60 protein-coding genes (2 of these 60 cut by a window edge) are annotated in these 57,671 nt (G+C 35.4%); 51 read left to right on the top strand and 9 right to left on the bottom strand.

Annotated features, from left to right (window positions below):
• Positions 1 to 297, top strand: the 3' portion of a protein-coding gene (locus KDN24_RS09635; protein ID WP_409974648.1) for a pyridoxamine 5'-phosphate oxidase family protein. Its footprint begins 159 nt before the window's first position; only the last 297 of its 456 coding nucleotides appear in the window; its start codon lies off the left edge, out of view; its stop codon occupies positions 295 to 297.
• A gap of 108 nt (positions 298 to 405) precedes the next feature.
• Here the strand turns inward: KDN24_RS09635 and KDN24_RS09640 are convergent, their stop codons facing one another.
• Positions 406 to 990 (bottom strand): YhcN/YlaJ family sporulation lipoprotein, encoded by a 585-nt coding sequence (locus tag KDN24_RS09640; protein ID WP_409974649.1) that lies wholly within the window; start codon positions 988 to 990, stop codon positions 406 to 408.
• Positions 991 to 1,255: 265 nt separating this feature from the next.
• Here KDN24_RS09640 and KDN24_RS09645 point away from each other — a divergent pair, with 265 nt between their 5' ends.
• On the top strand, positions 1,256 to 2,584 hold the full coding sequence (locus KDN24_RS09645) for a PhoH family protein (protein WP_409974650.1): 1,329 nt from the start codon (positions 1,256 to 1,258) through the stop codon (positions 2,582 to 2,584).
• 67 nt (positions 2,585 to 2,651) lie between these two features.
• On the opposite strand, the gene KDN24_RS09650 is transcribed toward KDN24_RS09645, so the two are convergent.
• A complete protein-coding gene (locus KDN24_RS09650; protein WP_409974651.1) occupies positions 2,652 to 3,149 on the bottom strand; it encodes a peptidyl-prolyl cis-trans isomerase in 498 nt (165 codons plus the stop codon).
• A gap of 180 nt (positions 3,150 to 3,329) precedes the next feature.
• Here KDN24_RS09650 and KDN24_RS09655 point away from each other — a divergent pair, with 180 nt between their 5' ends.
• From KDN24_RS09655 to pyc, 3 genes are all read left to right on the top strand, one after another.
• A complete protein-coding gene (locus KDN24_RS09655) occupies positions 3,330 to 3,611 on the top strand; it encodes an Fpa/YlaN family protein (RefSeq protein ID WP_409974652.1) in 282 nt (93 codons plus the stop codon).
• A 121-nt stretch (positions 3,612 to 3,732) separates the two neighbouring features.
• Positions 3,733 to 4,944: an FtsW/RodA/SpoVE family cell cycle protein gene (locus KDN24_RS09660; RefSeq protein WP_409974653.1), complete on the top strand. Its 1,212-nt coding sequence runs from the start codon at positions 3,733 to 3,735 to the stop codon at positions 4,942 to 4,944.
• Between the two features lie 110 nt (positions 4,945 to 5,054).
• Positions 5,055 to 8,495, top strand: coding sequence for a pyruvate carboxylase (pyc, locus tag KDN24_RS09665; protein WP_409974654.1), 3,441 nt, complete (start codon positions 5,055 to 5,057; stop codon positions 8,493 to 8,495).
• Positions 8,496 to 8,561: 66 nt separating this feature from the next.
• On the opposite strand, the gene KDN24_RS09670 is transcribed toward pyc, so the two are convergent.
• Positions 8,562 to 9,530 (bottom strand): COX15/CtaA family protein, encoded by a 969-nt coding sequence (locus KDN24_RS09670; RefSeq protein WP_409974655.1) that lies wholly within the window; start codon positions 9,528 to 9,530, stop codon positions 8,562 to 8,564.
• A gap of 544 nt (positions 9,531 to 10,074) precedes the next feature.
• Here KDN24_RS09670 and cyoE point away from each other — a divergent pair.
• The 7 genes from cyoE to KDN24_RS09705 all read left to right on the top strand — a co-directional run bounded on the left by cyoE (position 10,075) and on the right by KDN24_RS09705 (position 16,896).
• Positions 10,075 to 11,007 (top strand): heme o synthase, encoded by a 933-nt coding sequence (gene cyoE / locus KDN24_RS09675; protein WP_409974656.1) that lies wholly within the window; start codon positions 10,075 to 10,077, stop codon positions 11,005 to 11,007.
• A gap of 231 nt (positions 11,008 to 11,238) precedes the next feature.
• Entirely contained in the window at positions 11,239 to 12,312 is a 1,074-nt protein-coding gene (gene coxB / locus KDN24_RS09680) for a cytochrome c oxidase subunit II (protein ID WP_409974657.1), read from the top strand.
• A 28-nt stretch (positions 12,313 to 12,340) separates the two neighbouring features.
• Positions 12,341 to 14,218 (top strand): cytochrome c oxidase subunit I, encoded by a 1,878-nt coding sequence (gene ctaD, locus KDN24_RS09685; RefSeq protein ID WP_409974658.1) that lies wholly within the window; start codon positions 12,341 to 12,343, stop codon positions 14,216 to 14,218.
• Positions 14,218 to 14,847 carry a cytochrome (ubi)quinol oxidase subunit III gene (locus KDN24_RS09690; RefSeq protein ID WP_409974659.1) on the top strand — a complete coding sequence of 210 codons (630 nt, stop codon included), beginning with the start codon at positions 14,218 to 14,220 and terminating at the stop codon, positions 14,845 to 14,847. Before ctaD ends, KDN24_RS09690 begins: the two co-directional genes overlap by 1 nt.
• A 4-nt stretch (positions 14,848 to 14,851) precedes the next feature.
• On the top strand, positions 14,852 to 15,187 hold the full coding sequence (gene ctaF, locus KDN24_RS09695; protein WP_409974660.1) for a cytochrome c oxidase subunit IVB: 336 nt from the start codon (positions 14,852 to 14,854) through the stop codon (positions 15,185 to 15,187).
• Positions 15,188 to 15,294: 107 nt separating this feature from the next.
• Positions 15,295 to 16,197: a cytochrome c oxidase assembly factor CtaG gene (gene ctaG / locus KDN24_RS09700; protein ID WP_409974661.1), complete on the top strand. Its 903-nt coding sequence runs from the start codon at positions 15,295 to 15,297 to the stop codon at positions 16,195 to 16,197.
• A 231-nt stretch (positions 16,198 to 16,428) separates the two neighbouring features.
• The gene (locus tag KDN24_RS09705; protein WP_409974662.1) at positions 16,429 to 16,896 is read left to right on the top strand and encodes a DUF420 domain-containing protein; all 468 of its coding nucleotides are present in this window, start codon (positions 16,429 to 16,431) and stop codon (positions 16,894 to 16,896) included.
• Positions 16,897 to 17,052: 156 nt separating this feature from the next.
• Here KDN24_RS09705 and ytvI read toward each other — a convergent pair whose 3' ends face one another.
• A complete protein-coding gene (ytvI, locus tag KDN24_RS09710; protein ID WP_409974663.1) occupies positions 17,053 to 18,111 on the bottom strand; it encodes a sporulation integral membrane protein YtvI in 1,059 nt (352 codons plus the stop codon).
• A 153-nt stretch (positions 18,112 to 18,264) separates the two neighbouring features.
• A complete protein-coding gene (locus KDN24_RS09715; protein WP_409974664.1) occupies positions 18,265 to 18,624 on the bottom strand; it encodes a YugN family protein in 360 nt (119 codons plus the stop codon).
• A 220-nt stretch (positions 18,625 to 18,844) separates the two neighbouring features.
• On the opposite strand from KDN24_RS09715, the gene KDN24_RS09720 reads away from it, so the two are divergent.
• From KDN24_RS09720 to KDN24_RS09730, 3 genes are all read left to right on the top strand, one after another.
• The gene (locus KDN24_RS09720; protein ID WP_491348399.1) at positions 18,845 to 19,462 is read left to right on the top strand and encodes a LysM peptidoglycan-binding domain-containing protein; all 618 of its coding nucleotides are present in this window, start codon (positions 18,845 to 18,847) and stop codon (positions 19,460 to 19,462) included.
• A gap of 17 nt (positions 19,463 to 19,479) precedes the next feature.
• Entirely contained in the window at positions 19,480 to 19,911 is a 432-nt protein-coding gene (locus KDN24_RS09725; RefSeq protein WP_491348400.1) for a CBS domain-containing protein, read from the top strand.
• Between the two features lie 354 nt (positions 19,912 to 20,265).
• Positions 20,266 to 21,237 (top strand): CAP domain-containing protein, encoded by a 972-nt coding sequence (locus KDN24_RS09730; protein ID WP_409974666.1) that lies wholly within the window; start codon positions 20,266 to 20,268, stop codon positions 21,235 to 21,237.
• A 4-nt stretch (positions 21,238 to 21,241) separates the two neighbouring features.
• On the opposite strand, the gene KDN24_RS09735 is transcribed toward KDN24_RS09730, so the two are convergent.
• The gene (locus KDN24_RS09735; RefSeq protein ID WP_409974667.1) at positions 21,242 to 21,598 is read right to left on the bottom strand and encodes a hypothetical protein; all 357 of its coding nucleotides are present in this window, start codon (positions 21,596 to 21,598) and stop codon (positions 21,242 to 21,244) included.
• A gap of 147 nt (positions 21,599 to 21,745) precedes the next feature.
• Here KDN24_RS09735 and KDN24_RS09740 point away from each other — a divergent pair, with 147 nt between their 5' ends.
• From KDN24_RS09740 to coaD, 8 genes are all read left to right on the top strand, one after another.
• The gene (locus KDN24_RS09740; protein WP_409974668.1) at positions 21,746 to 22,147 is read left to right on the top strand and encodes a YlbD family protein; all 402 of its coding nucleotides are present in this window, start codon (positions 21,746 to 21,748) and stop codon (positions 22,145 to 22,147) included.
• A gap of 16 nt (positions 22,148 to 22,163) precedes the next feature.
• Positions 22,164 to 22,406, top strand: coding sequence for a YlbE-like family protein (locus tag KDN24_RS09745; protein ID WP_409974669.1), 243 nt, complete (start codon positions 22,164 to 22,166; stop codon positions 22,404 to 22,406).
• A gap of 124 nt (positions 22,407 to 22,530) precedes the next feature.
• The gene (locus tag KDN24_RS09750) at positions 22,531 to 22,968 is read left to right on the top strand and encodes a hypothetical protein (RefSeq protein ID WP_409974670.1); all 438 of its coding nucleotides are present in this window, start codon (positions 22,531 to 22,533) and stop codon (positions 22,966 to 22,968) included.
• A gap of 53 nt (positions 22,969 to 23,021) precedes the next feature.
• A complete protein-coding gene (locus KDN24_RS09755; protein ID WP_409974671.1) occupies positions 23,022 to 23,465 on the top strand; it encodes a YlbF/YmcA family competence regulator in 444 nt (147 codons plus the stop codon).
• Positions 23,466 to 23,520: 55 nt separating this feature from the next.
• Positions 23,521 to 23,796 carry a YlbG family protein gene (locus KDN24_RS09760; RefSeq protein WP_491348401.1) on the top strand — a complete coding sequence of 92 codons (276 nt, stop codon included), beginning with the start codon at positions 23,521 to 23,523 and terminating at the stop codon, positions 23,794 to 23,796.
• 205 nt (positions 23,797 to 24,001) lie between these two features.
• The gene (locus KDN24_RS09765) at positions 24,002 to 25,411 is read left to right on the top strand and encodes a stalk domain-containing protein (RefSeq protein WP_409974672.1); all 1,410 of its coding nucleotides are present in this window, start codon (positions 24,002 to 24,004) and stop codon (positions 25,409 to 25,411) included.
• A gap of 331 nt (positions 25,412 to 25,742) precedes the next feature.
• Complete coding sequence (rsmD, locus tag KDN24_RS09770) at positions 25,743 to 26,297, top strand: 16S rRNA (guanine(966)-N(2))-methyltransferase RsmD (RefSeq protein WP_409974673.1); 555 nt, start codon at positions 25,743 to 25,745, stop codon at positions 26,295 to 26,297.
• A 27-nt stretch (positions 26,298 to 26,324) separates the two neighbouring features.
• Positions 26,325 to 26,804, top strand: coding sequence for a pantetheine-phosphate adenylyltransferase (gene coaD, locus KDN24_RS09775; protein WP_409974674.1), 480 nt, complete (start codon positions 26,325 to 26,327; stop codon positions 26,802 to 26,804).
• A gap of 64 nt (positions 26,805 to 26,868) precedes the next feature.
• Here the strand turns inward: coaD and spoVV are convergent, their stop codons facing one another.
• The gene (gene spoVV / locus KDN24_RS09780; RefSeq protein WP_409974675.1) at positions 26,869 to 28,077 is read right to left on the bottom strand and encodes a dipicolinic acid transporter SpoVV; all 1,209 of its coding nucleotides are present in this window, start codon (positions 28,075 to 28,077) and stop codon (positions 26,869 to 26,871) included.
• A 191-nt stretch (positions 28,078 to 28,268) separates the two neighbouring features.
• Here spoVV and KDN24_RS09785 point away from each other — a divergent pair, with 191 nt between their 5' ends.
• Positions 28,269 to 29,063, top strand: a complete 795-nt coding sequence (locus KDN24_RS09785) for a patatin-like phospholipase family protein (protein ID WP_409974676.1) — start codon at positions 28,269 to 28,271, stop codon at positions 29,061 to 29,063.
• Positions 29,060 to 30,076 (top strand): SepM family pheromone-processing serine protease, encoded by a 1,017-nt coding sequence (locus KDN24_RS09790; protein WP_409974677.1) that lies wholly within the window; start codon positions 29,060 to 29,062, stop codon positions 30,074 to 30,076. The genes KDN24_RS09785 and KDN24_RS09790 overlap by 4 nt, the downstream gene beginning before the upstream one ends.
• Positions 30,077 to 30,112: 36 nt before the next feature.
• On the opposite strand, the gene KDN24_RS09795 is transcribed toward KDN24_RS09790, so the two are convergent.
• Positions 30,113 to 31,327, bottom strand: a complete 1,215-nt coding sequence (locus KDN24_RS09795) for a nucleotidyltransferase (RefSeq protein WP_409974678.1) — start codon at positions 31,325 to 31,327, stop codon at positions 30,113 to 30,115.
• Positions 31,328 to 31,507: 180 nt separating this feature from the next.
• On the opposite strand from KDN24_RS09795, the gene KDN24_RS09800 reads away from it, so the two are divergent.
• The 4 genes from KDN24_RS09800 (at position 31,508) to KDN24_RS09815 (ending at position 33,819) form a co-directional block, all read left to right on the top strand.
• A complete protein-coding gene (locus tag KDN24_RS09800) occupies positions 31,508 to 32,032 on the top strand; it encodes a YceD family protein (protein WP_409974679.1) in 525 nt (174 codons plus the stop codon).
• Positions 32,033 to 32,118: 86 nt separating this feature from the next.
• Positions 32,119 to 32,292, top strand: a complete 174-nt coding sequence (gene rpmF, locus KDN24_RS09805; RefSeq protein ID WP_003348855.1) for a 50S ribosomal protein L32 — start codon at positions 32,119 to 32,121, stop codon at positions 32,290 to 32,292.
• A gap of 94 nt (positions 32,293 to 32,386) precedes the next feature.
• Positions 32,387 to 33,145 carry an enoyl-CoA hydratase/isomerase family protein gene (locus KDN24_RS09810; protein ID WP_409974680.1) on the top strand — a complete coding sequence of 253 codons (759 nt, stop codon included), beginning with the start codon at positions 32,387 to 32,389 and terminating at the stop codon, positions 33,143 to 33,145.
• A gap of 83 nt (positions 33,146 to 33,228) precedes the next feature.
• Complete coding sequence (locus tag KDN24_RS09815; RefSeq protein ID WP_409974681.1) at positions 33,229 to 33,819, top strand: RsfA family transcriptional regulator; 591 nt, start codon at positions 33,229 to 33,231, stop codon at positions 33,817 to 33,819.
• A 49-nt stretch (positions 33,820 to 33,868) separates the two neighbouring features.
• Here the strand turns inward: KDN24_RS09815 and KDN24_RS09820 are convergent, their stop codons facing one another.
• On the bottom strand, positions 33,869 to 34,342 hold the full coding sequence (locus tag KDN24_RS09820) for an N-acetyltransferase (protein ID WP_409974682.1): 474 nt from the start codon (positions 34,340 to 34,342) through the stop codon (positions 33,869 to 33,871).
• Positions 34,343 to 34,562: 220 nt separating this feature from the next.
• Here KDN24_RS09820 and KDN24_RS09825 point away from each other — a divergent pair, with 220 nt between their 5' ends.
• The 22 genes from KDN24_RS09825 to ftsA all read left to right on the top strand — a co-directional run.
• The gene (locus KDN24_RS09825; protein ID WP_409974683.1) at positions 34,563 to 34,781 is read left to right on the top strand and encodes a biotin/lipoyl-containing protein; all 219 of its coding nucleotides are present in this window, start codon (positions 34,563 to 34,565) and stop codon (positions 34,779 to 34,781) included.
• Positions 34,782 to 34,826: 45 nt separating this feature from the next.
• Complete coding sequence (locus KDN24_RS09830) at positions 34,827 to 36,368, top strand: acyl-CoA carboxylase subunit beta (protein WP_409974684.1); 1,542 nt, start codon at positions 34,827 to 34,829, stop codon at positions 36,366 to 36,368.
• A gap of 143 nt (positions 36,369 to 36,511) precedes the next feature.
• Positions 36,512 to 37,417, top strand: a complete 906-nt coding sequence (locus KDN24_RS09835; protein WP_409974685.1) for a 2-dehydropantoate 2-reductase — start codon at positions 36,512 to 36,514, stop codon at positions 37,415 to 37,417.
• A gap of 1 nt (position 37,418) precedes the next feature.
• Positions 37,419 to 37,814 carry a DUF3397 domain-containing protein gene (locus tag KDN24_RS09840; protein WP_409974686.1) on the top strand — a complete coding sequence of 132 codons (396 nt, stop codon included), beginning with the start codon at positions 37,419 to 37,421 and terminating at the stop codon, positions 37,812 to 37,814.
• Between the two features lie 132 nt (positions 37,815 to 37,946).
• On the top strand, positions 37,947 to 39,581 hold the full coding sequence (gene bshC / locus KDN24_RS09845; RefSeq protein ID WP_409974687.1) for a bacillithiol biosynthesis cysteine-adding enzyme BshC: 1,635 nt from the start codon (positions 37,947 to 37,949) through the stop codon (positions 39,579 to 39,581).
• A 227-nt stretch (positions 39,582 to 39,808) separates the two neighbouring features.
• Complete coding sequence (gene mraZ, locus KDN24_RS09850; RefSeq protein WP_409974688.1) at positions 39,809 to 40,240, top strand: division/cell wall cluster transcriptional repressor MraZ; 432 nt, start codon at positions 39,809 to 39,811, stop codon at positions 40,238 to 40,240.
• Between the two features lie 59 nt (positions 40,241 to 40,299).
• Positions 40,300 to 41,232 (top strand): 16S rRNA (cytosine(1402)-N(4))-methyltransferase RsmH, encoded by a 933-nt coding sequence (gene rsmH, locus KDN24_RS09855; protein WP_409974689.1) that lies wholly within the window; start codon positions 40,300 to 40,302, stop codon positions 41,230 to 41,232.
• 44 nt (positions 41,233 to 41,276) lie between these two features.
• Positions 41,277 to 41,642, top strand: coding sequence for a cell division protein FtsL (gene ftsL / locus KDN24_RS09860; protein ID WP_409974690.1), 366 nt, complete (start codon positions 41,277 to 41,279; stop codon positions 41,640 to 41,642).
• Positions 41,642 to 43,906: a penicillin-binding protein gene (locus tag KDN24_RS09865; RefSeq protein ID WP_409974894.1), complete on the top strand. Its 2,265-nt coding sequence runs from the start codon at positions 41,642 to 41,644 to the stop codon at positions 43,904 to 43,906. The genes ftsL and KDN24_RS09865 overlap by 1 nt, the downstream gene beginning before the upstream one ends.
• A gap of 111 nt (positions 43,907 to 44,017) precedes the next feature.
• Positions 44,018 to 45,937 carry a stage V sporulation protein D gene (locus KDN24_RS09870; protein ID WP_409974691.1) on the top strand — a complete coding sequence of 640 codons (1,920 nt, stop codon included), beginning with the start codon at positions 44,018 to 44,020 and terminating at the stop codon, positions 45,935 to 45,937.
• A 222-nt stretch (positions 45,938 to 46,159) separates the two neighbouring features.
• Positions 46,160 to 47,620, top strand: a complete 1,461-nt coding sequence (locus KDN24_RS09875) for a UDP-N-acetylmuramoyl-L-alanyl-D-glutamate--2,6-diaminopimelate ligase (RefSeq protein WP_409974692.1) — start codon at positions 46,160 to 46,162, stop codon at positions 47,618 to 47,620.
• A 78-nt stretch (positions 47,621 to 47,698) separates the two neighbouring features.
• Positions 47,699 to 47,884 (top strand): hypothetical protein, encoded by a 186-nt coding sequence (locus KDN24_RS09880; RefSeq protein WP_491348402.1) that lies wholly within the window; start codon positions 47,699 to 47,701, stop codon positions 47,882 to 47,884.
• Positions 47,881 to 48,855, top strand: a complete 975-nt coding sequence (gene mraY, locus KDN24_RS09885; protein ID WP_409974693.1) for a phospho-N-acetylmuramoyl-pentapeptide-transferase — start codon at positions 47,881 to 47,883, stop codon at positions 48,853 to 48,855. The genes KDN24_RS09880 and mraY overlap by 4 nt, the downstream gene beginning before the upstream one ends.
• Positions 48,856 to 50,208, top strand: coding sequence for a UDP-N-acetylmuramoyl-L-alanine--D-glutamate ligase (murD, locus tag KDN24_RS09890; RefSeq protein WP_409974694.1), 1,353 nt, complete (start codon positions 48,856 to 48,858; stop codon positions 50,206 to 50,208). It abuts the gene before it with no gap.
• Positions 50,209 to 50,321: 113 nt separating this feature from the next.
• Positions 50,322 to 51,422: a stage V sporulation protein E gene (gene spoVE / locus KDN24_RS09895; protein WP_409974695.1), complete on the top strand. Its 1,101-nt coding sequence runs from the start codon at positions 50,322 to 50,324 to the stop codon at positions 51,420 to 51,422.
• A gap of 295 nt (positions 51,423 to 51,717) precedes the next feature.
• Positions 51,718 to 52,815 carry an undecaprenyldiphospho-muramoylpentapeptide beta-N-acetylglucosaminyltransferase gene (gene murG / locus KDN24_RS09900; protein ID WP_409974696.1) on the top strand — a complete coding sequence of 366 codons (1,098 nt, stop codon included), beginning with the start codon at positions 51,718 to 51,720 and terminating at the stop codon, positions 52,813 to 52,815.
• Positions 52,816 to 52,882: 67 nt separating this feature from the next.
• Positions 52,883 to 53,791: a UDP-N-acetylmuramate dehydrogenase gene (murB, locus tag KDN24_RS09905; protein ID WP_409974697.1), complete on the top strand. Its 909-nt coding sequence runs from the start codon at positions 52,883 to 52,885 to the stop codon at positions 53,789 to 53,791.
• A 414-nt stretch (positions 53,792 to 54,205) separates the two neighbouring features.
• The gene (locus KDN24_RS09910) at positions 54,206 to 54,997 is read left to right on the top strand and encodes a cell division protein FtsQ/DivIB (protein ID WP_409974698.1); all 792 of its coding nucleotides are present in this window, start codon (positions 54,206 to 54,208) and stop codon (positions 54,995 to 54,997) included.
• Complete coding sequence (locus KDN24_RS09915; protein ID WP_409974699.1) at positions 54,963 to 55,676, top strand: DUF881 domain-containing protein; 714 nt, start codon at positions 54,963 to 54,965, stop codon at positions 55,674 to 55,676. The genes KDN24_RS09910 and KDN24_RS09915 overlap by 35 nt, the downstream gene beginning before the upstream one ends.
• A gap of 62 nt (positions 55,677 to 55,738) precedes the next feature.
• Complete coding sequence (locus KDN24_RS09920) at positions 55,739 to 56,470, top strand: DUF881 domain-containing protein (protein ID WP_491348403.1); 732 nt, start codon at positions 55,739 to 55,741, stop codon at positions 56,468 to 56,470.
• On the top strand, positions 56,470 to 56,832 hold the full coding sequence (locus KDN24_RS09925; protein WP_409974700.1) for a small basic family protein: 363 nt from the start codon (positions 56,470 to 56,472) through the stop codon (positions 56,830 to 56,832). The genes KDN24_RS09920 and KDN24_RS09925 overlap by 1 nt, the downstream gene beginning before the upstream one ends.
• Positions 56,833 to 56,937: 105 nt before the next feature.
• Positions 56,938 to 57,671, top strand: the 5' portion of a protein-coding gene (gene ftsA, locus KDN24_RS09930) for a cell division protein FtsA (protein ID WP_409974701.1). Its footprint extends 556 nt past the window's final position; the window shows 734 of its 1,290 coding nt (coding positions 1-734); it begins with the start codon at positions 56,938 to 56,940; its stop codon lies off the right edge, out of view.

Genomic DNA, 57,671 nt, shown 5'->3' on the forward strand with positions numbered 1-57,671 from the left:
GCAGTGGATAATCGCTCTCGAATTATTCAAAATCTCACAAACAACAACAAGGTCGTACTTAACGTAATTGCAAATGAATCTACATATTCTATTGCTGGAAATGCGTCTGTTAAAGCGGAAAAGCTTGATGGTGTACCGTTAAAGCTTGCTTTAGTGGAAATAAATATTAGTGAAGTAAGGGATGTCATGTTCTACGGATCAAAAATTGTGTCTGAGCCACAATATGATAAAACATATGATAAAGCAGCTGCGGCAAGATTGGATAAGCAAGTGATGGAAGCAATGAAAAACGCTTAACTTTAATTAAAATACATAAAATCCCTCCTTTGTTACAGTTAGGAAAGTGTAACAAAGGAGGGATTTTTTTGTAGAAATGTCTTTCTTAAATAGGTGAGATTGACATGTTTATTTATAGAAATTCGATTGTTCTTGTTGTTTCTTTTCTAACTGCTTATCTTGCTCATTGTTCAACCCCTTTTTATTTTTTTCTAGTGAATTTTTAGGTGTTGGATTAATAATGTCTGACGGAATTTCTGGCATAAGCCTTCCAGCGATATCTGCTAACTCATTTATAATGCCTTGAACCGGTTTTCCAGCCTTGATATCATCTGAAATTTCTTTTAAACGAGCATTCATATCTGGATCTGCAATAATGATGGCTTGAGCTCCATACGGGTCATGCTTTAAACTTTCTGCAACGGAATATTTAATTGATCCCACTTCTGAGCGTTCTAAATTTTTATTGACATCGATTCCGACTATAGCATATTGACCTAAAACAACTGCAGTAGCATCATTAACATTTGGTATACTGCTAGCAAGTTCGACAAGACGTCTTGAAATTTCTTGACCTGATTTTCTATCTACATCTTGAATGGCACTATTCTTTACATTGACTAATTTTTGTGATTGATTATCATTCCCATCATTATTATTTGCACTACAGCCAGCTAATATCATGAAAGCTAAAATGATGATCCTTGTCTTCATATTTAAAAACCTCCTATAAAATGCTAATAACCTCTGCTGAACTCCTTTGTAGAAAATTAGGATGATAAAAGGATTCTTTAACGATTATTGTGTAAAATTTCTTCTATCTTTATTCGGAAAATCATATATTTAATCAAAGTTCTATTCGTTCCACTGTCTTCACAAATTAATAAAATAGTAAAAACAGTTCATCTGTGATGGGGTGAGTTTCACTTAAGGCTGTTTTTACTTGTATAACGTCCAAAGAGGAGCGGGAGGCATCGGATTGAGTAAAATATACGTGTTAGATACGAATGTATTGCTACAAGACCCGAATTCAATCTTTACATTTGAAGAGAATGATGTCATTATTCCAGCTGTAGTATTAGAGGAAGTTGACTCAAAGAAAAGGTATATGGATGAGATCGGAAGAAATGCAAGGCAAGTATCAAGGTTAATAGATAGTTTAAGACAAACAGGAAAGCTCCATGAAAAAATACTACTTGAGAATGGTGGTACTTTAAGAATTGAATTAAATCATCGCTCGTTTCAGCAGCTACAAGATATATTTGTTGAGAAAACGAATGATAATCGAATTTTGGCCGTTGCAAAAAACCTATCACTTGAAGAAAGTACACGAAAAAATGGACGAACTGTCATTTTAGTAAGTAAAGATGCCTTAGTAAGAGTAAAGGCTGATGCGATAGGGTTAATAAGTGAGGACTATTTAAGTGATCGAGTTATTGATAATGATCATTTATACACTGGATTTATGGAAATTTTTATTGAGAAAGAGATCATTAATCAGTTTTATGAAAAAGGAGAAATTCCATTTTCAGTCATGCGGAATTTAACATTTTATCCGAACCAATTTATCATCATGAAGGATGCAACAGGTTCTTCATCATCGGCAATTGGCGTTGTTGATAAAGCTAGAAAAAAAGTAAAAAAACTTACTTTTGATTATGATCATATATGGGGAATAAAGCCAAGAAATGTTCAACAAACAATCGCTATGGAACTTTTATTAAGAAAAGATTTACCTTTAGTGACGTTGACTGGCAAGGCTGGTACAGGAAAAACTTTACTAGCTCTAGCTTCAGGACTAATGCAAACAGAGGATTTTGGTTATTATAAAAAGCTGCTTGTTGCACGTCCGATCGTTCCAGTTGGGAAAGATCTTGGTTTTCTACCCGGGGAAAAGGAAGAAAAACTAAGACCTTGGATGCAGCCCATTTTCGATAATCTCGAGTATTTATTTAATGTGAAGAAACCAGGCGAACTTGATGCGATATTAGCTGGTATGGGCTCAATTGAAGTAGAAGCGTTAACTTATATTCGAGGTAGAAGCATTCCAGATCAATTCATCATCATAGATGAAGCACAAAATTTAACGAAGCACGAAGTAAAAACAATTTTAACTCGTGTCGGTGAAGGGAGTAAAATTGTCTTAATGGGAGATCCTGAACAGATTGATCATCCATATTTGGACATATACAATAACGGGTTAACATATGTCGTTGAGAAATTTAAAGATCAAACGATTTCAGGTCATACAAAACTTATTAAAGGGGAAAGGTCATCTTTAGCACAACTAGCTGCAGATTTGTTATAAATGCTCGTTTATTAACATTATTCAAATGAAAAAAGGCGGACATAAGCCGCCCTTTTCTTTGTTCTTTTTATTCTACTTTAAATGCTTTCACATTTTTTAGAGGCTTTTCTTTATTCCTTCCATCACCAAAATAAACATGAACAGGACCATCGTCTTTTAAAGGCTGACCATCTTTTGAGAAGCCTAAAATTAATTCTTCAGCGTCCACTAATGGGACTCTGACTTCATCATCACTTGTCGTAATAATCAATGTACTTGCATCATTTTCTATTTCAGCATTACGTAGAAAAGGCTTGAATGGGATTCCAAAAGTTCCAGTTAGTACCTTTTCTTTTTCATATTTCTTTTCTGCCTTTAAAGTTGGAGGAAATATTGCACCTTCCATTATTTCTCGATCCCAATGCTTGGAAATAGATTTTGTATACTCTTCTAAATCATTTTTTTTGCTTTCTTCTGTAAGGAAATATGTATTTAAATCTAGACGACGATCATCAAATATCCATACGCCTGGATCAAGAGTGATTGGAAATTTCACTTTTCCACTTATTAAAATAATATTATCCATGAAATTCCTCCTTTTTATAAAAACTGAAGTTATGAAAATTAATCTCAATAGATTTCTTTACATCCGTAAGTATACTGCTATTATTTCTTTCGATCAAATCCTTAATATTCTTGATTTTTTCCGTTCTTAAGTATAAAATTTATAGATAGGAAAATCGCTCGGAAACGGAGGGATTGAAAGTTGGCTTCAGAGATGATAATAGATACACGTGAGAAAGCAAATGCCCTCTTAAAGGCTGATGCTGCTAAAATATTAAAATTAATTAAAGTGCAGATGGACAATCTTACAATGCCTCAATGCCCGCTCTATGAAGAGGTATTAGACACGCAAATGTTTGGATTGTCTCGGGAAATAGATTTTGCGGTTCGACTCGGCTTAATTGAAGAGTCGGAAGGAAAGGCTATTTTGGCTACACTGGAAAAAGAGCTTTCCATTCTGCATGAAGCGTCAGTAAGAAAATAAAGAAGAAAAAACTCAAACAATCTTAATGAGACTGTTTGAGTTTTTTTACTTCACTTGCAGGACATTTTAGTGCTTTAGTAGAATAAATAAAATTATGTAATAAAATAAGGGAAGAGGCATTATGGTAAAAAAAATATTAAAGTCATATGATTACTCATTAATTATTGCAGTCGTAATGCTATCTGTATTTGGTCTCATCATGATATACAGTGCAAGTATGGTAAATGCTGTACAAATTAATCATGTTGAAAGTGATTACTTTTATAATAAGCAAAAGTTCCATTTAATTATCTCTGGGCTTGCATTTGTCGTAATGGCAATATTCCCCTACAAGGCTTTACTAAATAATAAGCTGCTTATCCCAATGGTGTTTATTTCATTGGGAGCATTGTTTGCCATTTTTTTATTTGGACACGCAGTAAATAACGCACAAAGCTGGCTTAAGCTGGGAACAAGAAGTTTACAGCCTTCTGAATTCATCAAATTGACGGTAATCATTTATTTATCAGCTGTGTATGCAAAGAAGCAATCATACATAAATGAGTTTAATAAGGGTGTTGTTCCACCTCTTGCTTACTTATTGCTCGCTTGTGGACTTGTTATTATAGAACCCGACGTAGGAACTGCAGCTATCATTTTTCTGATTGCTGCAATGATTATCATATGTTCAGGAATGAGTCTAAAGAATATTATGAAGCTATGTATGATGGGCTTAATTGTGACTGTTCCATTTTTTCTTATCATGAAAGATAAATTGCTTTCTCCAGTGCGTCTTGGGCGTATCGACGCATTTATTGACCCATTCACTGCAGATCCGGATATTGGGTACCATATGATTAACTCCTATCTTGCTCTAGGTGCTGGAGGTGTTCAAGGTTTAGGATTAGGCAATAGTATTCAGAAGCTCGGGTACTTACCGGAACCTCATACAGACTTTATCATCGCTATTGTTTCTGAGGAGCTTGGAGTATTTGGTGTAGGCTTCGTACTACTTTTACTTGGTTATATTGTTTTAAAAGGAATTTATATTGGGTTAAAATCAAAGGATGCTTTCGGTAGTTTGTTAGCAATCGGTATTTCTAGCATGATTGGGATTCAATCATTTATTAATCTAGCAGGGGTATCCGGAGTCATTCCACTAACAGGTGTGCCATTGCCATTTGTAAGTTATGGTGGATCATCACTCTTACAATTATCATTGGCAATGGGGATTCTTGTTAATGTATCGATGTTTACGAATTATGAAAATAAGTATAAAAATAAACAAGAAAAAACGAAGCATGAACAAATTGAGCATTCTTCCGCTAGAATGTCTTATCAGTTTCGAAAATAGATGGAGGAGAAATCCTCCATTTGTTATATAAAAAAACAATTATGAGCGTATGCTCACAACTCTGTAATTCATTTTACAGAGAAAAACTAAAAGAATTCGGGGTGTTTTTATTGAGCAGACGTATAAACAAAGTATTAGTAGCAAACAGAGGCGAAATTGCGATCAGAGTATTTCGTGCATGTACGGAATTAAATATTCGGACTGTTGCTATTTATTCGAAAGAGGATTCTAGTTCATTCCATCGCTATAAAGCTGATGAGGCATACCTAGTTGGAGAGGGTAAAAAGCCGATTGATGCCTATTTAGACATCGAAGGGATTATTGAAATTGCGAAAAGCAGTGATGTAGATGCCATTCATCCTGGCTATGGATTTTTATCGGAAAATATTCAATTTGCGAGAAGATGTGAAGAAGAAGGCATTATTTTCATTGGACCAGAGTCTCGTCATCTAGATATGTTCGGTGACAAAGTAAAAGCAAGAACTCAAGCCCAGCTTGCAGAAATTCCGGTAATACCTGGCAGCGATGGCCCTATAAAAGAAATAGATGATGTGATTAACTTTGGAAAAAAGCATGGATTTCCGATCATTATAAAGGCGTCACTTGGTGGTGGCGGAAGAGGCATGCGCATTGTTCAAAATCTAGATGAAATAAAAGAGGCTTATGATAGAGCCAAGTCTGAAGCGAAGGCTGCATTTGGAAGTGATGAAGTCTATGTAGAAAAGTTTATTGAAAAACCAAAGCATATTGAGGTTCAAATCATTGGGGATAAGCAAGGAACGATCATTCATCTTTATGAAAGAGATTGTTCTGTTCAACGACGACATCAGAAAGTAGTTGAAGTCGCTCCGTGTGTCTCTTTAGAAAGTAAACTTCGCGACGAAATTTGTGAAGCAGCAGTTCGTTTGATGGAAAATGTAGGCTATTTAAATGCAGGGACAGTCGAATTTTTAGTCGCAAATAATGAATTCTATTTCATAGAAGTAAACCCGCGAGTTCAAGTTGAGCATACAATAACGGAAATGATAACAGGAATAGATATTGTCCAAACACAAATTTTAGTTGCTGAGGGGTATTCCCTCCATAGCGAAAAAGTTGGAATTCCTAGTCAAGAAAACATTCATATTAACGGTTACGCAATTCAATCACGTGTAACGACTGAGGATCCACTTAATAATTTCATGCCTGATACTGGGAAAATTATGGCTTACCGCACAGGTGGAGGCTTTGGTGTTCGGCTTGACGCAGGTAACGGTTTTCAAGGAGCGGTCATTACACCTTACTATGATTCATTACTTGTGAAGTTATCAACACAGGCGATGACATTTGAGCAGGCTGCTGCCAAAATGGTAAGAAATCTTCAGGAATTTAGAATTCGAGGTATTAAAACAAACATCCCTTTCCTTGAAAATGTTGTCAAACATGAAAAATTTATTAAAGGCGAATACGATACTTCTTTTATTGATCAAACTCCTGAGCTGTTCATGTTCCCGGTACGAAGAGACCGCGGAACAAAAATGTTGAACTATATTGGAAATGTTACGATAAACGGCTTTCCAGGTATTGAACAGAAGAAGAGACCTATTTTTGCTCAACCGAGAATTCCTAAGCTAAAAGCTGATACGAAATTTCAAGATGGAACAAAGCAGATTCTTGAGAAACAAGGTGCAGACGGACTGGTTAAATGGATTAAGGAACAAAAGGAAGTGTTGCTAACAGATACAACTTTCCGAGATGCGCATCAATCATTATTAGCAACTAGGGTTAGAACGAACGATATTAAACATATAGCAGAACCTACTGCTAAACTATTGCCGGAAATGTTCTCATATGAAATGTGGGGAGGGGCAACATTTGATGTGGCGTACCGCTTTTTGAAAGAGGACCCTTGGGAAAGACTCTTAATTTTACGAGAAAAAATGCCAAATGTCCTCTTTCAAATGCTATTCAGAGGATCAAACGCTGTCGGTTACAAAAACTATCCTGATAATGTTATTCGTGAGTTTGTTAAAAAGTCTGCCTATGCAGGTATTGATGTATTCCGTATTTTTGACAGCTTAAACTGGATAAAAGCGATGGAGGTAGCCATTGATGCAGTTCGCCAAACAGGAAAGATAGCTGAAGCAGCAATCTGTTATACAGGTGATCTAACTGATTTATCTAGACCAAAATACAATTTAAATTATTACAAAAATTTAGCAAAAGAGTTGGAAAATCAAGGCGCTCATATTTTAGCGATTAAAGATATGGCAGGTTTATTAAAGCCTCAATCAGCATACACGCTTATAAGCGAATTGAAAGAAACGGTTAACATTCCCATTCATCTTCATACTCACGACACGAGTGGGAATGGGATCTTAACTTATGCTAAAGCGATAGAAGCGGGAGTCGATATTGTTGATGTCGCCTTAAGTACAATGGCAGGCTTAACTTCTCAGCCAAGTGCAAACTCACTTTACTATGCATTAGAAGGGACAGATAGAAAGCCAAATATTAATATTCAAGCCCTTGAACAGCTATCTTATTACTGGGAGGATGTGCGTAAATATTACGCGGACTTTGAGTCAGGAATGATGTCCCCACATACGGAAGTCTATCAACATGAAATGCCTGGAGGTCAATATAGTAATCTTCAGCAGCAGGCGAAGGGGGTAGGTCTTGGAGATAAATGGGATGAGGTTAAAGAAATGTATACCCGTGTAAATCTCATGTTTGGTGATATTGTAAAAGTAACACCATCTTCTAAAGTAGTAGGAGATATGGCATTATTCATGGTTCAAAATCAGTTAACTGAAAAAGATGTGCTGGAAAAAGGGAATTCTATTGATTTTCCTGATTCAGTCATCGAGCTATTTGAAGGGTATCTTGGACAGCCTTACGGAGGGTTCCCGGAAGAATTACAGAAAGTAATTTTGAAAAATCGAAAACCACTTACAGTTCGTCCAGGGGAATTGCTTGAAGATGTTGATTTTGATGGCATGAGTGAACAACTTTATAAAGAGCTTGGAAGGCCTGTGACAAGCTTTGATAAATTAGCTTATGCCCTTTATCCTAAAGTTTTTCAAGACTATATTAAAACCGTTGAGCAATTTGGGGATGTATCTGTTCTTGACACACCAACCTTTCATTTTGGTTTGAGATTAGGTGAAGAGGTTGAAATTGAAATAGAGACAGGTAAAACGCTTATCGTGAAACTAGTTTCGATCGGACAACCGCAAGCAGATGGAACTAGAGTTGTTTATTTTGAATTAAATGGGCAGCCTCGTGAAGTTATTATTAAAGATGAGAGTATTAAAGCAACAGTTGCTTCAAGAATGAAGGCAGATCCGCATAATGAAAGCCATATTGGGGCTTCAATGCCTGGAACCGTTATTAAGGTTGTAGCCAAAAAGGGAGAAAAAGTAGAAAAAGGTGATCATTTAATGATTACTGAAGCAATGAAGATGGAAACAACCGTTCAAGCGCCATTTTCGGGTACGATAAAAGATATTTACGTAGGAAATGGTGAAGCCATTCAGACAGGTGATTTATTAATAGAACTTACAAAATAGAAGAAAATAAAAGAGAGGAATAGCACATGGCTATTACCTCTCTATTATTTTTTAGAAATGGCTTTCTTATTGTGCAGATACAGGTCGTGAGGAAATGGTTTTATCATGATCGTCGGTATTTTCAAGCTCAATGGCATTTTTTTTACTTCTAAAAGAAAGTAAAATAAAGTAACTTAACATGCCAAATAAACAAGAAATGAAAAATGCGTGTGCTAAAGCAATATATAAATTTAAACGTGTGAGGACGACAAGTGCACCTGCTATAACCTGAAGGGAAACGAGAACAAATGAAATAATCCATCCCCAATAAATAACTTTTTGATTTTTATAATGTTTAAACGCCAGCACTGTTATATAAGCGATCCAAATAAAAATAAGTCCTGCAGCTGCTCGGTGACCCATCTGAACCCATTCATACATATTTGAAGGAAGAGAGAATTCGCTGTTTATACAAAGTGGCCAATCACGACAAACTAAGCTTGCTTCAACATGACGAACGAGTGCACCAGTATAAACAACTATATAGCTATACAATGTAACGCCAAGAATATGCTTCTTCATCCGATTATCAAGTACGATTTTTTCTGCATCAAATTTTCTGTCCACTTCAAAAATAAGCAGTGTTAATAAAAAAACAGTTGCAAATGAAATTAAAGAAATACCGAAGTGCAGTGCAAGAACAAAATCAGATTGTCCCCAAAGAACTGCAGCAGCTCCAATTAAACCTTGAAGAACAAGAAAAAATATGGAGGTAAGTGCCAAAAATTTTGTTTCTCTAATATGTCCAATGACACGCCAGGACCAAAAGGATAAGATTAAAACCATAATACCGACTGAACCTGAAATTACACGGTGTGCAAGTTCGATCACTAACTCAATTGTAATCTCTTTCGGAATCAATTCACCGTTGCAAAGAGGCCACGATCGACCACATCCCATGCCTGAATCTGTTTTTGTTACGAGTGCTCCACCTAATAATATTAAGAGCATCCCAATTGTTGTTAATACCGCGAACCATTTTAATGCTCGTTGCAAAGTATTTCACCTTCTTTAAAAAGTTCATTAATTTGTAAAATTCAGCTTTTGATTAGTATAATAAAAGAAATGGAAAAAAAGTAAAGATATCGCTTTCATCATATCGAATAATTTGGAAATTGAACAGATATTCGATTATAGCATGTTTGATCATACAAAAACTTAGTAACATTTTCCAACTTTCAGCATTATTTTAACTATATTCATTGTAATAACTGTCTCATAAACATTAATACTTATTATGGCAGAAAAACTTTGAATCATTAAGCAAAAAAGTGTTTCGTCACAAATTAGTCACAAATATTTCAAAAAAAATTCACAAAAATCCCTTAAAGTGTGATTTAATATACAGAGATAGGTCTGTTTTTTCGATAGTGAACTTAATAAGGTTTCCACGTTAATAATAGTGAAAAACTATTATCCCCTAATAAATCATGGAGAGCCCTTCGTTTTTTATTGCAAATATAGTAAAGTCGGCTAGAATGCTTTATAGTAGGTATAGTGGGAAAGCTTTATTTGTGATAAAGGATAAGGAGGAAACAATATGTCTGACTCGAAGGCTTTCGGAGAAGCTGCAATTAAAAACAGTGAAGGAAGTCTGCATCACGCACAAACAACAATTTGGAAAGATTTTTTAGCACTTATAAAAATAGGGATCGTTAATTCAAATCTAATCACAACATTTACGGGACTATGGTTAGCTCTTCATTTTTCCGGAAGAAGTTTTTTAGATAATTTAGACATTGTTTTTTACGCACTAGCTGGTTCATCATTAATTATTGCTGGTTCATGTGCACTAAATAATTATTTAGACCGAGACATTGACCCATTTATGGAAAGAACGAAAGGGAGACCAACTGTTACAGGAAAAATGAATCCAATTGCAGTTGCTATTCTTAGTTTTTTCTTCATCATACTAGGTACTCTTCTTTTAATGCTGACAACTTCAACAGCAGTAATAATTGGTTTAATAGGAGTATTTAGTTATATTGTTCTTTATACAATGTGGTCGAAGCGCAAATATGTATCTAATACGATAATTGGAAGTATATCTGGTGCTGTTCCCCCATTAATTGGATGGGCAGCAATTGATGCTAACTTAAGTGTAATGGCTTGGGTCATATTTTTAATTATGTTCTTTTGGCAGCCCCCTCATTTTTATGCTCTAGCAATGAGAAGGGTTGAAGAATATCGAGCTGCAAATGTACCAATGTTGCCAGTTGTAAAAGGTTTCAAAGCGACTAAGCGCAGTATTTATTTATGGGTTGCAGCGTTGTTTCCACTGCCATTCTTTCTCTTTGAATTAGGGTTGCCTTTCATCATTCTTGCAACATTGCTAAATATTGGGTGGGTGGCTACAGGAATATATGCTAGGAAATTTAAGGATGATATAAAATGGGCTAAATTAATGTTTGTATACTCTTTACAATACCTGACTATTATGTTTGTAGCTATGGTAATTATCACACTTATATAAAATGTTGAGGAAAAGGAGCGGGAGATATTCCTTTATTCGCTAAAAAATACTCTCGCTCGACATTATTAGACATTTTTCTCTATAGCCATACTAATTATAGTACATAAGTAACACTTACCTTATTGTTAGGATATTCTTTCTTTTCCTAAGTTATTTGAAAGAATTTATTTATAATTATTGAAACAAAAAGATGTAACGAATTTATTTATGAAAGAGGGGTTTGATTAAGCTATGAAAAGGCTTACAAAGGGGCTGCTTCTATCCTTGTTTGCGATTTTGACGCTTATTCTTTCAGCTTGCGGCCAGCCGCATTTATCAACGCTTCAGCCGGCAGGGGAAGTAGCGCAAAAGCAGTTTGATTTAATGGTATTAAGTACCGTGATCATGGTAGGGGTAATTGCAATTGTAGCTGTGATTTTTGTCATTGTAATGGTAAAATTCCGTCGAAAAGACAATAAAATTCCAAAACAAGTTGAAGGAAATCACACATTAGAAATTATTTGGACAGTTATTCCGATTTTGTTAATTTTAGTTCTTGCTGTTCCAGTTGTTTCAGCAGTATTTAATTTAGCTGATGTTTCTGCAATGGATGAGAAGAATGAAGATGGAAAAACGGATGTGCTTGTCGTAAATGTTCGAGCAAACTTATATTGGTGGGAATTTGAATACCCAAATCAGGAAATTGTAACATCACAAGAACTTGTTGTTCCAACAGATGAAAAGGTTTACTTTAATCTAATTGCTTCAGATGTAAAACATTCATTTTGGATTCCAGCAGCTGGAGGAAAAATGGATAACAACACTGAAAACGTAAATAAATTTTGGTTGAAATTTGATGGTGAGAAAGCTAAAAATGCAGGTCAGTTATTTCAAGGAAGATGTGCAGAGCTTTGTGGTCCTTCTCACGCCTTAATGGATTTTAAAGTTAAAGCAATACCACGTGCTGAGTTTGATCAATGGGTCACTGCTATGACCAATGTTAAAGAACCGGTTCAGGCGACAACTGACTTAGCAAAAGACGGTCAAGATCTCTTTAATAAAAGCTGTATCGGCTGTCATGCAGTCACACCAGGGAATAGTACACCTGCTGCAGGGCGTATGGGTCCAAACTTAACTACTTTCGGCGACCGTACGACGATTGCTGGTTTTTTAGAGCATAATGATGAAAACTTAAAAAATTGGTTAACTGACCCTGAAACATATAAACCTGGAAATAAAATGACAGGTATGTATGGTGAATTGACACCTGCACAGTTAGATGCGCTTACTGCATATTTAATGGGGTTAAAAGTTCAAGAAAAATAGTGGATTTTTTTTAAAGGGAGGTAAAATTGTGAGTACCTTGGCTCAAAAAAGAGGATTTGGTGCAACTCTTTGGGACTATTTAACAACAGTTGACCATAAGAAAATTGCCCATATGTATTTAATAGCTGGCGGATTTTTCTTCCTGCTTGGGGGACTTGAGGCATTATTTATTCGCATTCAGCTTCTTAAACCAAATAATGATTTTGTTAGTGCAGGTTTTTTTAATGAATTACTAACAATGCACGGTACAACCATGATATTCTTGGCGGCAATGCCAATTCTTTTAGGATTTATGAACGCGGTAATGCCACTGCAAATCGGTGCAAGGGATGTCGCTTTTCCATTTCTAAATTCATTGGGATTTTGGTTGTTTTTCTTCGGAGGAGTTTTTCTAAATATCTCATGGTTTGTTGATGGTGCTCCTGATGCTGGATGGACGTCTTATGCTTCTTTATCTTTAGCATCGACAGGACATGGCATTGACTTTTATGCACTTGGATTACAGATTGCAGGATTAGGTACATTAATTGGTGGTATCAATTTCCTTGTTACAATTATTAATATGCGTGCTCCAGGGATGACATATATGAGAATGCCAATGTTTACTTGGACGACATTCATTGTTTCTGGACTTATCTTATTTGCATTTCCACCATTAACTGTAAGTTTATTTTTAATGACATTTGATCGGATGTTTGGGGCAAACTTCTTTGACGCATCAATGGGAGGAAATACGATCATTTGGGAACACTTCTTCTGGATATTTGGACACCCAGAAGTGTATATTTTAATTTTGCCAGCCTTTGGTATATTCTCTGAAATATTCTCGATTTTTTCGCGAAAACGATTGTTTGGTTATTCTTCAATGGTATTTGCGACCGTTTTAATCGGCTTCTTAGGATTTATGGTTTGGGCTCACCATATGTTCACAACTGGATTAGGGCCAATCGCTAACGCTATTTTTGCTGTTTCAACAATGGCGATTGCAGTCCCAACAGGCATAAAGATTTTTAACTGGTTATTTACAATGTGGGGTGGAAGTATAAGATTTACAACCCCGATGATTTGGGCTTTAGCCTTTATTCCATCTTTTATAATGGGTGGGGTAACAGGTGTTATGCTCGGGGCTGCAGCTGCTGACTATCAGTATCATGATACGTATTTCGTTGTAGCTCACTTCCACTATGTCATCGTAGGTGGGGTTGTGTTTGCGATATTTGCAGCAACACATTTATACTGGCCGAAAATGTTTGGAACAATGTTGAATGAAACTTTAGGAAAAATCACTTTCGTATTGTTTTTCATCGGTTTCCACTTAACATTCTTTATCCAACATTTCCTTGGCTTATGGGGAATGCCGCGACGTGTATTCACATATTTACCAGGTCAAGGTTTTGAAACATCTAACTTTGTAAGTTCAATTGGTGCATTTTTAATGGCAGCTGGTGTGATTGTTATGTTATACAACGTAATTGTCACGAGTGTGAAAAATGTGAAAGTTGGAAATGATCCTTGGGAAGATGGACGTACTCTTGAATGGGCGATTTCTTCTCCACCGCCATATTATAACTTTAAACAGCTTCCGCTTGTACGTGGACTTGATGCTTATTGGCTTGAAAAAATGGAAGGAAAGAAAGGGATGTCTCCTGCCGAACCACTTGGCGATGTTCATATGCCGAATAGTTCCTTCACACCGTTTTTAATTTCTTTAGGTCTTTTCATTGCAGCATTTGGTGCAATGTTCCATGGAGATAAAGGAAATACATGGGGAATCCCAGTGTTAATTGGCGGGCTTCTATTTACATTATTATCAATGGGCTACCGTTCAATTAAAGATGATCACGGGTATCATATTCCTAAAGAAGAATTGATGAATGATAATAATGATAAGGGGGTTGAGGCATAATGCAAGCAGAAGAGAAAATGACGCTTGAAAAATGGCCTGCGTCGCCTGAACGACAAACCCTTGAGGCTAAAAATAAATTTGTTGGATTTTGGATATTTTTAGGGGGAGAGACAGTTCTTTTCGCTTCTCTCTTTGCAACCTATCTTGCATTAAAGGATTCAGTTCCGAAAGCAGATATGCCTTTAGCAAAAGATTTATTTGAGATTCCACTTGTATTTGCCATGACGATGATACTTTTAACAAGCTCGTTAACGAGTGTGTATGCAATGTATCATATGAAAAATTTTAATTTTAAAAAAATGCAGCTCTGGCTTGGTATTACTGTGCTGCTTGGCTTAGCCTTTTTAGGGTTGGAAATTTATGAATTTAATCACTATGTCGATAAATTTGGGCACACTTTTACAAGCAGTGCATTCGGATCTGCTTTCTATACGCTTGTAGGCTTCCACGGTGCTCACGTAGCCTTCGGTTTATTATGGATAACGACATTAATTATTCGGAACAGCAAACGAGGCCTAAGCCTTTACAATGCGCCAAAATATTATGTAGCAAGTCTTTATTGGCACTTTATTGACGTTGTATGGGTATTTATTTTTACTGTAGTATATTTAATGGGAATGGTGGGATAAACTGATGACAAATGAACAATTCAATTCAGGTACCCCTCGGGTAGACATTGAATATCGTCGTAAAAAAAATGCTGAAGAGATGAAACATCAGGTCATTACATTTGCATTGATGATTTTCTTAACGATTGTTGCTTTTATTGCTGTTGCATATAAAGATTTTACAGGCTGGTTTATCGTTCCTTTTATTTTTCTATTAGCTTGTGTTCAAGTTATTTTTCAATTATATTATTTTATGCATATGAGCCATGAAGGGCATGAGGCACCGAAAATGTTTATGTATTCAGCAATATTTATGGCGTTCATAACAGTTTTGGCCTATATGACAATTATTTGGTGGTAAAAAAGAAGGGAAAATCGGCGAAAAGCCGGTTTTCTTTTTACGTAGGCAAAATATTTTAAATAATGGGAATTTCGTGTTTTAATGGTTTATATAAGGGGTGAATAGGCATGGCAATACAAATCTTTGGTTTTCAAGCATTATGGAGCCCGTATTTTTTCATATTTTTATTACTCCTATTTATCGGATACTTTCTGATTACAGTGAAATATCGTCATAAATATTCAAACAGTGAGCCACTAACTAAACGGCAAGCAACCTATTTTTCTGTAGCAATTATCCTTTTGTATTTGATTAAAGGCTCACCGATTGATTTGATGGGTCATTTAATGTTCTATGCACATATGATTCAAATGGCTATCCTTTGTCTAATCATTCCACAATTTATTATCCTCGGGATTCCACCTTGGATTTGGAGAAAGCTGTTTAATAATAAAATACTAAAAAATGTTTTTTCTATTTTAACAAAGCCGATACCTGCGTTAATTTTATTTAATGGGATTTTCTCCCTTTATCATATTCCATTAATATTTGACGTAGTAAAGACTAATTTCATTTATCATGCCGCCTATACAACTCTATTATTTGTTGTTGCCATCTTTTTTTGGTGGCCACTTATTAATAAGCTTGATGAATATCAATTATTAAGTGGCCTTAAAAAAGTGGGATACATTTTTGCTGGTGGGGCTTTACTATTACCGGCTTGCGGATTAATCATTTTTGCAGATGTTCCATTGTATGCATCGTTTTCTGACCCGGAGGCATGGGCAAAATCTTTGGAACTTTGTGTTCCGGCATCTACACTTTCGGGGTTAACATTAAGTGGGCCAGAAATGTTTAGCTCAATGTCTCTCATTAATGATCAACAGCTTGGTGGAGTTATCATGAAAGTCATTCAAGAAATTGTATATGGCATTGCTTTAGCGCAAATCTTTTTTAGTTGGTATCGTAAAGAACAAGAAGAAACTGAAATTGAAAAACAGCTAAGACTTGACCCACAGTTAATTGAGTAAATTTTTACCCATCCATTCATGGATGGGTTTTTATGTGATCAATTAAAATTTATACTGCTATTAAAAAGATCACATTTTTGTTTTTAAAAATGAACAAATGGTGAACTTTTTACGATAGTTCTCTTTGTTTGTTGATAAAATGAACAGAGTCTACTAAAATTGATATCATGCATATATTATAGAATTGTTTAAAAATGATTGACCGAATTATAGGGTAGAGAGGGAGTCATTATGGATTATTCATTGCCGATATTACCGACAATTAGTACGGCATTTATTGTTTTAAGTGCAATAACTGTCGCGATAGGCTGGGTTCAGATTAGTAAGAGAAAAATGGAAGCACATAAAAAAACAATGACACTAGCTGCTGTTTTTGCAATTATTTTCTTCGTTATTTATGCAAGTAGAACTGTTTTCATTGGAAATACTGCATTCGGCGGTCCAGAAGATATTAAAATTTATTATACAATCTTTTTGATTTTTCATGTAACATTAGCAACAATCGGAGCTATTTTCGGGATTGTCAGTTTGTATACAGGTTATAAAAATAATCTTAAGCGCCATCGGAAGTTGGGACCGATTACGAGTATAATTTGGTTTTGTACTGCCGTTACAGGTGTAGCTGTTTATTTATTACTTTATGTTTTTTACCATGGGGGCGAAACAACCTCTGTAATTAAAGCAATATTAGGTTTTTAAAAACTGCCATGAGGCAGTTTTTTTAGGCTAATAGGAAAGTTAAAATTTATTAACGTACTAAAGTAAAAAAAAAGTCTAAATAATAGTAGCATTTATAATACCGCATAAGAAAAGCTAAGGCATTCGCCGGAAGAGCTTGACGAATGCCGAGTTTTTCTAAATCTTAAAATTAATTTTTATTAAACCTGCTTCTTTCGCCGAATTAAAGGCGATTAAAATCATCGGCCCGATAATAAACCCAAGAATTCCAAATAGCTTTAAACCGAGAAACATTGCAATTAAAGTTGCTAAAGGTGACAAACCGATATGACTTCCCATTACCTTTGGTTCCACGGTTCTTCTTATAATTAATAAAATAGCCGCTAAAATAGCAAGCTTTGTGCCAAGAACGATATCACCTGTTAATAAATGAAATAGTGACCACGGTCCTAAAATGACGATCGATCCTATAATCGGAATTACATCAATAATCCAGATGACGAGCGCCATGATAAGTGCGATGTCTGGTTTAATGAGCAATAAGCCGATTAATGAAACAATGAAAACAATGATACTTACTAAAAACTGGGCTTTAAAAAACCCAAATACTACATAAGATAGACGTGAAGACATAAAAGAAACTTTTTCAGCTGTTTTTTCTGTGAGGTGATTGTATATCCCTACTTTTATTCGTGGAATGTCAATCATAAATAAAAATAGGGCGATTAAGTAGACGAGGAAGCTAACTAAATAATTTGGTATATTTGTTAAGAGCGCTTTTACATTATCGATGTTTATATAAGCGATTAAATCGTCTTTTGTTTTGATTAGGAAAGTTTGGACTTGATTGCTAATTTCATCAACTAAATCTTTCGGAAGATCTTTTGCGGCTTTAGAAAAATCTGCTTCAATTCTAAGCCAAGCGGTTGTAATTTCATTAATATATTGGGGGGCATGTTCAACGAGCTTGATCGCCTCAGTAACAACTTTTGTTGTAATAAAATAACCGCTTATTCCGATAAAAAAGACAAATAATAAGAAAACGATTAACACTGAGAAGCGCCGTTTTATTTTAAGCTTTTTCTGAAGAATTTTTATTAGTGGCTCGAGAATAAGTGCGGTAATGATGGCGATCATTAATGGAATTGAAACTGGTAATATAAAATAACCAATCGTTGCAATAAGCACAATAATGATGAAAATAAATAAAAAACGTTTTGTAAAAATGGCTGACAAAATAGAACTCCTTTCTAACTTTAGAAACATAATTCAATTATAATATGATTATTACGATGAAGTCATGTACAAACATAAAATTTTTGAATAATTATAAAAGACGTATGCAAGCATACGTCTTTTATTTATCTAGGCAACACAAGTTTTCGTTCATTATTTAGCAAATTTGCTAAGTTCTTCACTGATTGTACCTAGAATTTTTTCACATTGGCTAACAAGTGTTTTTGGGAATACTTCATCTTCACCATATTCAACACCGTGTGGATAATAATATTTGCCAAGCACTGGTGTTTTTAGTTGAATAATGGCTTTGTTAGCACCGACATCGCCTTCAACGGCAGTGCCAAATACACGTAAATAGAAGATGCCTTCTTTTAAATCAAATTTACGATCATATGTAACTCTTTCATAATCCCATTGGCCCTCGCGAACAAGCTTATTAGCTAACATTAAATCATCAAGTTGGTTTAAATCCGCTTTCTTATTATCTACCCCAGTATTTTCAAACTTCATATTTTGCCCCTCCTAAAACAGTCCATCCTTGCTATGAATAGCAAATTAGTTCAATTTTTTACAAGTACTACTCCAAATTCAATAATAGTTGAAAAGGGCAGAATATGCAATGGATACATAAAAGAAAGCGGTTTAATTCAGTGAAAAATTGAACTTAAATCATCAATATTTTTCTCGTTTTGGAAATGCTAAGAATGATTTATGGAAAGGAAGTTGTGTTATGAAAAAAAGGGTGTTCGTTCTTATCATTTTGCTAAGTTTTATATCCTTGCACGTTGTGTTTGCTGAGGAAACATATATTGTGAAAAATGGAGACACATTTTGGAAAATAGCTCGAAAATATGATGTAAAACTTGATTCAATCATAAAGAGCAATTCATCTATTGAAAATCCAAATGTCATTTTTCCAGGAGACAAAATCGTTATTCCTACTGATCGACGTAATGGGATGATGAAGCAATCGGAGAAAAATCTCTTTCATTTAATTAATGAAAAAAGAACACAATTAGGAATGAAAAGCTTAATAATAGATAGTAGGTTATCGAATGCAGCCCGATTAAAGTCAATTGATATGAGAGATAAAAAATATGTCTCACATAATTCACCTACTTATGGGGATCCTATAGTATTGTTGAAGGAATTAAAAATTTCATTTCAATTTGTAAAGGAAAGTATTGGTGCAGGGCATCGTTCAGCAGAGGAAGTACTTTCTTCCATGATAAACTCTACTGTTAATCTTGAGAATATGATGGATAAAAACGCAACACATATTGGTATAGGCTATGCAGAAGGTGGAGTATATGGTCATTATTGGACCATTTTAATTACAAAAAAATGAAATGGAGGAAAGAATGAATGGAAACCGTTCATGAAATGATGACTGAGCAAGTTGATAGTTGCTCACTATTGGATAATGTGTATGAAGTAGCAGTAAAAATGAAAGATTTAAATGTTGGTGCAATTCCCATTGTTGATGAAGATAAATTAGTTGGAATGATAACAGACCGAGATATCGTTTTACGATGTATTGCTGAAAAGAAGCCAGCCTCATCAAAGGTTGAAGAAATTATGAGTAATGATTTAATTACGATTAAGAAAGATACGGCTGTACATGAGGCAGCTCGGTTAATGGCAGAGCATCAGATCAGAAGGCTGCCAGTCATTGATAATGATGATAAATTAGTCGGGATAGTATCATTAGGTGATTTTGCTGTCCACCATTTAACGAATGAACATGCTGGGGATGCATTATCAGAAATTTCTCAAGCTAGTAATGAACTTCAATGATTAAAGCATAATAATGTTGTCAATGCCTGATGAGCTGCGTACAAAATTGTCATTCCTTTAATGGGATGATGAATTTGGCAATCTCTCACAGGCTTTTTTTGATTCAGAAATCATTTATGACGAATTCGGATTATTACTTCTTCTTTTTCTTTTAGAATTTTCACCCCCTTCTATTAAAAAGAAACTTATTGATGTTATACTAATTTATAGAAAGTTATCATAAAGATAGTAGAAAAAGAGAAAAGAAAGGGGGAAAATACTCTGCGCGTTCTTATAAGAACTTTAGTAATTGTATGTTCACTTTTATTGGTTGGTTTTGTTTTAAATGTTGCAACAAAGGATGAAAGAGAGATATTGGTAAATGAAAATAGCCATCAACCAAAAGTAGCTGAGGACTTAAATGAAGCTGCAAATGAAACTGCTAGTATTGCATTACCAAATCAAGGTTTGGCAAGCTTAATGGGGAAAACTAGCAAAGAACTAATTAGCGAACTAGGTAAACCTACTAGAATTGATCCCTCTCTTTATGATTATGAATGGTGGATTTATCCCGAAGATTATGAAAAATATGTTCAAATTGGAATTACAGATAATAAGGTTGTCACAGTCTTTGTTACTGGAGCGAAAGCTGAAATTCAGCCTTTTAAAATAGGGCAATCAATAACTGAAATCTATACAACTACCCAGGTTGAAACAAATATTAATATTGATCATCAAAATGGATCATATCGGTTTGAATTATCAGAAGATGATTTAAATAGTCGTCCATTAATTTTGCTAGGCGATTTTTTTGCACAACTGTATATTGATAAGTTTACTGGCACATTATCAAGTGTTCGGTTGTTAGATAAGGAAAGCCTAATAAAACTGCATCCGTACGAAATGGTTTATCGTGGTGAACTGCTTGAGGCGAATCTTTCCTCAGAAATAAAAGAGGACGAAGTTGAACGAGGAAAGGCTAGGCAAATTTTTGATTTAACGAATGTCATTCGCGTTCGTCACGGAATAAAACCACTTGAATGGGACGAGCAGTTGGCAGAGGTAGCATACGAACATAGTAAGGACATGTTCGAGTCGGAACAATTTTCTCATATATCTGAAAAAAGCGGAGAATTATCGGACCGTTTAGAAGCTAATCATGTAATCTATCAAATTGCAGGAGAAAATATTGCTGCGAATTATATAGATGCTCCTGCAGTAATTGAAGGCTGGCTAAATAGTAAAGGACACCGTGAAAGCCTATTAAACGAAGAATTTACTCATTTAGGAGTAGGTGTTTATAAAAAGCACTATACGCAAAATTTTATTGGAAAATGGCAGGAATAAGCACTCATTTATCGTATTTAATCCTATTTACATGAAAATAGTTTTCTTTCCAATTTCCAAATAAATGAACATATTCACCAACTGCGATGTTAGGTACTTGAAAATCTCGTTCAATCGGAATTATTTTTTTTACTTGCCATTTTTTTAAGTCAGATTGAATAGTTATCTCTAACACATAAATAAATCGATAGTAAGAAAATCTTTGTTTATGCCCACTTATTTGGACGATTTTCCCAGAAATTACTGCTTCTTCGGCTACAGACTTTAACTGTAGCCATTTTTGTTGACTTTCTCGCAATTCCTTTTTTGTCAGCCAAAAAAAATAGACGCAAATAATCGGTATTAAAATTGCTGTGACCACTTTAACCAAACCCTCTCACATAAAAAACATTCTTTTTCATATATCTAATTATATTATCATTATTGAGCGTGAACATTCAATTTCACCCTTTTCACCTTTGTTTCATAAAATATTGTAGGCATTTGTGACAAATGAGGTGATTTGGAGATGGCTACAAAAGAACTTCACCCTTCTGTTGAGCAATTCAAACAATTCGTTAAAGCGAATCCAGCAATCATTAAAGATGTTAGATCTGGCCAAAGTACTTTGCAGGAATTATATGAAGACTGGTATTTATTAGGGGAAGATGATCCGAAATGGGACCCATATCGAACGGGTGAACCGAAAGACAGTAAATCAGCTGAGCAAACCCCTGATTGGATGAGTAATATATTAGGCTCACTTAAAAAAATGGAACCTAATCAAATGCAAGGTTATATTGACAACTTAAGTAAAACATTGGCGACAGTCCAAAATCTTCTTTCTCAATTTCAAGGTGGTAATCAAGTAAATCTTCCAAAGGGTGGAGGAGAAAAATTAAGTAATCCATTTAGTTTTAATAAAGATTAGGGAGGAGAAAATAATCATGCGTAAAGAGATAAGTCATTATCTGATTCAAAATAAAGAATTACAAAGATTTATAAGGGAGCAGCCAGAGTGGTATCGCAAATTATCGCGAAATCCAACACAAATTCAATCTCTTGAAATTGCTTCTTTGCATTATTATAAAAATACAATTCCACATAAAGTTGAAAAGTTTGCAAATGGTGTGCAAATGGCAACAATGATGATGAGCATGTTCCAAGCGATGAACAGTAATCAAACATAAATCAAAGCTTTCTCAATTAATGAGAAAGCTTATTTTATTTTTTCGAAAGAAATAAAAAAAGACCGTTAGGCAAACAATAACGACATAGAAATGATTGAGCTTTATCATAAAGGAGAGATAGCTAATGAAGCTAATGAGAAGTCATGTTTATTTATTAATCGGATGTTTGCTGTTTATTACGATGGGTTGCAAAAAAGACATACCGAAACCGGAGACAAATATAGATGTTTATCCAATAATAAATACTGATTTACGAAAGGAAATTCCTGCTTCAAGTATGATGCTTGATCAAAGCGATCCTTTTTTTGTTAAGTATCAAGTTAAGGGAAAGGAAGTCTTGATTGAGTGTATCGTTCAAGGAATTACATTTCGAGAAACAAATGCTAATAATAAAGGGAAAATTGTTGTTTATGTCGACGGGAAGAAAAAGGATGAGATTTCATCAGCTGCGTTTATTATCAAAGGGCTTCCATCAGGGACACATCATCTTAAGTTACAAGCGGTAAAAACAAAGGATTCTTCCTATAATTTACAAAAAGAATTTTATATTACGATTCCATAACTTTTGATTTCTTCTGTTTCATGATAAAATATGAAACGGAGGTGAACTTCATTTTGCTTGCAACAATTGAAGGAATCGAAATTTTAGATCAGGCTGATAATATTGCAGCAATGATAATTAATTCAGAAGAGGCGGAGCAATATCGCCAATGTTTATATAGATTAAAAACAAATAAAGAAACACAAGAAAAAATAAATAAGTTTATAAAAATGAAAGAAATTTATGATGAAGTACAGCGCTTCGGCAAGTATCACCCCGAATATAAGACAGCTATGAAATCGATACGTGAGTTAAAACGAATCATGGATCTTGATTTTCATGTTGCTGAATTCAGAAGAGCGGAAAATAGTCTCCAGTCCTTATTAGATGAAGTCAGTGTCATCATTGGCCGTTCAGTGTCAGACCAAATTAAAGTTCCGACTGGTAATCCATTTTTCGATAGCTCGTCTAGCTGCGGAGGTGGCTGCGGAACTGGGGGAGGATGTGGCTGCTCTTAGTACGAATTTTCATAGAAGCAGACCTAAAAATATACAGTTTGAAGGGGAAGAAAATATGTTGGGACAACGCCAAGGAATAATTGTGTGGCTTTACACATTAAAACAGGCGAAAATGTTAAGAAAATTCGGCAATATCCATTTTGTGTCAAAAAGGTTGAAATATGTTGTATTATATTGCGATCTAGCTGAAGTGGAAAATACTATTGAAAAACTCAATTCCTATTCATTTGTAAAAAAAGTTGAGCCTTCGTATAAGCCATTTTTAAAAATTGAATTTGAAAACAAGAAACCAGATAAAGCAAAAGAGTATGACTATAAAATGGGAATTTAAAGATGAGAGGCTATCCTCTCATCTTTTTTTGTATTGAATATTGAAATGCTTGACTAACTTATGAACAAAATAGGGAAATCATGCTTTTCTTGCATAAAGTACTAAAAAATTGTATATTTCGCTAAAATTGTACAATTTTTATGTGACTGTTGACGAAGGATTTGGTATGGTTATGATAAAGAAAAAATTATTGAGGGGAATTCCGATGTGGAGATCAGCGTTTCTAATTTTTATTGCTTTAACAACATCAATAAGTGGTATGCTGTTCTGGCAGTGGAAGGCATATTCTAAACAAAACATTCCAGATGAAAATTTCGAAAAAGTAAAGCAAGAAATAGTAATAAAAACTGAGGAGGATCATTTACTAGTTACTCAAAAGATTATCGGTCTTACTGCGAATAAAGAATATACGATGACGGTTCCTGATAGTCTATTTGATTGGACTTGTAAGAAAGCTGACGGTAAGGTTTGCGAATCCAATGATGAAAATCCTCATACATTTTTACCAGATAACAATGAAATGGTATTTCAATTCCTTGTTCAAATGCCGAATAAAAATAGTGCCTTTTTAATGAATGAATGGACAACATTAGTGCATGATGTGAATGTAACTAGAACTAGCATCGAAATTGTTGATTCGGATAAAAGAGACGGTTCATGGGTTGTAGGTGCGCCTTTAAAAGGTTATAAAAAAATGGATTTAATTGACTTTTATTTGTTTTCAAACATAGGGGAAGCACCCTCTTTATATTGGCAACCTAATAAACTTCAATATACTGAAGCTGAAACAGGGATAGATCTGTATGTTGAACAATCTGGTCAAAAGAGTGGTTTTGAATTTAAAGAGATGAAGGATTTACTTGGATTCCCTTATGTAGCCGTGATTTTATCTGATCAATATAAAGGAATAAATGGGAAGGGCCTCTTAATTTCATCGCCTAATATAACCGATGCGGAGTTAAAGAGGAAATTAGTTCATTATTATTTTGAAAAAAAATATAATATGAATAATCATTGGTTATTAGATATTTTCACCTCGTATATGATAGAACAACCTCCTTCTACAGAGAAGGGAAAACTAATTGTTAAGGAATTAAATACCCATCTCTCAGAAGAAGAAATGCAGACTCTTTTCGAGCTAGCATTAAATTCAAACGAGGCTATTACAACACAGAAAATGGATCATTTTATTGAACAAATTAAAGAGGTAAACACTCGTTTTTTCTTATTAAATAACGATGATTCAAAGCCATTTTTTCCGTTATACTTTTATGACGATAGGAAGGTTGTCATTGCTAATAAAGAAGTGAAAGAGATAGAAGTTATTATTGATAATGGGAAAATGCTCTATCCTTTTATTGATACAATGAAGTCATTAGGCTTTGAGTTAAAAATACTTCCTGATCAGGAAACAATTTTACTAATGAAAGAAAATAATAGTTATCGTTTTTACTTAAATAGTAATATTTTTATTTACAATGAAGAAGATTATGGACTATTGGAAAGCCCGTTATTAAACATGAATGGAAATATATATATGAGTAAACAGTGGATTCAAACACTTTTTAATGTTTCTTTTGAAGAAAATGAAGAAGAAATAAAGCTATCGTTATAAGAAAAGAAAAAACCCTGCAGACATTCTGCAGGGTCCTTCTATATCCTCTACTATAGGATAGAAGGCAAAGGGAGAGGAGAAACCGGAGGAAGAACTTATGGGGAAACGTAAGTCTTCTCCGCGGTTGGCAACAACATCCTCGAATAGATGCTGTTACTTACATTATTTCCATAAAAATAACGGATATACACCGAATCCGCTTTTTTCCTATTTGAGTATCTTTTATGAAGATATGGCGTGCGCATAAACATGAAATGAGTTGGCGGCGCATTCATAAATATGTTAGGATAGTTAGGAAAAATTGTTCAAAAGTGAATAGTGGTGATAAAAGATGCGTGTAGTATCAGGAATACGAAAAGGGAAAATTTTAAAGGCAGTTCCTGGCAGCTCTACAAGACCAACGACTGACAAAGTGAAAGAGGCAATATTTAATATAATTGGCCCCTATTTTGAAAGCGGTCTTGGACTTGATCTTTTTGCAGGAAGTGGTGGGCTGGGAATTGAGGCTTTAAGTCGGGGTGCTGATAAGGTTATTTTTGTCGACAAAGATGGGAAAGCGATTCAAACGATTCATGAAAATGTGAGCAGTTGTATGTTTGAGGAGCAGGCAGAGATTTATCGCAATGATGCCGAGAGAGCACTTAAGGTGATAAAAAAAAGGGAGCTTGTATTCGACTTTATTTTTTTAGACCCGCCTTATAAGAAACAGCAACTTATTAAGCTGCTTGATACTGTTAACAATGAAGACTTGCTTTCGGCAACAGGAACGATCGTTTGCGAACATGGTTCGGAGATTCAATTACCAGATTCTGTAGGAAATTTAGTTGTAAAGAAAACTGAGAAATACGGGATTATTGCCATTACGATCTATAAATGGAGCGATTGAAAAAATATTGATACAGGGGGATTTTTTATGGGGGGTATAGCTGTTTGTCCGGGAAGCTTCGATCCAGTTACATATGGCCATTTAGATATTATTAAAAGAGGGGCAAAAATATTTAATGAAGTTCATGTTGTCGTATTAAATAATTCTTCAAAACACCCATTGTTCACAGTCGAAGAAAGAGTCGCATTAATAAAGGAAGTAACGCAAGATATTCCGAATGTTACAGTAGATTCTTTTCAAGGCTTGTTAGTAGATTATGCTAAAAGTGTAAATGCTCACGCAATAATAAGGGGACTAAGAGCAGTATCAGACTTTGAGTATGAAATGCAAATTACTTCAATGAACCGTGTATTAAACGATAATATTGAAACCTTTTTTATCATGACAAAAAATCAATATTCTTTTTTAAGCTCTAGCATTGTAAAGGAAGTGGCTAAATACAACGGAAACGTATCTGAGCTCGTTCCGCAAATAGTGGAGAATGCTTTAATAAACAAATTTACATAATGAAAAAAAACGAGCACAATATGTGCTCGTTCGTATTTATTGTGAATATGCGTATTAATTTATCTTACTTAGTCACTCTTTTTGCTAATAAAAAAGTATAGAGAAGTAATGAAATGATTGTAATGAGTGGGCCAGTTTCGACTATTATAGATAACCATTTTTGTATAAAAGAATTTTCATCAAAAACACTTACAGGGATGGCGTTTGATGGTTCGGTATTATAAAATCGTTCATACACTGGATTCCATAGTATTGCTGCATAAAAAGCAGCAAAAAAGCCGTGGAAAATTCTTGCTATAAAAAAGGGCCTAAAATCGATATTCGCTTCAGCAAGAATGCTCGCGACCTGAGCTTGTACACTAAAGCCGCTAAAAGCCAGGATGAAGCTTGTTATTATTACTTGATGCATTAATGTTGCAGATTGTATTTGACTAGTAAGTTTGCTGCCAAGTGTAATTTCAAACATACCAGAGAAAAGTGGAATACCAAGCTCACTTGGTAATTGGAATACGATTAATAGTTGCTCTAATCCTCTTGCCAAAAAGGATGTAATTCCAATTTGAAATAGCAATTTATTAATGACAGAAAAAAGAATGATAAACCCACCAACCATCAGTAATGTCCGAACAGAAGACATGACAGCATCACCAAGAAGTTTACCGATCGGTCGATTATCATTAATCCTCGTTCGATGAAGAATGGCAAAGGCTGATCTTAAAGAAGTTTTTCTTTTTATATCTTTAATGGGAGGTTCTTCTTTCCGACGGTAAAATCTCATAACTATCCCGACTGTAAAGTTACCAAGATAATGAGCTAATGCAAGAATCATCCCAAGTTTTGGATTATGGAAAAAGCCGACAGATACAGCACCGAAGATAAATAATGGGTTGGAGCAATTCGTAAATGAAACGAGGCGTTCTGCTTCAATTTTGGATATTTGGCCTTCCTGTCTAAGTCTTGCAGTTATTTTTGCTCCAACTGGAAAACCAGATGCCATCCCCATTGCCCAAGCGAATCCACCAACGCCAGGTACACGAAATAGTGGACGCATGAATGGTTCGAGGAGAACACCGATAAATCGTACGACTCCAAATCCAATTAATAATTCGGCAATGATGAAAAATGGTAGTAGGGAAGGAAATACGATTTCCCACCACATATTTAGTCCTCTTATGGAAGCGTCAACAGACTCTTGAGGAAATGAGATGAGAGAAATAGCCATCAAAGCTGCGGAAATGGCAAGAATAATTGTCTTTAATCGAGAACGGAACACGGGCAATGCCTCCCTCAAACACTTAACTGACTTTGTAACGATATTGAATGGAATGAAGTCATCAGGCAAAAATTAGCCTTGTCTCCTATAAATCAATATACTCATACATCAGTAAAATAGACCATAAGATTGAAACATGGTGAAATGAATTTAATGAAGTGAAATTAGGCGTGCATAAGGAGGCTTTTCTTTTGGATAGTCGCCCAAAAATTGGATTGGCGCTAGGTTCAGGCGGTGCGAGAGGTTTTGCACATTTAGGTGCGATTAAGGTGTTGAAGGAGGAAGGAATTCCGATTGATTGTATAGCTGGGAGCAGTATGGGAGCGATGGTTGGCTGTTTTTATGGAGCGGGGCTTGATATTGAACGTCTATATAAATTAGCTACCGCATTTAAAAGGAAGTACTATTTAGATTTTACAGTTCCGAAAATGGGGTTTATTGCAGGCAAACGAGTAAAAGAACTAATTCGCATATTTACACATGGTAAAAATCTTGAACAATTAGAGATTCCAGTTCGTGTTGTCGCAACTGATTTAATGACTGGTGAAAAAATTGTCTTTGAAAAGGGACCAATTGCTGATGCTGTACGTGCAAGTATATCAATACCTGGAATTTTTGTGCCTGAAAAATTAAATGATCGTTTACTAGTCGATGGGGGTGTGGTAGACAGAATTCCTGTCTCGGTAGTAAGAGAAATGGGTGCAGATATTATTATTGCTATTGATGTGTCACATGTCAAAACAAATATTGAAATTACGTCAATTTACGATGTAATTATGCAAAGTCTTGATATTATGCAAATGGAATTAGTAGCTAATCGAGAAGTAGCATCTAGTATTATGATTCGACCAAGAGTAGAAATGTTCAGTTCTCGAGCTTTTACAAATATAGAAGAAATCATCACGATTGGGGAAGAAGAAACTAGAAAACAAGTTGATTCGATTAAACAAGTGTTGAACACGTGGAAGGAGCCGCCGAAAAAATGAAGAAAAAGTATTTTTTTCCTTCCTTCGTCATTGCAGCAATTATTCTATTAACAAGTTCTTTTTATTATTTGCCATACTATGTTTCGAAACCTGGAATGGCAAAAGAACTGGAACCAATCATTCATGTAGAAAATGGCTTCGATGAAAAAGGAAATTTTATGTTAACAACAGTTAGAATGGGAAAAGCTAATATTTATTCATATACGATTGCAAAATTTAGTAAATATCAAGAAAATTTTCCGATTAAGGCAATAAGAAGGGAAGATGAAACAGATGAGGAATATAATGTTCGACAGCTTCATCTAATGGACTCTTCAAAATTTTATGCCATTGAAACCGCATATAAAAAAGCAGGAATTCCAATTAATTATGATTATCAGGGTGTTTTTGTCCTAAATGTTATGCCTAAAATGCCTGCAGATGGGAAGCTAAAAGCTGGAGATCGAATTTTTAAAGTTGACGAGCATGAATTTGAATCTTCAGCACAATTTATTGAGTATGTCTCTAGTAAAAAGGAAGGAGACAAAGTAAAGTTTAAAATTGAAAGAAAAAATAAAATTAGCGATGTAGAACTTTCATTAAAAACAGTACCACAAACAGGGAAAGTAGGTGTTGGAATAGGTCTTGTCGATGATAAGGAAATTGTCGTAAAGCCCGCTGTTTCAATTGAAAGTAAGGATATCGGAGGTCCTTCAGCAGGATTCATGTTTTCATTAGAAATCTACAATCAATTAATTGAAGAGGATTTAACGAGAGGCTATCAAATTGCTGGTACGGGGACCATTGACTCGAATGGTAATGTCGGTAAAATCGGCGGGATTGAACAGAAAATTGTTGCTGCTGATAAAGCCGGGGCAGAAATTTTCTTGGCTCCCAATGAAAACGGAGCACCTGATTCCAATTATGTAGCTGCACTTGAAACAGCCAAAGATATTAAATCAAAAATGAAAATTGTCCCGATAAATACGTTTGATGACGCAGTTACTTACTTACTCGACTTGAAAGAAAAATAGCGGCAAAAACCGCTATTTTTTTTGCATTAATAGGAGCTATTCCAATATGATAGGAGGCTGTTTAAATTCTTTCTCGAATAATAAGCTAGGACCGTTTTTAGAAGCTCCGAACGAATATATTCTCGACGCTCTTATATCAAGCATTAGCTGTTTATTTTGTTTGGAGGATACTCTCGAAATTAACGGTAGACCGAGTTTTCCTTTGTTTTTATTTAAGTAATCTTTTCCTCGCTTTGTCATGCCTAATAGGCGTAAATATGTTGCCCTTTCATCTTCCATATACATTTCTGCTTTTGTTGTGTTCGTTAAGATATGAACACAGGCTCTTTGTAATCTTGTCCAAGTATATCGTTTTGTTTTAAGCTGCGCCATAAATTGTTGAAAGGTATTGGCACGAAGAGCAATTGCCAGAATACGATTTTCGAGTCCTTCTTCGATCTCATAAATGGATTTCAGCTCATTAGGTGTCATTTGAGTTAAACGAAACTTTAAATAAGGCCAGTAATGCTCCCAGCTATGGAAAAGACCATATTCATGTTTATATTGGAGAAGACTATTATAAGTTGTTCCCGGAACCAATTGTTTAATGGTGGAAATTTGTTCATGATCAGAAAATAGCGCTTTTCTAATACTCGTAGCACTAGCAATGGATTGTGAAGCGAAATGTTCATCATGATAATCTGCACTTTTCCTTGGGAGAGTAAAGCAATGTATTGAAGCGTTTTGAGTATATGCAGCTTTTAAATATTGATAACCTAAAATATTATTTGGCTTTGCCAAATCGATAAAATCATTAGTAGAAGCTACCTTCCGAAAGGCTAATGATAATGCTTTCGGATAACTATTGCCTTCTTTTAGATAAACTTTGACTTGTTCATCGAATTGCTTTTTATTACTTTCTAAAAAGTCAAATGTACGTTTAAAAGTGTCAATATTCCCAGATTCACTCCCAAAACAGAGAGAATGACAGCCTGCTGCTTCAAGAATAGAGACAGCTCCACTAGCAAATGTGTCAGCTTTCTGGGTGGCAAATGCATAGGGAAGTTCAAAAACGATATCAATACCAGACAGTAAGGCCATTTCTGTCCGTTTCCATTTTGAAACTAAGGCAGGCTCACCGCGCTGCAAAAAATTGCCGCTCATTACTGCAATCACTACGTGTGCATCTGCAAGCTTTTTAGCTTCTTGAAGATGATAGGCATGCCCATTATGAAAAGGATTATATTCAACAATTAGACCAACAGCATTCATTAATTATTTACCCCTTTAGTGGAAAACTAGCTTTTAATAAATTTCTAGTAAATCTGTTTATCATTTTTTCTAAAAAGGTTAAAATAAACTGATAATGCACAAATTATACTGTAAAGAAATAATATTGACAAATAATTATATGAAAGCTATAATTACCTTTGTTGCCTTGGGGTGATTCGTATGAAATGGACTTTAAGTCAGTTACAAAAAAATCGAAGCAAGGATTTTGTTATCGATGAGATCATTAATGTTGATGAGATTAAAAATCTTGATCCAACTATTAAAGAGGTCTCATTAATGCATATTACAGGAAGAGCGGATATTGATTCTGCAAAAGTGACCTTTCATTTAAAGATAAATGGTCATTTAATCCTTCCTTGTTCTCGTACTTTAGTTGACGTAAATTTCCCAATTAATGTAGACACAACAGAAACTTTCCTGTTGAAAGATTTAGATTATGAATCTTTTGAGGAAGTTCACCAAGTAAAAGGTGATCTTATTGATTTAATACCTGTCATTCAAGAAATCCTCTTACTTGAAGTTCCAATGCAAGTGTTCTGCGAAGATAGCAGTGAAGAAGGAGCTCCTCAATCTGGTAGGGATTGGGAGGTTATTCAGAAGCAAGATAAAAAGGAAAAAATCGATCCTCGTCTTGCTGGACTTGCACAATTTTTTGAACGAAATGATTCTTCTTCTGATTCATAACCGGAGGAAAAAACAAGAAACATTTGAAGAAACCAGTTTGTTCTGGGCTTCATAACTTTCTTATACTTTTTAAGGAGGTGGGAATAATGGCTGTACCTTTTAGAAGAACGTCTAAAACTGCGAAAAGAAAACGTCGTACCCATTTTAAATTACAGGTTCCTGGTATGGTAGAATGCCCAAACTGTGGTGAAATGAAACTTGCTCACCGTGTTTGCAAAGCTTGCGGAACATACAAAGGAAAAGAAGTTGTGAACAACTAATTTCCTTCTAGATATAAAGCACAAGAACATATTGTTCTTGTGCTTTTGTCGTTTTTAGCGCATGCTTATTTAAAAATGCTATTTGGAGGATGAGATGGAGCCCTATAAATTAGAGCAAAGGGAAGACGGTTTATTAGTATTTACAATTAATCGACCAGACAAAAGAAATGCAATTAATTATGAAGTTATGGATGGTTTAGAGGATGCATTGCAAATATCCAATGAAGGAGTTAATAAAGCGTTAGTTATAACGGGGACGGGTGATCGAGCTTTTTGTTCAGGTGGAGATTTATCTACTTTTCATAATTTAAAGACGGAAAAAGAAGCTTTTGAGATGTTAAATAAAATGTCCAAAATATTGGTTGAACTGTTCTTTCATCCTAAGCCAACGATTGCATTAATAAATGGAATTGCAGTTGGCGGAGGGTGTGAGCTTGCTGCAGCTTGTGACTATCGGATTGCAAGCAGGCATGTGAAGGCGGGGTTTATTCAAGGAACCTTAGCCATTACAACTGGCTGGGGCGGTGGCACGTTCTTATCTGAAAAACTACCACATGCAAATGCCATGAAAATGCTAATGGAAGCAGAACTTTATGATGCCGAGCAACTAGTAGAGCTCGGCTTTTTTCAAATGGCGATCGATGATGAACTTTTGGAAGGCTGTAAGAGATTTTTAGAAAAAATGCTTGTTCTTGAAGGAGATGTTTTAAAAGCCTATAAATTACTCCTTTTGAATAAGTGGAAAAAATCCGAAATAGAGTGGAGAGTAAATGAGGAAGTGTCCAATTGTGCAAGATTATGGGAAGGAGAAGCACATCATTTGCAAGTATTAAAGTTTTTAGAAAGAAAATAGCTTAATAAATCAATTAGGACATCAGTCTATCTTTTCTAGTAAGCGCATATGTATAAATAAAAAACACTAGGAGGGACACACTAATGTCTTTAACACGTCAGGATGCTTGGTCACAAGATGAAGATTTGTTACTTGCAGAACTGGTTCTTAAAAATATTAGAGAAGGCAGCACTCAGTTGCAAGCGTTTGAAGAAGTTGGTAAGAGGCTAAAAAGGACAGCTGCTGCCTGTGGTTTTCGATGGAATTCATATGTAAGAAAACAATATAAATCGGGAATTGAGCTGGCAAAAAAACAAAGAAAAGCTAGAAAGCAAAATGTTCAGAAAGAAGAAGCTGTTTTGCAAGTACCTGATCAGGGGGCAATTACTGTAGAGACTCCAAGAATAAATCCCGAAGAACAGGAAAAAATCTTAGCATTTGAAGATTTAGTTGATCATTTAAAAACACTTTACAAAAAAACGGAATTATCTAGTTTCCAAAATGAAGACATAAAAATATATGAAGAACGTATCCAAACATTAGAAAAGCAATTGTATTATTTAGCTTCAGAAAATGAGAAATTATTAAATGAATTAAATAAAATTAATAAAGATTATAAGGAAATAGTAGAGATAATGGAAAAAGCATTAAAAGTAGTAAACCTTAAAGATGAGGCAAGCAAACAGAAAGTATAAATTTTTTAATGTATGTAAAAAAGCGTGGACCAATATAGTCCGCGCTTTATTAATGTGATTGCTCTTTAACGCCTTCAGGATACCAAACTAGCGGATTTTCTCCACGATCCCTTTCCATATCATAATGAACGGAAGTGAAGCCCATTTTGCTCCAAAACTCATCTGATTTTACACGTGGATTTGTTTTAATGGGTAATCCTAAACTTTTCGCATACTCAACTAGTGCTTTGCCATATCCTTTATGTTGATAATCAGCGAGCACTTCAAGTTTCCAAAGTTCAAAATAATCTTGTGCAGGCTCAAAATAACGATCGTATTTTTTCTCAACTCGATACAAGCTCATTCTCGCAACAAGTTTATCTCCGAAATATACCCCATAAAATGGAGATTCACTGTTGTTTTCAATAATATTGGCTTCAAGATCTTCAAACATAGATAATTCTTGCAAGCCATATTCTCTAAACCTTTTGAATTCTTCAAGTGTCTTATAATTTACCATTAGTTTTTCGACTTGGTAACTCATATATTTATCCTCCCTTGTATAAAGTATTAATCTGAATACTCTTATTTATCATATCATAAAAAGGAAGTGAAGCGTTTTTATATATAATTTTTATTATATGATAAAAAGGTAAAAAATTAAATCGGAAGCGTTTACAAGTTATTGAAGGAAAAAGTCAGAAGATTGTAGAAATATATATAAGAAAAATGATGTTATTCGACAAGATAAGGGGATGTTGGTAATGAAGGAAATCACAGCATCAATGGCTGGTACTGTATTGAATGTTTTAGTAAGTCCTGGTGAAGAAGTTACTGTGGGGAAAGAAGTTGTCATACTTGAATCAATGAAAATGGAGATTCCTGTTGAGAGTCAAATTGAAGGTAGAGTGATTCAAGTTAAAGTGAATATCGGTGACTTTGTAAATGAAGGAGATTCATTGTTAGTCCTTAATATGGATTAGAGATTTTTTAATGCGCTTTTTGCATTTTTTAATAGGAGGAGAAAGATGGCGACACTTGATTCATTAATTGAAAAGTTGAAGGAAAAAAGTAATGTAATAGAAGCCGGTGGGCATCCGAAATATCATGAAAAGCTAAAAGTGCAAAATAAGCTATTCGTTAGAAAACGATTAGAACTCCTTTTTGATGATGGCGTCTATGAAGAAGATGGAAAGTTTGCGAACTGTATGGATGAGAGTTTGCCAGCAGATGGGGTCATTACAGCAATAGGAAAAATTAATCGTCAAATCGTATGTGTTATGGCAAATGATTCAACGGTTAAAGCGGGATCTTGGGGGGCGAAAACGGTTGAAAAGATCATCCGTATTCAAGAAACAGCTGAGAAGTTAAAAGTACCGCTCTTATATTTAGTTGATTCTGCTGGAGCGAGAATTACAGATCAGCTTGAAATGTTCCCAAATAGACGGGGTGCGGGTAGAATTTTTTATAATCAAGTAAAACTCTCTGGCATGATTCCGCAAATCTGCTTATTATTCGGTCCGTCTGCTGCGGGTGGTGCTTATATTCCCGCTTTTTGTGATATTGTGATTATGGTTGACAAAAATGCTTCCATGTATTTAGGCTCTCCAAGGATGGCGGAGAAAGTAATTGGAGAAAAAGTAACACTAGAAGAAATGGGCGGTGCTAGAATGCACTGTACTATTAGTGGCTGTGGAGATGTTCTTGCATTTAGTGAAGAAGAAGCGATAGAATCTGCAAAGTCGTATCTCACTTACTTTCCTGCTTCTTATAAAGAAAAACCAAAAATGTATGAATCGATCTTGCCGAAGGCAGGTCGTCATTTAGAAGAAATTATTCCTAAAAACCAAAATGCTCCTTTCGATATGTATGAAGGTATTGATTCAATAGTTGATGAAGGCAGTTTTTATGAAATAAAAAAGCTTTTTGCACCTGAAGTTATTACTGGATTTTCAAGAATCGGGGGAAGGACAGTAGGAATTATTGCAAATCAACCGAAGGTGAAAGGTGGAGTACTTTTCGTTGATTCAGCAGATAAAGCGGCAAAATTCATTCAGCTTTGTGATGCTTTCCATATTCCACTGCTATTTCTTGCAGATGTCCCTGGTTTTATGATTGGGACAAAGGTTGAACGAGCAGGGATTATCCGTCATGGCGCTAAATTAATTGCAGCCATGTCTTCTGCAACTGTTCCGAAAATATCAGTCATTGTTAGAAAAGCATATGGAGCTGGTCTTTATGCGATGGCAGGTCCTGCGTTTGAACCTGATTATTGTGTAGCTTTGCCTTCTGCTCAAATTGCAGTAATGGGGCCAGAAGCGGCCGTAAATGCTGTTTATTCAAATAAAATCAATGAAATTGAAGATCCGAAAGAAAAATATGCCTTTGTACAAGAAAAACAACGAGAATATAGTGAACATATCGATATTTACAAGCTTGCTTCAGAACTGATCGTCGATGATATTATTTCACCGAATAATTTGAGAGATGTACTTATTCAAAGATATGAGTTGTATGAGACAAAGGAATTAAACTTTAGTGAAAGGAAACATCCAGTTTATCCTGTCTAAAGAAATTCAAGAATCCCCTCTAATGATAGAGGGGCTTTTTATACCATTTCTTGATTTATTCCGTAATTTTGCTCAATTATTACCAAAGTTTCTGCACTTTCTGCTAAAATATGACTAAATACTTAATGAATAAAGAGGTTACTATGAAAATTGGAATTATTGGCGGCGGTTCGATTGGCCTACTTTTTGCCCATTATTTAAATAAAATGTACGATGTAACAATATATACGCGTTCAAAAGAACAAGCAGAAATGCTAATGTCAAAAGGTCTAATATTTGAAAAAGATAATAATAGTATAACAGAAAGGGTTAATGCCCTCACATTCTCATCTTGGACAGGTGAGGAAGAATTAACGATTATTGCTGTAAAACAGTATCATTTACTTAATGTTATTAGACAAATGAAAGAGATTAATCAAAACCATCAACACACTCTTTTGTTTGTCCAAAATGGGATGGGGCATTTAAAATGGTTAAATGATTTTACCGAATCCCATATATTTGTTGGAACGGTTGAGCATGGAGCGTTAAAAGTAAGTCCCAACTACATAATCCATACAGGAAATGGCCAGACAAAAATTGCTTCATTTAAAGGTGATCTGTTAGATAAGATTAGAAAACTTTTTGATTCACCTATCGATCATTTTCCCTTTGTTTTTGAAGATGACTATCATGAAATGCTACTCCAAAAGCTGATCATTAATGCGGTTATCAACCCTTTAACAGCTATCCTTGCAGTTCCAAATGGTGAATTACTTGAAAATCCACATTTTTATCGTATTTTTAAGGAGCTTTTTATCGAAATAAGCAATGTGTTAAATATATCCAATTCAGACAAGGCGTTTGCCCAATTGGAAAATGTTTGTAGGAAAACCGCTGCTAATCGTTCATCGATGCTGAAAGATGTTGATGAAAAAAGGCCAACAGAAGTGGACGCGATTTTAGGTTATGTACTTGAAAAAGGCAAAGAAAAAGCAATGAATACTCCACTTACAAAGAGTTTTTATTATTTGATTAAAGGAAAGGAGTATGAAAAAGGAGGAAATTAGGGTGAGTTCTGTATTTTCCGCAATCATCGCGACACTTATTACGATTCCAATACTTGGCTATTTACTTGTATTCATCATTTGTAAGCAGGTGACGAAGCAACACCGACGATCTGTTCATGTAGCATTAGATGTGAGTACAATCTTGTTTATTATTTCAGTGCACTATTTAATTGTTACAATTTGGGAGCAGTCATTATTATGGGTCATTATTCTTGCGATGCTCGTTCTAGCCATTATTTTTGTTGTCATTCATTGGCGTTTTAAACAAGAAATTAATATTCCACTTGTTTTTCGCGGGTATTGGCGTTTTAATTTTTTGATATTTTTTACTGCTTATGTCGTGTTATTAGTAATCGGCTTAGTTCAGAGTGTATCTTCATTTGTTTCAATGCCATAACATGAATCTCTTTCGCTTTTCTTTTCATTTCGGATAATGCTATACTCTTATGGTGAAATAATGTGATTAATACGTATATTAATAGTTGTCACGTTTGAAATGAAAATTGTAAATCAGAAAGGAAGTTCTTAAATGGAGATTTTGAATCTCTCCTTACCTGCAACGAACCGGTTTGCAACAGAATATGTTGCGCAAACGCAGGACATACAAAAATACTTTCACTATCGTTATAACAATAGTGTAGATGATAAAAATCGGCTTGAAGAATTATCTGCTCGTTCCTTCATGCGAAATGAACTTGCTGGTCATATTGAGCAATTCATGAATAAGTTCCCAACTTCTGAGAAGGTTAAAACTTCAATAGAAAAACTAAAAATGACGAATAGTGCGGTTATTATCGGAGGTCAGCAAGCAGGTATTTTAACAGGACCTCTTTATACAATTCATAAAGTACTCTCGATCATAACACTTGCTAGACAAAAGGAAGCAGAATTAAAGATCCCTGTAGTGCCTGTGTTTTGGATTGCAGGTGAGGATCATGACTATCAGGAAGTAAACCACGTATTCGTTGAAAAAAATAATAGAATTGAAAAAAAACTCTACCCGGAAAAAATACTTGATAAAAGAATGGTTTCAAAAGTTATGATAAATCAAGAACTGTGTAAAAATTGGGTTGAGGGGATTATTAAGTCTTTTGGCGAAACAAAACATACGAAAGAGTTACTCGAAGTGCTAGAACAAGCAATTCAAGATTCGAAATCATTTGTTGATTTATTTGCATATATGATCATGCATTTATTTAAAGATTATGGACTTCTTCTTATTGACTCTGGCGATGAAAAGCTTCGAACACTTGAGAAAGATTTTTTTCTTAAGCAAATTAACAGCTTTGAGGACATTACGAATAGTGTAAAAGCGCAACAGGAAGAGATTAAAAGCAATGGGTTTTCAAATACAATCGAAATTAGTGAGAAAGCTGTTAATTTATTTTATTATGATGAAAAGCACCATGACAGAGTACTGCTTGAATACGACAATAAAGAAAAACTTTTTACGTGTAAAGAAGGTTACTTGCAATTTACGTTGGAGCAAATGCTTGATATTGCAAATGAATTTCCGGAAAAACTAAGTAACAATGTTGTTACGAGGCCTTTAATGCAGGAATGGCTATTTCCAACACTTGCCTTTGTAGCAGGTCCTGGAGAAATTGCTTATTGGGCTGAATTAAAGAAAGTATTCGAAGTTTTTGAGATAAAAATGCCTCCAATTGTTCCACGAATCAATATCACTATACTTGACCGCTCAATTGAAACGGATATGAATGAGTTAGGTCTTGATCTTGTAGAAACACTCTTAAATGGAACGGAAGAGAAAAAACGAGAATTTATCCAATCCCTTAAAGATGATCATCTTGAGCAATTATTTGAGAAAACAAAACAAGATTTTCTTCATAATTATCACCAAATAAAGATGTACTTGGATGAAAAGGATTCAAGTTCAATCCCATTATTAAATAAAAATAAAAAGGGATTTATGAGACAAATGATGTTTATGGAGGATAAGCTAGAAAAATCAAAGCAATTAAAATATGAAGTTGTCATAAATAAGTTTGCTCGAGTTGAAAATTCATTAAGACCAAATGGTTCTCCTCAAGAAAGAATGTTGAACGGCTTATATTATTTAAATGAATATGGCCCAACCTTTATTGATGACTTGCTAAAGTGCTCCTTTACTATCGATGGTACGCATAAAGTAATTAAAATTTAATTCTTTTAAAAAAGACTTTATTTCATCATGAAATGAAGTCTTTTTTTGATGCAGAAAAGTGAGAAATCAAATATATTGGTAGCTATTGTAAGGAAAGGGCGAAAGAAATAAAGGAAGAGAAGAAGAAAAATGGCAGGAGTTTTTGTTTAATTATAGAAATATAAAAAACATGTGGAGGAAAGTGGGGGATTGTGGTACATTTGAGATAGAAAGTGGGGGTAGTGGGTATGTTCATGGGAGAGTATCATCATAACGTTGATAATAAAGGCCGATTAATTGTTCCTGCCAAATTCCGTGAAGGCTTAGGTGATACTTTTGTGCTGACACGTGGATTGGATCAATGTTTATTTGGATACCCGATGGACGAGTGGAAGCTCCTTGAAGAGAAGCTAAAAGGATTGCCACTTACAAAAAAAGACGCCCGTGCATTTACCCGTTTTTTCTTTTCAGGTGCTACTGAATGTGAAATCGATAAGCAAGGAAGAATAAATATATCTTCCCCGCTTCAACAATATGCAAAATTGGAAAAAGAGTGTGTCATTCTTGGCGTATCTGATCGAATAGAAATTTGGAGCAAAGGGCTTTGGGAAGATTATTTTGCTGGCTCTGAAGAATCATTTGCAGAAATCGCAGAAAATATGATTGGATTCGATATATAAAGTAATGATGAGGATGGATGATCCCATTTCTCTTCTAAACTTTGGAAAGGTGGACAACTATGTTTGAACATACGACCGTATTATTAAATGAAACTGTTGACGGCTTGAATATAAAACCAGATGGGATTTATGTAGATTGTACTTTAGGTGGAGCGGGACATAGTGCGTTAATTTTGTCCAAGCTTTCTGAAAAAGGCAAGCTTTATGCATTTGACCAAGATGATACAGCGCTTGCTCATGCAAAAGAGAGATTGAGTAAATTTGGAGAACAAATCACATTTATTAAAAGTAATTTTAAGTTTCTAAAGGAAGAACTAGAACAGATTGGTGTACATAAAGTGGATGGGGTGCTTTATGATCTTGGCGTTTCATCACCACAATTAGATACTCCTGAACGTGGTTTTAGTTATCATCATGATGCACCACTCGATATGAGAATGGATAGAGAAGCTGAACTTACGGCATACGATGTTGTAAATGATTGGAGTTATGCTGATTTAGTGAAGATATTCTTTAAATATGGTGAAGAGAAATTTTCTAAACAAATTGCTCGAAAAATTGAAGCAACGAGAGAAAATGCGCCAATAAAGACGACTGGTGAGCTCGTAGAAATAATTAAAGAAGCCATTCCGGCTCCAGCAAGAAGAAAAGGTGGCCATCCAGCAAAACGAGTTTTTCAAGCAATTCGAATTGCTGTTAATGATGAGCTAGGTGTATTTGAAGATTCTCTTCAACAAGCTATTGACATATTAAAGCCTGGCGGAAGAATTAGTGTTATTACTTTTCATTCACTTGAGGATCGGATATGTAAAGTCGCTTTTAAAAGCGCGAGTGAGACTCCAAATTTGCCTCATGGTCTGCCAATTATTCCAGACGAATATAAGCCGATTATTAAACTTATAACAAGGAAGCCAATATTACCTTCGGAAGTGGAATTAGAAAACAATAATCGAGCTCGCTCCGCAAAACTAAGAATAGCTGAAAAACGATAAAAATCTTTTTACTTATAAATAAATGATGAAACAGGAGGGAAAAAATGGGAAATTTAGCGCGTAAGTATCAGCAAGAACAACGGCATGAACAGCAGCAACAAATGGTTAAGGTTCCGAAAAAAGTAAAGGTGAAAAATCCGTGGCTTTCCCCTGGAGAAAAGGCTTTAGGACTAGTTTTTACGGCAATTCTTTGCTATGGTGCGGTTCATATCGTTTCAAATGAAGCGGCAATCTATGAAATAAATAAAGAGATTCAAGATACAAAAGTTTCGATTCAAGAGCAAAAAAAGGTAAATGGAGACCTTGAAATGCAAATTGGAGAATTAAGTACATATGAGAGAATATGGGAAAAAGCGAAAGAATTAGGGTTGAAATTAAATGAGAATAATGTAAAGGCTGTACAAGATTGATGCTAAAAAAACAGCCGAATATCAATTTTGGAGCAGCGATCTTATTTGTGATATTTTGCCTGCTCTTTTTTGTCTTACTCTTTCGTTTTTTCTCCATTCAATTAACGGGCGAAGTCAAAGGCCAAGCACTTGCTGTAAAAGCACAGCAAAAGTATGAGAAAGAAAAAGTCATCGAAGCAAAACGGGGAACGATTTACGATCGAAATGGTGAAGTCATTGCTACAGATACAAACTCGTATAAACTTATTGCTATTTTAGATGAAGAAATGACAACAAATGAGAAAAGGCCTAGACATGTTGTCGATCCCGAAAAAACAGCTCGAGAGCTTGCTAAAATAATCGATATGGAAGAGTCTGAGATTTATCGAAACTTAACAAAAATAAACCCAAAAAAGAATAAAAAATATGCACAAGTTGAATTTGGAAAAGCAGGACGAGATCTTTCCAATCAAACAAAGCGGGAAATAGAAGATTTAAAGCTTCCTGGGATTTCCTTTATTAAAGATACAAAACGCTTTTATCCAAATGGTGTATTTGCTTCTCACTTAGTTGGCTATGTCGAGAAGAAAGATGTTGGGAACAACAAAACTGAAACGGTTGGGATGCTCGGGCTTGAACAAAGTTTAAATGAAATTCTCACAGGAGAAAATGGGAAATTAAATTATGAAAGCGATATTTGGGGGTATTTACTGCCCTCTGGAAAAGAACTTGTTACTCCTGCAAAAGATGGTAAAGACATTTATTTAACGATAGATAAAAAAATCCAAACATTTCTCGAAGATTCGATGAATAAGGTGGATAGTGTATACAAACCAGTGAAAATGGTTGCCGTTGTGGCAGACCCAAAAACGGGAGAAATTCTTGCAATGTCACAACGCCCTTCATTCCATCCGAAGACAAAGGATGGCATTGAAAAAACTTGGCATAACGAAGTCGTTGAAAATTCCTTTGAACCTGGTTCAACAATGAAAATATTTACGTTGGCAGCTGCAATTGAAGAAGGGGTATTTAATCCAAATGATACGTTTAAATCTGGACAATATGTTGCATACCCGAATACACGCCCAATTCGAGACTGGAATAATGGAGATGGGTGGGGACCGATTACTTATTATGAAGGGGTTCAGCGTTCTTCGAATGTTGCCTTCGCAAAGCTTGTAAAAGAAAAAATGGGTTTTGATACTTATCGGGAATATTTAACAAAATTTCATTTTGATAGACCAACAGGTATTGAATTACCAAATGAAACGGGTGGAAAAATTCTTTATAATTGGCCGATAGAAAAAGTTACTACTGGATTTGGGCAAGGTACAGCAATAACCCCTATTCAACAGGTTCAAGCAGCAACAGCAATTGCGAATGACGGAAAAATGGTAAAGCCGCAAATCATTAAGGAAATTGTTGATCCGAATGGAAAAGGCCAGGTAGAGAAGAGAGAGCCTGAACTAGTCGGCAATCCGGTTTCAGCAAAAACTGCGGCAGCTGTAAGAGATTTATTAGAAGCCTCAGTATCTTCACCCAAAGGGACAGGATATAATTTCTTTCGCATCGATGGATATGAAATTGCAGGAAAGACAGGAACAGCTCAAATCCCTAATCCAAGAGGTGGCTATTTAGAAGGCCGTCACAACTATGTTTTTTCCTTTTTGGGAATGGCTCCAAAGGATGATCCAAAATTAATTGTTTATGTTGCTGTCCAACAGCCAAATATTACTATTCATCAAAATGGTGCTGATCCTGTAGCCCAAATTTTTAAACCAGTTATGAAAAGCAGTCTTCAATATTTAAATGTTCAGCCTGTGGAACAGCCAAAAGTTTTACATCAAGAGGTTGAAAATGTAGTTGGAATGTCTACCGAAGAAGCAATTAAAAAAATTAGTGAAGATGGCTTTAAGCCAATCGTTGTCGGGAATGGAAAGAAAGTAATGACGCAGCTCCCGATCAGCAATTCAAAAATGATTGCCGGTGAAAAAGTATTGATTCGTACTGAAGGTAGCATAACAATTCCCGATATGACAGACTGGTCGTTAAGAGATGTGATGAAAATGGCGGAAATAGGTAATATGCAATTGAACAAAATTGGAAGTGGCTATGCAATTAAACAAAACTTCAAACCTGGTTCAACAGTTAAGGAAGGAGAATATTTAATTATAGAATTTGAACCACCAAACAAAAAGTATTTAAATAGCAATGAATTAGATGAGTCAAATGAAGAAGTTGTGGGAGAAGAGGAAGAAACAGAAACCGATAATGTAATGGATTAGCTTTCTCTGGAGCTAGGTTTTAAGTAGTTGCTCTCTGTTTTTCTTTAGTCTAATCATATAAGTACAAGCATATATTGGAACGAGCCATATACTAAGGGGGTTCGTTCCAATATGCGTGTTTCGAATGTAACGGTACGAAAGCGATTAACAGCAGCTTTATTTGTTGGGATTTTAATTTTTTTTATCATTGATGTACGACTTGGATATGTGCAATTTTTTCTAGGAACTGCTTTAACTGATGGTGCGAAGGAATTATGGAGCAGGGATATTCCATTTGAACCTGAGCGAGGGCAAATAATTGACCGGAATGGTGAAGCACTCGCGACAAATGTTAGTGCTCCAACTGTATATGTAGTGCCTAGGCAAATTAAAGATGCTAATAATGCAGCAGAAAAGCTTGCTGCATTATTAAATGTATCAAAGGATAAAGTTTATTCAGAGATTACTAAGAAAGAGAGCAGTGTAAGGGTTACAGGAGGCAGGAAAATAACGCATGAAAAAGCAAAAGAAATTAGAGCTTTGAATATTGATGGTGTCTATATTGGAGAAGATTCTAAGCGACATTATCCTTTTGGAAACTATTTATCCCATGTTCTTGGCTTTGCGGGAATTGATAATCAAGGCTTAATGGGATTAGAGCTATTCTATGATAAAGAACTGAATGGCAAAAGAGGTTCAGTTAAGTTTTATGCGAATGCGAAAGGCGAGCGTATGAACGATATGGCTGATGATTATGATCCACCTGTAGATGGATTAGATTTAAAGCTGACCATTGATTCAAAGGTTCAAACAATTGTAGAGCGTGAGTTGGATATTGCTCAAGCAGCGTATAATCCAGATGGAATTATCGCGATTGCGATGAACCCAAATAATGGGGAAATTTTAGCAATGTCAAGCAGGCCAAATTTTGATCCAGCAAACTTTCAAAATGTAGCTTCAGAAATTTATGATCGGAATCTTCCGATCTGGAGTACATTTGAGCCAGGTTCAACATTTAAAATCATTACTTTGGCTGCAGCCCTAGAAGAAGGGAAAGTCGATTTAAACAAGGATCATTTTCACGATCCAGGTTTTGTCAAAGTTGGTGGAGCGCGGCTAAGATGCTGGAAAAGAGGAGGACATGGAAGCCAGTCTTTTCTTGAGGTCGTCCAAAACTCTTGTAACCCTGGCTTCGTTGAATTAGGGGATAGGCTAGGAAAAGAAACACTTTTTAAATATATTCGAGATTTCGGTTTTGGTGAAAAAACAGGAATTGATCTGCAAGGGGAAGGAAAAGGAATTCTTTTTAACCTTGATCGAGTTGGACCAGTTGAGCAAGCTACCACTGCTTTTGGTCAAGGTGTATCTGTAACGCCTATTCAACAAGTCGCTGCTCTTTCTGCTGCGATTAATGGAGGCACACTATATACACCTTATGTTGCGAAGGAACTAATCGATCCGAAGACTGGTGAAATTGTTATGAGAAAAACCCCTATAGCTAAAAGGAAGGTTATATCAAAAGAAACGTCTGATCAAATTAAATACGCATTAGAAAGTGTTGTAGCACAAGGAACGGGAGGAAATGCGTTTATTGATGGTTACCGTGTAGGAGGAAAAACAGGGACTGCGCAAAAAGCAAAGGATGGCAGATATCTAGAAAATAATCATATTGTTTCTTTTATTGGGTTTGCTCCAGCCGATGATCCTCAGTTAGTTGTTTATGTTGCTGTTGATAATCCGAAAGGTACGGTGCAATTTGGTGGAGTAGTAGCTGCACCAATTGTTGGCAATATAATGGAAGATAGCTTAAGGGCGATGGGGATTAAACCTCGGTCTGGCCAAATTGAAAAAAAATTAAAATGGAATGATGTGCCAATGGTTGAAGTGCCAGATTTAGTTGGCATATCAAAAGTAGAGCTAGGGGAGTTATTAGTTAACTTAAGGATCGACGCAAGTGGTGTAGGTGATATAGTCGTCAAACAAACACCTGAACCGGGAATTAAATTAAAAGAAGGCTCTACGATTAGACTTTACTTTGACAAACAAGAATAAGAGAACATCATAAAAATAGGCGAAGGAAATGTAAAGACACCCACTTTTTGGTATTTAATAGTGTCATAAACAAATAGCTAAAACGCTCATTTTCATGTAAAATGAAAATCGTCATGATTTTGGTTATTTAGTGTAAATCAACAAGCACTCATTTTTGCAACCACTTTTTTCGAAAATTATTTAATGTGGTGTATGTCATTTTGTGAGAGGGATGAGCGAAAAATGAATTTACATACACTATTGCATTATTTGCAGCCTTATATGGCAATTAATGTAGATAATCAAAAGGTTATTTCGATAGAAAATGATAGCAGACATGTGAAGACGGGGAGCCTCTTTATTTGTATAAAGGGATTTACTGTTGATGGTCATGATTTTGCAGAAAAAGCCGTAGAAAAGGGAGCAATTGCTGTCATTTCTGAAAAAAAATTAACCTTGCCTGTTCCTGTTATCTTAGTGAAGGATACAAAAAGGGCTATGGCTGTTATAGCTGATGCTTTTTTTCAGCAACCTAGTCAAAAGCTACATTTAGTTGGGATTACCGGTACAAATGGAAAAACAACGACAAGCCATATCATCGAAAAAATACTTTCTGATTCTGGAAAAAAAACAGGGTTAATCGGAACGATGTATATGAAAATCGGTGAAAACAAATATGATGTAAAAAATACGACTCCAGACAGCTTAACTCTCCAGCATTATTTTAAACAAATGGTTGATGCTGGTGTTGAGTCAACCGTAATGGAAGTTTCATCACATGCCTTAGATGAGGGCAGGATTCATGGTTGTGATTTTGATGTGACGGTATTTACGAATCTTACTCAAGACCATTTAGATTACCATAAGACGATGGAAGATTATAAACATGCAAAAGGGCTATTGTTCGCTCAGCTAGGAAGCGCATTTTGTCATAAAAACCCGAAATATGCAATTTTAAATAATGATGATCCGACAGTGAGGACGTATACGAAAGCAACTGCTGCACATGTTTTAACATATGGAATAACTAAAAAAGCAGATATTATGGCTGCTAATATTCGAATGGCTGCGTCTGGAACAGTATTTGATTTAATGACTCCTTTTGGGAAGCATACTGTTTCGATGAAACTAATTGGGAAATTTAATGTATACAATGTGCTTGCTGGTGTTGGTGCGGGGATGGCTTCTGGCATTCCAATCTATAAGATTATTCAATCGATTGAAAAGGTTGAGGGGGTTTCAGGCCGTTTCGAAACGGTTCATGCTGGGCAAAACTTTACTGTCATTGTTGATTATGCCCACACTCCAGATAGTTTGGAAAATGCACTAAAAACGATAAAACAGTTCTCAAAAAAACGAATTTTTGTCATCGTCGGATGCGGAGGCGATAGAGATCGCTCTAAACGACCATTAATGGCCGAAATAGCTTGTAAATATGGCACGCATCCAATCTTCACATCTGATAATCCAAGAAGTGAAAATCCGCAATCTATTATTAAAGACATGGAAGCTGGTGTTGTTGGGAAACAATTTATAACGATAATCGACCGAAAAGAAGCCATTCACTATGCAGTTAAAACTGCAAAAGAAGGGGATGTCGTATTAATAGCTGGTAAAGGCCATGAAACGTATCAGTTAATCGGAAATCAGATTATTAACTTTGATGATCGATTAGTTGCAAGAGAGGCTATAGAAGAGCATTAACATGTTATGAACGTATGAGAGCGTATTTTTTGAACTTTAAATATTATTACAAATGACTTATTGAAAGGTTTTAAGGACATGATGGAGTTAAATATCGAAAAAATATATCTACTAAAAAACATCCAAAAAAAAATATTCAATTTCCTATTTTTAAGCAAAAGTCGTCTTAATGGAAATGATGCAACATATGATATTGCTGTACACGTTGAAAAAGCGAATGAGCTTAAAGGAAAGCTCCAGCAAGGAAAGGAGGGAGCAAAATGATGGAGAAAGTCATATTCTTTACGATAATTATGGGATTTTTAGTGACTGTTTTGCTTTCTCCTGTCATCATTCCTTTCTTGAGAAGATTGAAATTTGGGCAGAGCATTCGTGAGGAGGGCCCAGAGTCACATCAGAAGAAATCTGGAACGCCAACAATGGGTGGGATTATGATTCTCCTATCGATTACAGTCACAACTTTAGTTATGACAGGGAAATTTTCTGAACCTACAGTTAAGACCTATTTGCTCTTGTTTGTTACATTAGGTTTTGGATTACTCGGTTTTCTTGATGATTTTATTAAAGTAGCAATGAAGCGTAATCTTGGATTAACATCGAAGCAAAAACTTCTCGGACAAATTATCATTTCTGTCATTGTCTATTTTATAATCCAACAAAATGATTTTTCAACTGTCATTCATATTCCGTTAACAGACTATTCCATTGATTTAGGATGGGCGTATGTCTTTTTTATCATTTTTTGGCTTGTAGGTTTTTCAAATGCTGTTAATCTTACTGATGGCTTAGATGGTCTTTTATCAGGCACAGCGGCAATCGCATTTGGAGCGTTTGCTGTTTTGGCTTGGAATTTATCTCAATTCGAAATTTCCATTTTTTCTGTCGCTGTTTCTGGAGCCGTATTAGGATTTCTTGTGTTTAATGCACACCCTGCAAAAGTATTTATGGGGGATACAGGATCACTAGCTTTAGGTGGTGCAATTGCAGCTATTGCGATATTAGCGAAGCTTGAGATTATATTATTAATTATTGGCGGAGTTTTTGTCATAGAAACATTGTCTGTCATATTGCAAGTAATCTCCTTTAAAACTACAGGTAAGAGGATATTTCGAATGAGTCCTTTACATCACCATTATGAACTAGTTGGATGGTCAGAATGGAGAGTAGTTGTTACATTTTGGAGTGTTGGTTTACTATGTGCGATTCTTGGAATTTATATCGAGGTGTGGATGTAATTGAAACAGGTCAATGACTATTTTCATAAAAAAATTCTTGTTTTAGGTTTAGCCAAAAGCGGTGTTGCGGCAGCAACGCTTTTACATAAATTAGGAGCGTTCGTTACAGTTAATGATTTTAAGCCTTTAGCAGAAAATATTGAAGCTCAAGGTCTTCTCGAACAAGGCATTACCGTTATTTGTGGTGACCATCCTATAGAACTACTCGATGAAGGCTTTGAACTAATCGTAAAAAATCCTGGGATTCCTTATAGCAATCTTTTAGTTAAAGGTGCATTAAAGAGAGGCATTCCTGTAATAACTGAGGTTGAGCTAGCTTATCAAATTTCGGAAGCCCCATTTATCGCTATTACTGGTACGAATGGAAAGACGACGACAACAACGCTTTTGTTTGAAATTCTTAAAGCAGGTGGAAAGCTTCCGCTAATTGCGGGCAATATCGGCATGGTTGCTTCAGAAGTTGCTCAAAATGCTTCAGAAGAAAACACGATCGTTATTGAGCTTTCATCTTTTCAATTAATGGGAATTCAAGGATTTAATCCTAAAATTGCCATTTTAACAAATTTATATGATGCACACCTTGATTATCATGGGACAAGAAAAGAATATTTCCAAGCAAAAGCAAATATTACTATGAATCAAACAAATGATGAATTTTTTATTGTGAATGCAGAACAAGACGATACGATGGAGATTGCAAGTCGTTCGAATGCTCAGATTATCCCATTCTCTTCAAACAATGTGTTAGAAAAGGGTGCCTTCGTAAAGGACGGCTGGATATATTTTAATACCGAAAAAATCATGGAAACAAAAAATATCGCTTTACCTGGTGCCCATAATTTAGAAAATATTTTATCGGCAATTGCTGCTGCAAAGCTGTTTGGTGTTAATAATGAAGCAATCTTTACAGTATTAAACACCTTTTCAGGTGTCAAACATCGCCTTCAATTTATCCATGAATATAAAGGAAGGAAATTTTATAATGATTCAAAGGCTACAAATATTTTAGCAACAGAAAAAGCATTATCCGCTTTTAATGAACCGTTAATTTTATTAGCTGGTGGATTAGATCGTGGAAATGAGTTTGACGAACTCATCCCATATTTAAAAAATGTTAAAGCGGTTATTACTTTTGGACAAACAGCTAGAAAGATTGAAAGAGTCGCTCGAGATGCAGGAATAAAAATAATTGAGCATGTCGATAATGTTGAAAAAGCCGTTCCCGTTGCCTACCAGTTGTCACAGCCAGGTGATGTAATATTATTATCACCTGCTTGTGCTAGCTGGGATCAGTATAAAACTTTTGAGGTAAGGGGAGACATTTTTACTCAAGCGGTGCATATGCTTAAATGAGGGCTTGGACACATTATAAAAGAAAAATCATCTAAGGGAGTCATCATATTCGCTTGAAATGCGGGTTAAAGCTTTCTTTTAAGCCCTAAAACTTGCATTCGAGGTGTATAAAGTTGCAAACAAAAAGAACAACTCCCGATTTTATCCTCATTATTGTTACTTTAACATTACTTGCAGTTGGATTAACGATGGTTTACAGTGCAAGTGCAATATGGGCAGAGTATAAATTTAATGATTCATTTTTCTTTGCTAAAAGGCAGATGCTGTTTGCCGTTGTTGGGATTGTTGCGATGTTTTTTATTATGAACATCGATTATTGGACATGGAGAACTTGGGCAAAGATTATCATAATAGTTTGCTTTGTTCTGTTGATATTAGTCCTCATTCCTGGAATCGGCAATGTCCGAAATGGTTCTCGGAGCTGGATTGGAGTAGGGGCCTTTTCCATTCAGCCTTCAGAATTTATGAAGTTAGCGATGATTGCTTTTTTAGCCAAATTTTTATCAGAACGTCAAAAGCAAATAACTTCTTTTAAAAAAGGGCTTGTCCCTGCATTAGGAATCGTTTTTTTAGCCTTCGGATTAATTATGATTCAGCCTGATCTTGGAACAGGAACTGTAATGGTTGGAACTGCAATTGTCATGATTTTTATTGCAGGTGCAAGAATTAGCCATTTTGTCGGACTTGGATTAATCGGACTATTAGGCTTTGTTGGGCTTGTTTTGTCAGCTCCTTACAGAATTCAACGGATTACATCCTTTTTAGACCCTTGGGAGGATCCACTTGGGAGCGGATTTCAAATTATTCAATCGCTTTATGCGATAGGGCCTGGTGGACTGCTTGGCCTAGGTCTTGGTCAAAGCAGACAAAAGTTTTTTTATCTTCCTGAACCACAAACAGATTTTATATTTGCCATTTTAAGTGAAGAGCTTGGCTTTATCGGTGGTTCGTTTGTCATATTATTGTTTGCTTTATTGCTTTGGAGAGGGATTCGGATTGCACTTGGGGCTTCAGATCTTTATGGGAGCTTTTTAGCAGTCGGGATTGTAGCCATGGTTGCCATCCAAGTGATGATTAATATTGGAGTTGTTATCGGACTTATGCCTGTAACGGGAATAACTCTTCCGTTTCTTAGTTATGGTGGCTCCTCATTAACCTTAATGTTAATGGCAATCGGAGTTTTATTAAATATAAGCCGTTATTCACGCTATTAATGTTGACCCTGTATACAGGGTTCTTTTTTGGCTAAAAGCGAACTTTAAGTTTATTAACTAAAAATGCTGCACATCGTATCGCATAAGAAAAGCTAAGGCTTTCGCCGAAAGAACTTGGCGAATGCCTTAGCTTTTCTTATTTTTATTACATTTTTATGTCAATACGTTAACTGCTGCTATTGTTGTAATTTTATATAGTAGAATAGAGGATAGTGCTGAGTGATATTTTTCACAGCTTGCATAACTCTGAACGAAAGATTTGAATAATTATATATGCATCTACGAGGTGAAAAAAGTGAAAATAGTTGTTAGCGGTGGAGGTACTGGAGGACATATTTATCCAGCTCTTGCCTTAATTAGAGAAATTCAGAAGGAAGCAAGCGAAGCAGAATTTTTATATATTGGTACTGAAAAAGGTTTAGAAAGCTCAATTGTTTCGAGAGAAAATATACCTTTTAAATCCATACATATTACTGGTTTTCAAAGAAAGCTATCATTCGAAAATGTGAAAACGATCTTTCGATTTTTGAAAGGTGTCAGAGATAGTAAAAGGCTGTTAAAGGAGTTTAATGCAGATATTGTCATCGGAACTGGGGGATATGTATGTGGCCCTGTCGTTTATGCGGCTGCAAAGTTAGGCATCCCGACCATTATTCACGAACAAAATAGTGTACCAGGATTAACAAATAAATTTCTAAGTAAATATGTTGATCGGATTGCGATCTGTTTTGAAGAAGCGGCTCCGTTTTTTCCGAAAGATAAAGTGGTGCTGACTGGGAATCCTCGTGCTTCAGAAGTTTTAGGCCATGATGGAACGAAAGGAAGATTATCGGCCGGCCTAAAAATAAATCAGCCTGTCGTATTAATAGTTGGGGGGAGCAGAGGGGCAAAACCGATTAATGAAGCGGTTCTAAAATCATTAGCAGAGCTAGGAGAAAAACCATATCAAGTTTTATACATAACAGGTGATGTACACTATGATGAAGTTCAGAAAGAAGTAGCACTAATTGGCAGTCCAAAAAATGTTATTATAAAGCCATTTATTTATAATATGCCTGAGATTCTTTCAGGGACAGATTTAACTGTTGCCAGAGCAGGTGCAACCACTTTAGCTGAGCTAACATCACTTGGTATTCCAAGTATTTTAATCCCAAGTCCTTACGTAACGAATAATCACCAAGAAAAAAATGCGAAAGCTTTAAGTGAGCACGGTGCAGCAGTCCTACTTTTGGAAAGTGAATTGACAGGTAAAAAACTAACTGAACAGATGGATCAAATCTTAATGGATAAGAAAAAATTATCCGAAATGAAAAATGCTGCAAAAGAGCTCGGTATTCCGGATGCAGCTAATAGACTCTATGCCTTGATGAAAGAACTTGTCAATAAAAAATGAATGTAGCCCAAATGCATGGAGTTGAATAAAATAACAACAAGTCTTCAAGTCAGAAAGGGAGGTACACATGGACGAATTTATCGCAAAGCTAATGGAATTGAACATAGGCAGCGTCAAGGAAAATGAACCTTTAGCTAATCATACGACAATGAAAATAGGTGGACCAGCTGATCTATTTATCGAACCTTCGTCAATTGAAAATGTTAAAAAGACCATGGAGCTAATTAATAAAGATCATTTGAAATGGACAGCAATTGGAAGAGGCTCCAATTTACTCGTTTCTGATCAGGGAATCGAAGGTGTTGTCATAAAACTTGGCACAAAACTTGCTGGTTTAGAGATAAATGGTGATGTAATTAAGGTTGGCGGTGGCCACTCATTAGTGAGTCTTTCGACGCAAATAAGTAGAAAAGGTTTTTCAGGTTTAGAATTTGCTAGTGGAATCCCAGGTTCAGTTGGTGGAGCCGTGTATATGAATGCGGGAGCTCATGGTTCTGATATTTCCAAAGTATTAACGAAGGCGCTTATTCTTTTCGAGGATGGAGCACTTGAGTGGTTAACCAATGAGGAAATGCTGTTCTCATATCGAACATCCATTTTACAAAAAATCCGCCCTGGCATTGTAGTTGAAGCAGAATTCCAATTAAAAGAAGGGGATAAAGAAATCATTTATGCAGAAATGCAAAAAAATAAGGATTACCGGAAAGAGACACAGCCTTGGAATTTTCCATGTGCAGGCAGCATATTCAGAAACCCACTACCAAATTATGCAGGAAAATTAATCGAGGATGCTGGATTGAAAGGATTTGCTATCGGTGGTGCAAAGGTATCTGAGATGCACGGCAATTTTATTGTTAATACAGGAAATGCAAAAGCATCTGATGTATTAGCATTAATCCAACATATTAAAGAAACCATCCTAAACTTGTATGATATAAAAATAGAAACAGAAGTAGAAATAATGGGCCGAAAGTAACAGGGTGTATTCCTTACTTATTCCATTTTCTGTGATATAATTAATCATTAGGTAATCCTTGAAACGGCATGTGTATTCGTGCCGTCATTTTCTTAAAAACTTGTTAAGAAGGTAAAATTTTTTAAAGTTAGAGAACTGTCTAGCTCCAGCGCCTAGCGAACTTCCTACGCACAGGACGTGCTAGTGCAGGCATTGCCACAGGGATGTGGCGGTTTTTGCCTGCCTCCCCCTCCCTACGATAAGTCAACATCGCGAAGCACAGGATGTGCTAGCGTAGGCGTTGCCACAGGACGTGGCGTAATTAGCCTGCGAATCCTGTCACTCGTCGTGTTTCCTTTATCTTGTCAGGGTCAGTCCAGTTCGTACGTCGCTTGACCAAGGCGCTTGCACTTTTCTTATGTGAGGTGAAATTAGTTGGAAAAAGGGAAGGTTGTCTCCCTTGAGGAGCGTATTCCTAAACTTAAACAACAAAGACGAAAGAAAGCGAATAGAAGATTAATTCTCCTTTTGCTTTTATTTTTCTCTTTAATTATGTTTGTTGTTTATTTCCAATCACCTTTAAGTCATGTGAATAAGATTGAGGTTTTAGGAAATTCTGTATATAGCAGCGATGAATTAATTACGGTAAGTGAACTTTCATCAAGTATAAATATTTGGAATGTTGATGAGAAACGCATTGAAGGAAAATTAAAGAAGTTATCACAGTTAAAAACTGCACAAGTTGAAACGATTTTCCCGAATACTGTGAAGATAACTGTTTCAGAATATAAACGAATCGCTTACATAATGAAAGAAAAAAGTTACTTGCCAGTTTTAGAAAATGGCAAAACATTAAAGGCTGCTGAAGTATTAGAAATCCCTTCAAATGCCCCTATTTTAATCGGATTTTCGGAAGGTAATGCACTGAATGGAATGATAGAAGAACTAGGAAAATTAAAGGAAGAAATCTTAAATTCAATTTCCGAAATTCATTATTCTCCAAAAGAAACAGATTCACTTCGTTTGACTGTTTATATGAACGATGGCTTTGAGGTAAGTGCTACTCTTAGGAGCTTTTCTGAAAAGATGGCGCACTATCCTTCCATTGTTAGTCAGTTAGACCCCAATATTAAAGGGGTAATTGATTTAGAAGTCGGCTCTTATTTTAAAGCTTATGAACAAGAGGGAGCTGATGAGGGTGAAGAAGAAAATGAAGGTGACAGGTAACCATGTTATATTTTCTTTCGTTTTTCTTGTTCTTGGCTATATCGTTGCTTTTTCATATCATCTAACACAGAGTGAAAATGCAAACACTGAAATGACAGGAAAACAATGGGAAAGAGATATAGCACTACGTAGTCAATTAGTTGACATTGAAGAAAAAAATCGAGCTTTACAAATTGAACTAAATGAAAAACAAGAAAAGGTTCGGGAAATTGAAAAAGAAATGTCCCAAGAGGCTCAAGTTTACTTTAATCTTGCTGAAGATACAGAAAAGTTTAGGATGTTTCTCGGTAAAGTTAAAGTAAAAGGCCAAGGTGTTGAAGTGACGCTTGCGGATGGAGATTATAATCCCGAAGAAGAAAATATTAATAATTATATTGTTCATGAGCATCATGTCTTTAAAGTAATCAATGAATTATATATATCAGGAGCTCAAGCAATTGCGATAAATGGACAAAGGCTTTCCCATAATTCTTATATTCTATGCAATGGCCCAGTAATTGAAGTAGACGGTCGTCAGCATCCTGCCCCTTTTGTTATTACTGCCATTGGTGATGCTGAAGTATTAGCCTCCGCTTTAAATCTAACAGGTGGTGTCAAGGATTCATTAGTAAATGAAAATATTCAATTTTCTCTTGAACCAAAAAATGAAATTATCATGGAGCCTATATTAGGGAGTTAGTTTTATTAGTCTTTCTTGAATTTGTCCACTTTGAAAATGGGATGGAAAGTTAGGTGGATCACGTGGACAGAAATAAAAATATTAGCTTTACTCTTATTACGATTGTGATCGGCTTCATGCTAGCCATTCAATTTCAAACGGTTAAAGAACCAGAAATACGCGACACTCGAGATACATGGCAATTAAGAGAAGATGCACTAAAAGAGCAAGAACTTCAATTAAAATTAATAAGAGAAGTACGCTCCAATGAAGAAAAAATTACGAAATATGAGACAGAGCTTAAACAAAGTAAAGAACAAGTTTTACGTGATACGTTGGATGAACTAAAAGCCGAAGCTGGTTTAACTGAAGTAGAGGGATATGGAATAATTTTAAGAGTAGAACCAGCAATAGAGGACTTGCTGCTAGGAAATATGACAACAAACGTTTCTCCTGATTTATTAAAAAGACTTGTAAATGAACTTAATATGTATCATGCTCTCCACATATCAATTGATAATCAGCGTATTATTAATACAACGGTTATAAGAGATATAAACAATGAGACAAAGATAGATGGGTATTCGTTAAACCGTATGCCTTTTGATATTAAAGTGATTGTTGACAGTGAAAAATCCGCGGAAAAGCTTTATAATCGAATGCAAGTATCGAAATCGATAGATGAGTTTTTTATTGATAATTTGAAGGTTTCTGTAATTAAACAAGAAGGAAAGATTACAATTCCTGCTTATGAAAATACAATTCGAATAAGAGATATGGAGCCTATGAATCAAGAAAAAGGAGGCAATTCATAATGTGGCTTCCAATACTTGGATTAATCATAGGAGTCATACTCGGCTTATTTACAGAAATAAAAGTTCCTGATGAATACTCAAATTATTTATCGATAGCAGTTCTCGCAGCACTCGATACACTTTTTGGAGGAATTCGCGCTCAACTGCAAAATATTTATGATGAGAAAGTATTTGTATCAGGTTTCTTTTTTAATATTCTTCTTGCAGCAAGTTTAGCTTTTCTAGGTGTCCATCTTGGTGTAGACTTATATTTAGCGGCGGTTTTTGCGTTTGGGGTACGTTTATTCCAAAACATAGCCGTAATAAGAAGAATATTAATAACAAAATGGTCTAGTAGTCGTGAAAAAAATGAAAAAAATTAATTTTTATAAAGGGAAACGCATAGTTTTGACGAATATTTTTAATATATTATTAAATTAAATAAATATGAAGAAATGATGTTGAACTGCTAAAGGAGGTGCCAAAGAATGAACAACAATGAAATATATGTAAGTCTTGACATCGGTACATCCAGTGTAAAAGTTATCATTGGGGAAATGGTCAATGACTCTTTAAATGTAATTGGTGTTGGCAATGTGCAGTCTGAAGGCTTAAGAAAGGGAGCCATTGTTGATATAGATGAAACCGTTCATTCTATTAGAAGGGCAATTGAACAGGCTGAGAGAATGATAGGGATGGAAATTACGAGTGTAATTGTTGGAATTACAGGTAATCATGTAATGCTTCACCCTTCTCACGGTGTTGTAGCGGTATCAAGTGAAAATCGCGAAATAACCGATGATGATGTTGCTAGAGTAATTGAAGCAGCTCAAGTTGTCTCCATACCGCCTGAAAGAGATATTATTGATGTAATCCCTAGGCAATTTATTGTTGATGGCTTAGATGAAATAAATGATCCGCGTGGAATGATTGGTGTACGACTAGAAATGGAAGGCACAATTATTACAGGATCAAAAACAATCTTACATAATACTTTACGATGTGTTGAACGAGCGGGTTTACAAATTCTTGATATTACTCTCCAACCACTAGCTGCAGGAGCATATGCCTTATCAAAAGATGAGAAGAATCTTGGTGTTGCCCTTGTTGATATTGGTGGAGGTTCAACAACGATTGCATTATTTGAGCAAGGCTTTTTAAAAGCAACAAGCGTCCTTCCTATTGGTGGAGACCATATTACAAAAGATTTATCTATTGGGCT

Origin of the sequence: Cytobacillus sp. Bva_UNVM-123, from assembly GCF_046351715.2 — a bacterium.
Classification (GTDB): domain Bacteria; phylum Bacillota; class Bacilli; order Bacillales; family Cytobacillaceae; genus Cytobacillus.

Bases quoted from the DNA above. Each gene is read 5' to 3' on its own strand.
- KDN24_RS09640 (WP_409974649.1), bottom strand. From the start codon at position 990: ATGAAGACAAGGATCATCATTTTAGCTTTCATGATATTAGCTGGCTGT.
- KDN24_RS09650 (WP_409974651.1), bottom strand. From the start codon at position 3,149: ATGGATAATATTATTTTAATAAGTGGAAAAGTGAAATTTCCAATCACT.
- KDN24_RS09660 (WP_409974653.1), top strand. From the start codon at position 3,733: ATGGTAAAAAAAATATTAAAGTCATATGATTACTCATTAATTATTGCA.
- cyoE (WP_409974656.1), top strand. From the start codon at position 10,075: ATGTCTGACTCGAAGGCTTTCGGAGAAGCTGCAATTAAAAACAGTGAA.
- coxB (WP_409974657.1), top strand. From the start codon at position 11,239: ATGAAAAGGCTTACAAAGGGGCTGCTTCTATCCTTGTTTGCGATTTTG.
- KDN24_RS09690 (WP_409974659.1), top strand. From the start codon at position 14,218: ATGCAAGCAGAAGAGAAAATGACGCTTGAAAAATGGCCTGCGTCGCCT.
- ctaF (WP_409974660.1), top strand. From the start codon at position 14,852: ATGACAAATGAACAATTCAATTCAGGTACCCCTCGGGTAGACATTGAA.
- ctaG (WP_409974661.1), top strand. From the start codon at position 15,295: ATGGCAATACAAATCTTTGGTTTTCAAGCATTATGGAGCCCGTATTTT.
- KDN24_RS09705 (WP_409974662.1), top strand. From the start codon at position 16,429: ATGGATTATTCATTGCCGATATTACCGACAATTAGTACGGCATTTATT.
- KDN24_RS09715 (WP_409974664.1), bottom strand. From the start codon at position 18,624: ATGAAGTTTGAAAATACTGGGGTAGATAATAAGAAAGCGGATTTAAAC.
- KDN24_RS09720 (WP_491348399.1), top strand. From the start codon at position 18,845: ATGAAAAAAAGGGTGTTCGTTCTTATCATTTTGCTAAGTTTTATATCC.
- KDN24_RS09725 (WP_491348400.1), top strand. From the start codon at position 19,480: ATGGAAACCGTTCATGAAATGATGACTGAGCAAGTTGATAGTTGCTCA.
- KDN24_RS09740 (WP_409974668.1), top strand. From the start codon at position 21,746: ATGGCTACAAAAGAACTTCACCCTTCTGTTGAGCAATTCAAACAATTC.
- KDN24_RS09745 (WP_409974669.1), top strand. From the start codon at position 22,164: ATGCGTAAAGAGATAAGTCATTATCTGATTCAAAATAAAGAATTACAA.
- KDN24_RS09750 (WP_409974670.1), top strand. From the start codon at position 22,531: ATGAAGCTAATGAGAAGTCATGTTTATTTATTAATCGGATGTTTGCTG.
- KDN24_RS09760 (WP_491348401.1), top strand. From the start codon at position 23,521: ATGTTGGGACAACGCCAAGGAATAATTGTGTGGCTTTACACATTAAAA.
- KDN24_RS09765 (WP_409974672.1), top strand. From the start codon at position 24,002: ATGTGGAGATCAGCGTTTCTAATTTTTATTGCTTTAACAACATCAATA.
- rsmD (WP_409974673.1), top strand. From the start codon at position 25,743: ATGCGTGTAGTATCAGGAATACGAAAAGGGAAAATTTTAAAGGCAGTT.
- coaD (WP_409974674.1), top strand. From the start codon at position 26,325: ATGGGGGGTATAGCTGTTTGTCCGGGAAGCTTCGATCCAGTTACATAT.
- KDN24_RS09790 (WP_409974677.1), top strand. From the start codon at position 29,060: ATGAAGAAAAAGTATTTTTTTCCTTCCTTCGTCATTGCAGCAATTATT.
- KDN24_RS09795 (WP_409974678.1), bottom strand. From the start codon at position 31,327: ATGAATGCTGTTGGTCTAATTGTTGAATATAATCCTTTTCATAATGGG.
- KDN24_RS09800 (WP_409974679.1), top strand. From the start codon at position 31,508: ATGAAATGGACTTTAAGTCAGTTACAAAAAAATCGAAGCAAGGATTTT.
- rpmF (WP_003348855.1), top strand. From the start codon at position 32,119: ATGGCTGTACCTTTTAGAAGAACGTCTAAAACTGCGAAAAGAAAACGT.
- KDN24_RS09810 (WP_409974680.1), top strand. From the start codon at position 32,387: ATGGAGCCCTATAAATTAGAGCAAAGGGAAGACGGTTTATTAGTATTT.
- KDN24_RS09815 (WP_409974681.1), top strand. From the start codon at position 33,229: ATGTCTTTAACACGTCAGGATGCTTGGTCACAAGATGAAGATTTGTTA.
- KDN24_RS09820 (WP_409974682.1), bottom strand. From the start codon at position 34,342: ATGAGTTACCAAGTCGAAAAACTAATGGTAAATTATAAGACACTTGAA.
- KDN24_RS09825 (WP_409974683.1), top strand. From the start codon at position 34,563: ATGAAGGAAATCACAGCATCAATGGCTGGTACTGTATTGAATGTTTTA.
- KDN24_RS09830 (WP_409974684.1), top strand. From the start codon at position 34,827: ATGGCGACACTTGATTCATTAATTGAAAAGTTGAAGGAAAAAAGTAAT.
- KDN24_RS09835 (WP_409974685.1), top strand. From the start codon at position 36,512: ATGAAAATTGGAATTATTGGCGGCGGTTCGATTGGCCTACTTTTTGCC.
- bshC (WP_409974687.1), top strand. From the start codon at position 37,947: ATGGAGATTTTGAATCTCTCCTTACCTGCAACGAACCGGTTTGCAACA.
- mraZ (WP_409974688.1), top strand. From the start codon at position 39,809: ATGTTCATGGGAGAGTATCATCATAACGTTGATAATAAAGGCCGATTA.
- rsmH (WP_409974689.1), top strand. From the start codon at position 40,300: ATGTTTGAACATACGACCGTATTATTAAATGAAACTGTTGACGGCTTG.
- ftsL (WP_409974690.1), top strand. From the start codon at position 41,277: ATGGGAAATTTAGCGCGTAAGTATCAGCAAGAACAACGGCATGAACAG.
- KDN24_RS09865 (WP_409974894.1), top strand. From the start codon at position 41,642: ATGCTAAAAAAACAGCCGAATATCAATTTTGGAGCAGCGATCTTATTT.
- KDN24_RS09870 (WP_409974691.1), top strand. From the start codon at position 44,018: ATGCGTGTTTCGAATGTAACGGTACGAAAGCGATTAACAGCAGCTTTA.
- KDN24_RS09875 (WP_409974692.1), top strand. From the start codon at position 46,160: ATGAATTTACATACACTATTGCATTATTTGCAGCCTTATATGGCAATT.
- KDN24_RS09880 (WP_491348402.1), top strand. From the start codon at position 47,699: ATGATGGAGTTAAATATCGAAAAAATATATCTACTAAAAAACATCCAA.
- mraY (WP_409974693.1), top strand. From the start codon at position 47,881: ATGATGGAGAAAGTCATATTCTTTACGATAATTATGGGATTTTTAGTG.
- murB (WP_409974697.1), top strand. From the start codon at position 52,883: ATGGACGAATTTATCGCAAAGCTAATGGAATTGAACATAGGCAGCGTC.
- KDN24_RS09915 (WP_409974699.1), top strand. From the start codon at position 54,963: ATGAGGGTGAAGAAGAAAATGAAGGTGACAGGTAACCATGTTATATTT.
- KDN24_RS09925 (WP_409974700.1), top strand. From the start codon at position 56,470: ATGTGGCTTCCAATACTTGGATTAATCATAGGAGTCATACTCGGCTTA.